Genomic DNA, 43,342 nt, shown 5'->3' on the forward strand with positions numbered 1-43,342 from the left:
CCGGTCCATCGCGACGACATGGGCGCCCTCCGCCTTGAAGCGGACGCAAACGGCCGCGCCGATGCCGCCGGCGGCACCGGTGACGAGAGCGATCTTACCGGACAGGCGGGGCATATTTTCTCCATTCGTATTTATAAAAGCAACATATCATCTAGGAATGCGCTCGCAATGGCATAATTCTGACAATGCCAGATTGACGTGTTGCTAAATGAGCGATAATTGAAGCGGAAACAGGAGAGGAAGGGGTTCCATGAAGGTCAGTGGCGTATATCCGGTTCTGCCCACGCCGTTCGATGCGTCGGGCGCTATCGACGATAGCGGCGTGGATGCGATTGTCGATTTCGTCGTCGATTGCGGTGTCGATGGCGCAGTCTTTCCAGGCCTCGCCAGCGAATATGACATGCTCTCGCTCGACGAGCGGATCGACCTGATCGGCCGGATCTCCGCGCGTATCGATGGCCGCATCGGCTTCATCATCGGCGGGTCCAGCCCGGACGTCGAAGAAAGCCTGGCGCTGATCCGTGCGGGCAAGGCGGCGGGTGCCGCCGGCGCGATGGTGATGACGCCGGGTGCGCTGGCCGGCGACAATGACGCGCTGGCCGCCCATTATCGCAAACTTGGCGAGGCTGGCCTGCCGTTGATGCTGCAAAATGCGCCCCGACCGATGGGGGCGGGCCTGAGCGCCGAGGATGTCATCGCCGTCGTCGGTGCCGTCCCCGCCATCCACTGGGTCAAGGAAGAGAATATGCCCTGCGGCCAGCGGATCAGTGCGATCCGCGCCGCCGCGCCCGATCATCTGCTGGGCGTGTTCGGCGGTGCCGGTGGACGTTACATCACCGACGAACTGGCGCGCGGCGCGATCGGCACCATGCCGGCGGCCGAACTGCCCGAGGCGCATGTCGCGCTGATGGCCGCCCATCTGGCCGGCGACGGCGACGCGGTGCGCACCCATTATGAACGGATGCTGCCGCTGTTGATGATGCAGGCGGTGTTCCGCTGGCGCCTGACCAAGGAAGTGCTGCGCCGACGCGGCCTGATCGCCAACGCTTTCACCCGCGCGCCCGGCCCGGAACTGGACGAGGGCGACCAGCGCGAGCTTGACCGCATCCTCGCGCGGATCGACGATTGGACCGGAATCGGCGTGGTGCAGGGCTGAAGGATATGGGCGCGATGGACGATGTGATCGAGCGGCTGGACGTCTTCACCGTCACCATTCCCCGCGACGTGCCCTATCTGGGCGCGCTGGGGCCGGGCGAGGAAGTCAACGCGGCCGGCTATATCGTCCGGCGCCGCAACGGCACCATCTATCCGACGGTTGACCGATCGGTGGTGGTGCGCGCCACCAGCCGGTCGGGACTGGTCGGCTGGGGCGAAACCTATGGCCTGGTCGCGCCGGGGGCGATCCACGAGCTGGTCGACGATGTCATCGCGCCAATCCTGGTCGGTCGATCGGCCCATGATGTCGAGGTGATCTGGGAAGATCTCTACGATCTGATGCGGGTGCGCGGCTATCAGGGCGGTTTCTGGCTGGATGCGATGGCGGCGGTCGACATCGCGCTGTGGGATATTCATGCCCGCGCCGTCGGCCTGCCGCTCTGCCGTGTCTTGGGCGGGCAGCGGCGCGAGACCATTCCGGCCTATGTCTCCGGACTGCCCGAACCGACATTGGAGGCGCGCTGTGTGCTGGCGAAGCGCTTCGTCGACCAGGGGTTCGACGCGATCAAGTTCGCCGGCGTGGTCAGCTTCGACGGGATCGAGGCGGAGGCGCGGGCCTTGCGTGCCGCGATCGGCCCCGATGTCAAGCTGATGGTCGACCTGCATTGGATGTATTCGGCGGCCGAGGCGGTGGCGCTCATCCGCCGGCTGGAACCGCATGACCTTTATTTCGCCGAGGCACCGGTCAAGCCCGAGGATGTGGCGGGGCTGGCCGATGTCGCCGCCCGCGTCGCGACGCCGATCGCGGCAGGCGAGGAATGGCGCAGCGTGTTCGATGCCCGCCCCCGGCTGGAAGCGCGGGCAGTGTCGATCGTGCAGCCCGAAATGGGCCATACCGGCATCACCCAGTTCATGCGCATCGCCCGGCTGGCAGAGGCGCATCATGTCCGGGTGATGCCGCATGCGACCATCGGCGTCGGTATCTTCGCGGCGGCCAGCCTGCATGCCGCCGCAGCGGTGCGCGACCTGCCCTATCATGAATATCAGCATTCGATCCTGCCGCGTTCGGCGCAATTGCTCGACGGGCGCCTGTCCTGCACGGCCGGCGCCTTTGCCTTGCCCGAAGGGCCGGGGTTGGGGGTGGCGCCGAACGCGGCCTTCTGGAACCATGTAACGCGGGGGCGGCAATGAAAGATCTGGGCTGGCTAAACGCCATGGTCGGACGCTAGAAACGGCCATGCGCACGAAAATCAACGCCCAGCCCAACCAGAGCCTGATCGATGGGATCACCACGCTTCAGGCGCTCGCTTCCTCGCCCGAGCCGATCGGCTGCCGCGAACTGGCGCGACAGCTGGATTCCGATCCGACCAAGATCAACCGCCTGCTCAAGACGCTGGCCTATCTGGGCATCGCGCGACAGACCGCGAACCGCAAATATACCGCCGGGCCGGGCATGCATGTGCTGGCGGCGCAGAGCCTGTTCGCGTCGGGCCTGATCCGTCGCGCCCTGCCGGAACTGGAGCAGCTGCGCCGCTACGGCCATACGGTGGCGATGGGCGTGCTGTGGAATGACAGTGTCTCCTATCTCTTCCACGCCCCGCCGGGGATCGAGGCGTCGCGCGGCCTGGGCCGGATCGGCCTGTTGCCCGCGACGACCAGCGGCATCGGCATCGCGCTGCTCGCGGAACTGGAGGATGTGGATGTGCGCGAGCTGTATGAAGGGCGCGACATTCCGATGTTCCCGGACGGCACCGACAGCCTGCTCGCCAAGCTGAGCGAGGTTCGTGCGCTGGGCTATGCGCGCGTCCATGTGGCGGATGAGCGCGACCATCATATCGTGTCCGTGTCGATGGGCGATCCGGTCCATGCCGGCATTGCCATGTCCGGCTGGATTCCCGAGGGGGCGACGGCGCCGCTCGTCGAGGCCCTGCGCGAGGCGGCGCAGCGCATCGGAGAGTAGGTGTTGCTTCATGTGATACAAATATGCCGCGATATCGATTTTATTCAGCAAAATTGGCCAATTAAATCGATATAGAAGCAACAAATTTCAGATTTCGGGATTGACACGTCGCTAATTGTGCAACAATTTCCCTCTCAGAAGCACAATGCTCGCACAGGAGGGGATGAAGATGCGCAAGGTAGCAAAATGCGCGAGCCTGTTGGTACTGGCCACCACGGCCGCGTTTCCGACGATCGTAGCCGCCCAGGAAACCGCAGAGCCGCAGCCCGCCCAGGCGGCGGACGGCGCGGTCGCAGATATCGTCGTCACCGGCATTCGTCAGAGCCTGAGCAAGGGCATCGAGACCAAGCGCCAGGCTGTCACCTTCGTTGACTCGATCGTGGCCGAGGATGTCGGCAAGCTGCCCGACCAGAATATCGCGGAATCGCTCCAGCGCGTATCGGGCGTGCAGATCCGCCGCTCGCTGGGCGATGGCACCAGCGTCTCGATCCGCGGCCTGCGCCAGAACCGGACCGAGGTGAATGGCCGCTCGCTGGTTAGCCCCTTTGGCCGTGGTCCCGGTGTGCCGGCCGATGCCGATTTCAATCCGCTGTCGCTTTATCCCGCCGAACTGATCAGCCGCCTGGAAGTCACCAAGCTGCTGTCGGCCGACCAGATTGACGGGTCGCTGGGCGGCACGGTCAACATCATCACCCGCAAGCCGCTCGACGCGCCGAGCACGATGGTCGCCGGCCGGATCGAAGGCAGCTATGCCGACATGCTCGACCGCAAGGGTGTCAGCGGTTCGCTGCTCTATTCGCGCAATTTCGATGATCGGTTCGGCGTGCTGGTGAATGTGACCGCATCCGATCGGCCGATCCAGGAAGACAGCTTCAACAGCTTCGCCGGCTTCCTGCCGCTGACCGGCGCGTTCGACCCCAATGGCGATGGCGTGGCCGACAATGATCCCAATGGCGACGGCCTGGCCGGCACCTATATTGCCGATCTGCGCTATCAGCGACTGCGCGAACGGCGCAAGCGACTGGGCGCCAATGTCGTGCTGCAATGGCGACCCACCGACGAACTGGAGCTGTCGCTGGACACCGTCTATGCCGCCGGCAAGGCCAAGCGCCGGCGCAACTGGTTCGCCGTCGCGCTGACCAGCAATGGCGCGGACTATGTCGACTACAGCTTCTCGCCCAATGAGGTGCTGGTCGCGGGCACGGTCCGCCGGCCGCTGCAGGGCAATGACGAGCGGCTGACGATCAAGGATGACTCGCTCTCCAGCGCGCTCAACCTGCGTTATGAGAAGGGGCCGTGGACGATCAAGGCAGAGGGCAGCTATTCGGACGCCCAGCTCAATTACAACCAGACCTATGTCCGCACCCAGACGCGGGCATCCTATCTGACCTCGTTCGATTTCACCGGCGGCGGTGTGCCGCAACTGACCCTGCCGTCGGGCGTCGACCTGCTCGATCCGTCGCTCTACAATTATTCCAACTTCTTCGATAACCGCTTTGAATCCAATGCGAAGGAATATGCCGGCCGGGTAGATCTGCGCTATGCGATCGAAAGCGGCGTGCTGGACTCCTTCGAGGTCGGCGGCCGTATCGCCAAGCTCAAGACCGCGCGCAATTCGCTGCTGTCACAGCTCACCTCCTCGGTCCGCCTGACCGATCGGGATGCGGCGCTCTATGAGGTCGGCAGCTTCCCCGATCTGCTGGGTGGCAAGGCGCCCTTCGCCCAATCCTATCTGGTCGGCAATCCGTTCGGCACCGGCGCGGACTTTGCCTGCGAGGCGATATTGGGCAGTTGCACGCCGCGCGTGCTGGACCCCACCGCCTCCTACAAGCTCGATGAAGTCACCAAGGCGGGCTATGTGAAGCTCAATCTGAAGGGCGATCTTGGCAGCATTCCCTTCTCCGGCAATATCGGCCTGCGTTACACCCGCACCGACCGTGATGCGGTGTCCGCGCTGCGCCGCGCCGACGGCACGTTCCAGCCGGTCACCGCCTCGCCCTCCTATGAGGACTGGCTGCCGAGCGCGGTGCTGAAATTCGACCTGACCGACAAGCTGGTGGCCCGTGTCGGTGCGGCCAAGGTCGTCAGCCTGCCGGACTCGCAGGATCTGAGCCCCGGCCTGCTGCTCAACCGCATCGTCTATACCGGGACCGGCGGCAATCCGAACCTCAAGCCCTTCCGTGCGGATCAGTATGACGTGTCGCTGGAATGGTATTTCCGCCAGGGATCGGCGCTGACGGTCGGCCTCTTCTACAAGGATATCGGCTCCTTCCTGACCACCCGCTCGACCTTCGAGGATGTGCCGGGCGAGACCCAGCAATTCCTGGTCACGCGCAAGGTCAATGGCGAGGGCGGCAAGCTCAAGGGCGCGGAAGTGATGTTGCAGCTGCCGTTCAACTTCCTGGATGGCTTTGCCAGCGGCTTCGGCATTCTGGCGAACTACAGCTATATCGACAGCAGCACGCCGTTCGTGAATGCCCGCACCGGCGCCACCCTGCCGCTGGAAGGGCTGTCCAAGCATAATGCCAATCTGGTCGGCTATTATGAGAAGGACGGGTTCGGCCTGCGCGTCGCCTATAATTATCGCTCGGGCTATCTCGACAGCGTGACGGCGGGTGGCGAAGGCTCCTTCTTCAAGCCCTATGAGACGATCGACGCATCGATCCGCTATGATTTCGGCGCCTTCGGTATCTATGCCGAGGCCGGCAACCTGACCAACGAGAAGCAGATCCGCTATACCGGCGCGCCCGAAGCGATCGCCCTCTATGCCGAGCAGGGCCGCCGCTTCGCCATCGGCGCCAACTTCAAGTTCTGAGGACGGGATGACTATGCTGATCGCGGGCGATTGGGGATCGAGCAACATGCGCCTCCACCTGTGCCGGGTGGAGGAGGGGCGGCTGATCCCGGTCGAGACGGTGCGTGGCAAGGGCGCCAAGGATGTGGCCGATCATGAAACCGCCTTCCGCGCGGCGGCAGGGGACTGGATCGACCGTCATGGTCCGATGCCGGTGCTGTTGTCGGGCATGATCGGGTCGACCATCGGCTGGCGTGAGGCGGCCTATCTGCCTTGCCCCGCCGGGCCAGAGGCGATGGCCGGCGCGCTGCTGCGGTTCGAGGCGGCGGGATGCCCGGTGGCGATCGTGCCGGGCCTGTCGTGCCGCAACATCTTCGGCCAGCCCGACGTGATGCGCGGCGAGGAAGTGCAACTGTTCGGCTGGCTTTCGGGCGTGGCAGATGATGATGCCGAACGGCTGATCTGCCTGCCGGGCACCCATGCCAAATGGGCGCGGACACAGGGACGGACGGTGCTGGATTTCGTTACCTCGATGCAGGGGGAAATGCGCGAGCTGCTGCTTGCCTATGGCCTGCTCGGTCGGTCGCTGGCAAAGCCCTATGATCCGGCCGCGCCGACCGACATCGCCGCCTTCGATGTCGGTGCCGGGCTGGTGGTCGATGATCCGACCTTGGCGATCGAGCATGGATTGTTCGCGCTGCGCAGCCGTATCCTGATGGGCGAACTGACCAGCGACGCCGCGCCTTCCTTCCTGTCCGGATTGATGATCGCTGCGGAGGTCCGCGACGCGGTCGCTGCCCATCGTGCGCGGGGCATGGCGGTGGACACCATCGTCCTGGTCGGCGCGGAACTGCTGGTCGATCTCTATGGCCGGGTCTGCGATCGCCTGGGGATCGCGACCGAGAAGGCGGCGGGCGACGGCACCGCGCTTGCCGGCCTGTCGGCGATCGCCGCGCGCATGGAGGCCGCCACCGCATGATCGAGGGGAAGGCCCGCAAGATCAGATGGGCGATCCTGGCGATGCTGTTCGCCTCGACCGTGATCAACTATCTCGACCGGCAGGCGCTTTCGATCCTGGCGACGACGGTGCAACAAGACCTGCATATGGACGACATTGCCTATGCGCGCGTCGTTCAGGCTTTCCTGATTGCCTATACCTTCGCCTATCTGATGGCCGGCCGGGTGACCGACTGGCTGGGCACGCGTCTGTCGTTAGCGCTGTTCGTGGGCTGGTGGTCGCTGGCGAACCTGCTGACCGGCTTCGTCCGGTCGGCAGGGGAGCTGGGCGCGGCGCGCTTCGCGCTGGGGCTGGGAGAGGCCGGCAATTATACCGCCGGGCCCAAGGCGGTTTCGGAACATTTTCCGCCCAAGGAACGGGGTATAGCGCTCGGCATCTATACGGCCGGCGCGATGATCGGCGCGACGCTGGCGCCGCCGCTGATCGCCGGCATCGCGCTGCATTTCGGCTGGCGCGCGGCGTTCATCGCCACCGGCGCGGCGGGGCTTGTCTGGCTGGTCGTCTGGCTGACAGTCTATCCACGCAGCACGCCGGAAGCCAAGGATGAGCGGATCAGCGAGGGCGCGCTATGGGCCCGTATCCTGCGCGACCGGTCGGTCTGGTTGCTCGCCGGCGCCCGCGCGGTCGCCGATCCGGTCTGGTATTTCTACCTCTTCTGGTTCCCCAAATATCTGACGGACATCTATGGCCTGACCCTGATCGCGGCCGCCTCCATGGCGTGGATCGTCTATCTCGCGGCCGACCTTGGCAGCATCGGCGGCGGCTTCTTCTCCAGCCGGTTGATCGCGCGCGGTGTGGCGCCGGCAACCAGCCGCATCATCGTGATGGGTGCGGCCGCGCTGGTGGCGCCGCTCGGCGCGATCGCGGCCAGCCATCCGGCCCTGCCGATCCTGTTCGCGCTCGCCTCGGCCGTGGCCTTCGCCCATCTGGTGTTCCAGATCAATATCAGCACGCTGATCGTCGATCTCTATCCCACCCGTATCGTCGCCACCGTGTTCGGCGTGGTCGCGGCGGGCAGCGGGCTTGGCGGCCTGCTCTCGACCCAATTGGTTGGCCAGCTTGTCGCGGGCGGCGCGTTCGAACGCAGCTTCCTCTTGATGGCGCTGCTCCATCCGATCGCCTTTCTGCTTGCCTTCCTGGCGCTGCGCAGTGCGCGCCGATCCAATGGGGAAGGCCAACTCGTCCACGCATAACAACAAGTGGGAGAGGAAGATGAAGCGTTTCTATGGACTGGCAGGGGGACTGGCCCTTGCCGGAACGGCGTCGGCCGCGCTGCTGCTGAGTGATGCGACAACGACCGGCACGGGTGCGGCGGCGACCAGCGCCATCGCCAACTGGGTCAGCCTGGGCAGCCCGCTCCAGGCGACGGCGGAAGAGCCGATGGCCGCTGCGCTCGCCGCCAGTATCAGCGTCGAGCGGGTACCGCGAGACGCGGATTCCTCCAACCAAGCCGCCTGGTGGGTGCCGATTGCGCTGGCGCCCGATGGCACGCTCTATGTCGCCTTCGACAGCCCGCCCGCGTCCGGCGCGGCCGGCAGCCACGAGGTGAAGATCGGCAAGCGCGACACGAGCGGCACCTGGACCTTCGCCGTGCTGCGCAATCCCGATGGCACGGTCTGGACCGAGGCGGACGATATCGGCCACAAGCAGCCGACCATCGCGGTCGATGGCGCGGGCATGCTGCATGTCTGGGCCGACATGCATAATCTGTCGGACGGCATGCGCTATTTCCGCGCCGATGCGCCCGGTGGCATGAGCTTCACCCGCCAGACCGATATCCCTGCCACCGGCCTCTATACCTATCCGGTGGCCAAGCGGGCGCCCAATGGCGACGTCTATCTGATGATCCGCAGCTATGATGCGGCGACCTATGATGGCGAAGGCGAACTGTATCGCTGGGCGATGTCTGGCAGCAGCGGCAGCTGGAGCCATGTCGGTACCTTTGCTGCCGCCAATGACGCGGTCGTCTATCCCGACGACATGACATTCGGCAGCGACGGCAGCGTCCATCTGCTGTGGGAATGGGCCAAGTCGCTGCCCCGGTCGCTGCGCCATTATGGCAGCTACCTGCGCTATTCGCCGACCGGCGGCGGCTGGAGCTATGCCGATGGCACGGCGGCGACGCTGCCGGTGGGCCTCGCCAATGCCAAGCTCTTCTTCCTGCCGCTCCAGTCGGGCGAGGTCTTCACCACCGACCAGACGCTCAAGGGGTTGCAGAGCGCCAAGCTGGCGCTTGACGATTATAATCAGCCGACCATCGCCTATCGCTATCGTCCGACCGACGGCAGCGGCGACGCCAATTTCGATGTGTGGCGCGTGCGCTGGAGCGGCTCCGGCTGGACCAGTCGGGAAAAAATCTACACGGCCAGCAACAATGTGCCCGCAGCGCTGGGCATATCGCGCACGGCGGCGGAGGTCCGCGTCTATTTCGCTACCACCGGCGAAGGGCTGCGACAGGGGCTCAAGACGTCGACGGCGTCCGGCTGGACGATCACCGACCTCGCGCCCGGCAAGGCCATAACCCGGCTTGCCACGGTGCCGCTGTCGGCCGACACCGACATCATCTATGGGGCCGCGCCGACCGATGTGAACAGCACCACCGGCAGCGTCTATCTGACGCAGGTCACGAACTGAAAGGGAGACGGGATGATCGGCAGTCGACGCGAATTTCTGGCGGCGGTGGCAAGTTCACCGTTGTTCGGCCGCTTTTCTGCGGCCACCGACGAGCCGACGCAGATCATCCCGCTCTGGCCCGATGGCGTGCCGGGCGGCAAGATACCGGCCATCACTGAAGTGGTGGACGACCAGATCGACACGCTGGGCTATCGCTATCGCGTTGGCATCCATGTGACGCGGCCGACCCTGTCCTGGTTCGCGGCGGCCAAGCCCACGGGGGCGGCGGTGCTGATCATACCGGGCGGCGGCTATTCGCGGGTCGGCATCGATCGGGAAGGCTATGAGTGTGCGCGCTGGATGGCCGACATGGGTATCCATGCCTTCGTCCTGCGCTATCGCCTGCCGGCCGATCGCTGGGCAGCGGGCGCCGATGTCGCGCTGCAGGATGCGCAGCGGGCGATGCGGCTGATCCGGGCCGGGCGCAGCGGCGGCTGGACCGTCGATCCGCAGAGGGTGCTGGTGCTGGGCGGATCGGCAGGCGGTCATCTGGCCGGGAGCCTGTGCATGCGGCCCAACGACCGCATCTATCCGATGGCGGAAAGTGCGGACCATCTGTCGGCCCGGCCGGACGGGGCGATCCTGCTCTATCCGGTGGTGACGATGGCCGGCGCCACCAATGGCGGCAGCCGAAGGTCGCTGATCGGCGACGATCCGACTGACGCCCAGATTACGGCCTATTCGCTGGACAAGATCGTGGCGTCGACCACGCCGCCGATGATCCTGTTCCATTCGGTCCATGACCGGACCGTCCCGGTCGACCAGTCGCTGACCTTGTTCGGCGCGGTGCGGGCCGCGCAGGGGGCGATCGACATGCATCTGTTCGACGAAGGTAGTCATGGCGTCGGCCTGCGCGGCGACCCGGCCCAGCCCTTCGCCGACTGGCCGGTGATTGCGCGCAAATGGCAGGTGCGGAATGGACTGGTCTGAGTGTCAGGGAGGCCGGTGGAAGGGGGACATATTCTTCCAACCGATTGATCTTTTCCGTCGCATCGCGCTAAGCCCGGCCGATATTGTGGTGCCCGATCGGGTGCTGCCCGGAAAGGATGAGCATGTCCCCATATCTGAAGGCCGGCGCTGCGTTGGGCGCCTTGCTGCTGCTTCCTGTCACCACCGCGCAGGCGCAGCAAAAGCTGACGCTGGAGCGGGTGTTCGCAAGCCCCGACCTTGCCGGTCCGCAGCCGCGTGCTCTCAAGCTCTCGCCCGACGGCAAGCTGGTGACCCTGCTCAAGCCGCGCGCCGATGAGAAGGAGCGGCTCGACCTGTGGGCGATCGACACCGCAACCGGCGCCGAACGCATGCTGGTGGATTCGAAGAAGACCGGCAGCGGCGCGGAACTGAGCGAAGCGGAAAAGATGCAGCGCGAACGCGACCGCTCGGTCGCTGGCAGTACCGGCATCACCAGCTATGACTGGTCGCCCGATGGCAAGACCATCCTGGTTCCGGTCGACGGCGATCTCTATCTTGCCGCGCTCGACGGCAAGGTCACCCGTCTCACCGACACGCCGGACGGCGAACTCAACGGCGTGGTCAGCCCCAAGGGCGGTTTCGTGTCCTTCGTGCGTGGCGGCAATTTGTTCGTGAAGCCGATGAACGGCGCCGAGAAGCAACTGACCCAAGGCGCCAGCGATACTGTCAGCTGGGGCGTGTCGGAATTCGTCGCGCAGGAGGAGATGGACCGGCGCACCGGCTATTGGTGGTCGCCTACCGATGCACAGATCGCCGTGGCGCGGGTCGATGAAAGCCCGGTCGGCATCGTCACCCGCACCGCGATTGGCGGGGAGGGCACCAAGGTCTATCAGCAGCGCTATCCCGCCGCCGGCACGCCCAACGCGATCGTCGACCTCTTCGTCATGAAGGCGGACGGCTCAGGCCAGGTGCAGGTCGACCTGGGTGCGGACAAGAATGTCTACCTCGCCCGCGTCGACTGGTCGAAGGATGGCAAGGCGCTCTATGTCCAGCGCGAAAGCCGGGATCAGCAGCGCCTCGACCTGCTCGCGGTCGATCCGGCGACCGGCAAGGCAAAGATCGTCCTGACCGAAACGTCGAAGAGCTGGATCAACCTCAGCAATAATTTCACGCCGCTGAGCGACGGCAGTTTTCTGTGGTGGTCGGAAAAGACCGGCCATGGCCATCTTTATCATGTGCGGGGCGGCAAATGGACTGCGCTGACCAGCGGCGAATGGGAAGTACGCGATATCGTTGGCGTGGATGAGGACAAGGGCCTGGTCTATTTCACCGGCAATCGCGACACGCCGCTGGAACAGCAGCTCTATGTCGCGTCGCTTGCCAAGGCCGGTCCACTCAAGGCGCTGACTGCCAAGGGCTGGTGGAACGATGCGGTGATGGATGGTGCGGCGAGCCGGATCGTCGTCTCGCGCCAGAATGCCGACCAGCCCAAGCAGGTCTATCTGGCTGATAGCAGCGGCAAGCAGCTGCAGTGGATTTCGGAAAATGCGCTGAAGGGCGATCATCCCTATGCGCCCTATCTGGCGAGCCATGCCAGGACCGTTTTCGGCACCGTCAAGGCGGCCGATGGCAGCACCCTCTACACCAAGATGCTGACCCCGCCGATGCAGCCGGGCAAGCGCTATCCTGTCTTCATGATCCATTATGGCGGTCCGGGTGCCGGGCGCCAGGTGACCAACACCTGGAGCGGTGCGCTCAACCAGTATCTGGTCGACCGGGGCTGGATCGTCTTCTCGATCGACAATCGCGGCACGCCCGATCGCGGCAAGGCGTTCGAGGATCAGATCCACCGGGCCATGGGCACGGTCGAGGTCGACGATCAGTTGAAGGGCGTCGAATGGCTGAAGGCCCAGCCCTTCGTCGATCCCAAGCGGATTGCCACCTATGGCTGGTCCTATGGCGGCTATATGTCGCTGAAGCTGGCGGAAAAGGCGCCGGGCACGTTCGCCGCGATCGTCTCGGGCGCGCCGGTGACGAAGTGGGAGTTTTACGACACCCATTATACCGAACGTTATCTGGGCCAGCCGCAGGACAAAGCGAGCGTCTATCCGGGCTCCGATGCGGTCGATGATGCGGTGAAGATCAAGGATCCGCTGCTGCTGATCCACGGCATGTCGGACGACAATGTCGTGTTCGACAATTCCACCGCGCTGATGGCCAAGATGCAGGGCGCGGCCGTGCCGTTCGAACTGATGGTCTATCCGGGGCAGACGCACCGCGTCGGCGGTCCCAAGATCAGCGTTCACCTCTGGACGACGATCGAGAATTTCCTGCGCGATCAAGGTGTCGATCCGGCCAAGTGAAGGCCGGGCGTGAGGAGTAAGGGATGGGTGGCGTCGGCCGTGCCGGCGCCACCTCCCACCCCGTGACTATCGCTGGCAATAGCCCTTCTTTCTGGACAAATCGCGCCACTGCGCTATGCGCCACCCCGCAATACTGCATGGAGTGGAGTGTTAAGTCATGGGTTACAAGGTCGTCGTCGTTGGTGCCACCGGTAATGTGGGCCGCGAGATGCTGACCATTCTCGCCGAACGCGAATTCCCGATTGACGAGATCGCGGCGGTTGCATCGCCCCGGTCGCAGGGCACCGAAATTGATTTCGGTGACACCGGCAAGACACTCAAATGCAAGAATATTGAACATTTCGACTTCACCGGCTGGGACATCGCCCTGTTCGCTGCGGGTTCCGGCCCGACCGCCGAATATGCGCCCAAGGCGGCGGCGGCCGGTTGCGTCGTGATCGACAATTCGTCGCTCTATCGCATGGACCCGGACGTGCCGCTGATCGTGCCCGAAGTGAACCCGGACGCGATCGATGGCTATGTGAAGAAGAACATCATTGCCAACCCCAACTGCTCGACCGCGCAGATGGTCGTGGCGCTCAAGCCCTTGCATGACGCCGCCAAGATCAAGCGCGTCGTCGTCGCCACCTACCAGTCGGTGTCGGGCGCCGGCAAGGAAGGCATGGACGAGCTGTTCGAGCAGTCGCGCAACATCTTCGTCGGCGATCCGGCCGAGCCGAAGAAGTTCACCAAGCAGATCGCCTTCAACGTGATCCCGCACATCGACGTCTTCCTGGACGATGGTTCGACCAAGGAAGAGTGGAAGATGGTCGCGGAAACCAAGAAGATCCTCGATCCCAAGATCAAGCTGACCGCGACCTGCGTGCGCGTGCCGGTGTTCGTCGGCCATTCCGAAGCGATTAACATCGAGTTCGAGAATGAGATCTCGGCCAAGGAAGCGCAGGACATCCTGCGTGAGGCGCCGGGCATCATGCTCGTCGATAAGCGCGAGGACGGTGGTTACATCACGCCGATCGAATGCGTCGGCGATTTCGCGACCTTCATCAGCCGCGTGCGTGAGGATTCGACCATCGAGAACGGCATCAACCTGTGGTGCGTCAGCGACAATCTGCGCAAGGGCGCGGCGCTGAACGCAGTGCAGATCGCCGAACTGCTGGGCCGTCGCCACCTCAAGAAGGGCTGAGCCTGCACATGATCTCCGGCGCTGTCGCGACATGGAAAGCCCTTCCTGTCGCGCAGCGCCGGATGATCGCCACCCTGCTGGTGGCGATCGGGCTGGCCAATGTCGCGCAGCCCTTTCCCGACCTTGCCCCGTTGCAGCATGGGCCGACGTTGCTACTGACGTTTGCCGCGCCCTGGCTGCTGCGGCGCTGGCCGCTCTCGACCGGATCGGTCGGCTGCATCTGGCTGTTCCTGCTGCTCCACACCTTCGGCGCGCGCTGGATCTATTCCTATGTGCCCTATGACGATTGGGCGCGGATGCTCAGCGGACATGATATTTCCAGCCTGCTTGGCCTCCATCGCAATGCCTATGACCGGCTCGTCCATTTCGCCTTTGGGGCATTGCTGACCGCACCGGTGGCGGAGATTGCGCGACGCAAGGGCAGCCTGCGCCATGGCTGGAGCCTGGCCTTCGCCTTTGCCGCGATCGGCCTTGGCAGTGCGCTTTACGAGATTTTCGAATGGCTGCTGACGGTGATCGCCGCCGGCGAGACCGCCGATTATTATAATGGCCAGCAGGGCGATGTGTGGGATCCGCAGAAGGACATGGCCGCCGCCCAGATCGGCAGCGCCCTTGCCCTGATCGCGCTCTTGCGCGGGCGCGGCGGAGATCCTATCGGCGAGGCCCCAAGCCCCGAAGGACCAGCACAATGACCGACCTGCAGATCGAACGCCATGATATCAAGGGCCTGGGCGGCCTGCCGATCGCGGTGCATGTCGTGGGACAGGGACGCGATTTGGTGCTGATCCACGGCTATTTCTCCAACGCCTGGACCAACTGGATCCGCTACGGTCATGCCGCCAAGCTGGTGGAGGCGGGTTTCCGCCTGATCATGCCGGACCTGCGCGGCCATGGCGAAAGCGGCAAGCCGCACGATCCAGCCGCCTATCCGGCCGATGCGCTGACCGACGACAATCTCGCGCTGGTCGAGCAGATGGGGCTCACCGACTATGATCTGGGCGGTTATTCGCTGGGCGCGCGCACGACCGTGCGGATGCTGGCCCGCGGCGCGACCCCGCGCCGGGTGATTCTGGCTGGCATGGGCCTGCGCGGGCTGACCAAGACGCTCGACAAGGGCGGCTATTACAAAAAGGTGCTGACCAATCTCGGCACGTTCGAGCGCGGCACGTCGGAATGGATGACCGAGGCGTTCCTCAAGACTACCAAGGGCGACCCGGTGGCAATGCTGCATATCCTCAATACCTTCGTCGATACCGACGAGGCGACCATTGCCGGCTTCCAGCAGCCGACCGAGGTGATCTGCGGCGCCGACGATCAGGATAATGGGATTGCGCAGGAACTGGTCGATGCACTGCCCAACGGCCGCTATGTCGAGATTCCGGGCAATCATATGAACGCCGTGACCCGCAAGGAACTGGGCCAGGCGATGGTCGATTTCCTGACCGCTTGACTGTCTCGTCCGCCTAATCCACCTTGGCGCCATAAGAAGACCTGAGGGGCCAAGTTCCATGAAAATCGCCATTTCGATCGCCGCGCTTGCGGCTGCCCTTGTTGCATCGCCGGTGCTGGCGCAGCAGGCGCCGACCACGCAGCAGCCGACCGCTGCCGAGGCCGAAGCCTTCCTGACCAAGGCGGAGAAGGCGCTGTTCGATCAGTCGCTGATCAGCAGCCGGGCCGCCTGGATCAATGCGACCTACATCACCGACGACACCGACGCGCTTGCATCCTATTTCGGCGCGATCGATACGACGATGCGCGTCGACTATGCGCTGGAAGCGGCCAAGTTCGCGACCGCGCCGGGCCTGACCGAAGAGACTAGGCGCCGCCTGACGCTGCTGCGCACCGCGCTGACTTTGCCCGCGCCAACCACGCCGGGCGCCTCGCAGGAACTCAACGATCTCGCGACCAAGCTCCAGTCCACCTATGGCAAGGGCAAGGGCACGCTGAACGGCCAGCCGATCAACGGCAGCGACATCGAAGAGAAGATGGGCACGGACCGCAACCCGGACGAGCTCAAGGAAATGTGGGTCAGCTGGCACGACAATGTCGGTGCGCCGATGCGCGGCGACTATGCCAAGCTGGTGACGATCGCCAACCAGGGCGCCAAGGAACTGGGCTTTGCCGACACCGGCGCGATGTGGCGGTCGAAATATGACATGCCGGCTGACGACTTCGCCAAGCTGACCGACAAGATCTGGGCCGAGGTGAAGCCGCTCTACGATGATCTGCACTGCTATACCCGGACCAAGCTCAACGAGAAATATGGCGATGCGGTCCAGGCCAAGACCGGGCCGATCCGCGCCGACCTGCTCGGAAACATGTGGGCACAGGAATGGGGCAATATCTATGACATCGTCGCGCCCGCCGGTGCCGGTGACCTGGGCTATGACATCACCGACCTGCTGACGGCCAAGAATTACGATCCGATCAAGATGGTGAAGACGGGCGAAGGCTTCTACAGCTCGCTCGGCTTTGCGCCGCTGCCGCAGACCTTCTGGGATCGTTCGCAGATTACCAAGCCTCGCGACCGCGAAGTTATCTGCCACGCTTCCGCCTGGGATCTGGATAACAAGGACGATATCCGGATCAAGATGTGTACCAAGGTGAATGGCGACGATTTCGTCACCATCCATCATGAGCTGGGCCATAATTATTATCAGCGCGCCTATAATATCCAGAAGCCGCTCTATCTCGACGGCGCCAATGACGGCTTCCATGAGGCGATCGGCGATTTCATCGCGCTGTCGATCACGCCCGACTATCTGGTGAAGATCGGCCTGCTCGATCCGGCCAAGGTGCCGGGCACCGACAAGGATCTGGGCCTGTTGCTGCGCCAGGCGATGGACAAGGTCGCCTTCCTGCCGTTCGGCCTGCTGATCGACAAATGGCGCTGGGGCGTGTTCGACGGATCGATCCCGGAATCCAAATATGAGTCGGCCTGGACCGACCTGCGCCGTCAGTATCAGGGCATCGTCCCGCCGGTGTCCCGTGACGAGACGAAGTTCGATGCAGGCGCGAAATTCCATATCCCCGGCAATACGCCCTATACCCGCTATTTCCTGGCGCGCGTGCTGCAGTTCCAATTCTATGAGGCGGCCTGCCGTCAGTCCGGCTGGAAGGGGCCGCTCCATCGCTGCTCCTTCTATGGAAACAAGGCGGTAGGCGAGAAACTTGATGCCATGTTGAAGATGGGCGCATCCAAGCCCTGGCCCGATGCGTTGCAGGCCTTCACCGGTAGCCGCGAGATGTCGGGCAAGGCGCTGGTCAATTATTTCGCGCCGCTTCAGACATGGTTGAAGACGCAGAATAAGGGCAAGTCCTGCGGCTGGTAAGTCGCCGTAAAAATTGGTAAATGGCCGGCGCATGAGCGCGCCGGCCGTTATTCTTTCCCTGCTTTTCGGTACTGCCCTGGTGATGACCATCGCCATGGGTGTTTCATGGCTGCATTTCGGCCGCCAGAGGCATGTGCTGACCTGGACCGCATCCTATGCGGTCGCCATCCTCCAATGGATCGCCAATGCAGGTGGCTATTTCCTGCACAGCCGCTGGCTGTTCATCCTGACCGGCATCGGCCTCATTGTCAGCGCGTCGCTACTGGCGATCGGCATCCGTCAGCGTTCGGGCCGCCCCTTGCAATTGCTCGCCTTTGCCGTCCCGGCTGTCCTGGTGAGCCTCGCAATGGCGATTGCGATCGGGCCGGTGGGTAGTCAGATCATGCAGGGGATGATCATTCCTGCCTATGTCGGTCTGCTCATGGCGGTCAGTGCGCTGTCGCTCTGGCCGCGCAATCGCTCCTTCACGCCGCCCGAGTTGGCCTTCTTCGCCGCGCTGTTCGCCTTTGCTCTGGGTCAGCTGGCGCTGGCCACATCGGCAGCCCTGATCCGTGGCCCGGAGGACGGCAAGGAACTCTATCGCGCGATCCTCGGGCTGTTCATGCCGACCGTCTATGTCGGCACGGCGGTTACGGCGGTACTGGTGGTGGCGGGCGACCTGGCCCAGCAGCTTCGGCAGCAGATGATGCATGATCCGCTGACCAATATCCTCAACCGTCGCGGTATCGAAGAAGCAGCCGAAAGGGCGATCGCCAACGCCAGGCGGCAGGGGCGACCGGTTGCGCTGGTCATCTGTGACCTGGATGGCTTCAAGGGGCTGAATGACGGCTATGGTCATATGGCGGGTGATGCCGCGCTGCGCGGCTTTGCCCATCTGCTGACCAACGCGGTGCGGCGCGGCGATGTGGTTGGCCGCCTGGGCGGCGACGAGTTCGGTTTGCTGATGGTCGACACCGGCGCGGAAGTCGCGGCCGATGCGATGGAGCGCGTGCGGGCGGAAATCAGCTGCCTGCGCCTTGGCGAGGCGCCTCAGGCGCTGTTGCGGGCGAGCTTTGGCGTTACCGATTTGCGGCCGGATGATCGGGAACTGGACGACCTTGTCGCGCGGGCCGATGCGGCGCTCTATGCGGCGAAGCGCGAGGGCAAGAACCGGGTCACGGTATCCCGCGCTGTCGCCTGATCCGTCGGATCGGGCGACAGCGCGGACATTCCGGCCTTACCGGAAGGGGGGCTCGTTGAAGGCACGCAGCTTGCGGCTGTGCAGCTTGGGGCCTTCCTGCCGCAGCAGTTCGCAGGCCATCAGGCCGACGCGCAGATGGCCGGCAATGGCTTCCTCATAGAAACGGTTGGCCTGGCCAGGCAGCTTCAGTTCGCCATGGATCGGCTTGTCCGATACGCAGAGCAACGTGCCATAGGGAACGCGGAAGCGATAACCTTGCGCCGCAATCGTCGCGGATTCCATGTCGATGCCGACCGCGCGCGACAGGCTGAAGCGCAGGGCGGAGCTGGAATAGCGCAATTCCCAGTTTCGATCGTCGGTGGTGACGACCGTGCCGGTGCGCAGGCGGCGCTTGAAATCTTCCGGATTGCCCCCGCCCAATATCGCCTCGGCGGCGCTTGCCATCGCGACCTGGACCTCGGCGATCGCCGGCACCGGGATTTCCGGCGGCAGCATTTCGTCGAGGACATGGTCGTCGCGCAGATAGGCGTGGGCCAGCACATAGTCGCCGATCCGCTGGCTGGGTCGCAAGCCACCGCAATGGCCGATCATCAGCCAGGCTTCGGGACGCACCACCGCCAGATGGTCGCAGATGGTCTTGGCGTTGGATGGACCGACACCGATGTTGACAAGGGTGATGCCACTGCGATCCGGTGCGATCAGATGATAGGCCGGCATCTGATGCTTGCGCCAGGCGCTGTCGGCGATCATCTGGGCCGGGTCCGCCGTTTCAGGCGTCACGAAGACGCCGCCGGCACCGGACAGCGCGGTGAAGCGGCTGTCAGGACGCTGCAGTTCCTTGCACGCCCAGTCCACGAACTCGTCGACATAACGATGATAGTTGGTGAACAGGATATAGCGCTGCACATGCTCGGCCGGGGTGCCGGTATAGTGCTTCAGGCGCGCCAGCGAGAAATCGGTGCGCAACCCGTCGAACAGGGCGAGCGGACGGTCCCCTTCGGCATCCGGCGTGAACAGTCCGTCGGCGATCTCGTCGCCAATCTCGGCCAGTTCCGTTGCCGGGAAGTGGCGCGCCAGTTCGGTCGGCGGTGTGCCGTCGAGCGCGTTGATGTCGAGTCCGTCGAGGACATAGGGGAAAGGAATCTGTTGATCCGACAGGCCGGTTTCGACCTCCACGCCATAGTCGCGGACCAGAAGGTCGATCTGTTCGGCGAGATAATCGGCGAACATGGCGGGCCGGGTGACCGTGGTCACATAGCGGCCGGGCTTCGACAGGCGGGCGAAGGAGCGGCCCGGCGGCGGCGCCTGGCTGTCATCCTGATAGGTGACCCGCAGTTCGGGATAGCAGAAGCGCCGGTCGGCCCGAGCCTCGGGCGGCGGGATGCTGCCGTCGCGGGCATAGGCACGCATGGCCTCCCGCAGATTTTCGATGGATGTCTGATAGATGGCGTCGAGTTGCGCGACGATCGCTGTGCCGATGCTCTGTGTCATCACCTCTTGCTACCGCACTTGTGTGACGGAAGGAAGATGCCAGCGAAACAATCGCGCGCCCGACCGATCCGGCCGGGCGCGCGACCGGAAAATTCAGAGCTGTTCGAGCATGAAGTCGGCCGAGGAGACCTTGAAGTCGCCCGGTGCTTCGACGTTCAGTTCCTCGACGACGCCGTCCTTGACGATCATCGAGAAGCGCTGGCCGCGCTCGCCAAGGCCGAACTTGCTGCCGTCCATGGTCAGGCCAACGGCCTGCGCGAAGCTGCCATTGCCGTCGGCCAGCATCGTCACCTTGTCATCGGCGCCGGCCGACTTGCCCCATGCGCCCATGACGAAGGCGTCGTTGACGGCGGTGCAGGCGATTTCATCGACTCCCTTGCCCTTGAGGGCCTCGGCCTTTTCGATGAAGCCCGGCAGATGCTTGGCCGAGCAGGTCGGCGTGAAGGCGCCGGGCACCGAGAAGAGGGCGACGGTGCGGCCCGCGAAATATTCGTCCGAAACAATCTGTTCGGGGCCGTTTTCGGTCATCTTCGTGAAGGTGGTGCTGGGAAGGCGATCACCCTTGGCGATGGTCATATCTTGTCTCCTGGCCTGTGGCGTCGCGGAGTTCGTTGCTCGCGCCTTCGCTGTCAAGGGTGCGGGCGCGGAATATGGCACGATGCCCCTTTGTCGCGACGGTCGCCGATTGGCATTGGCGCGTTTCTGCCTATATTCCGCAGCATGACCGATCCGCGCTTCTATGGCGGCCGCTTCCTACTGGCATTGCCGGGCATGGAAGATGAGCGCTTCGACCATTCCGTGATTGCGCTGTGCGTGCATGACGAGGATGGGGCGCTGGGTATTTCCCTGAGCGAGGAGGTCGAGGGGGTCGGCTTGCGCGATCTGCTCCAGAGTTTCGATATCGACGCTTCGGCTATTCCTGACCAGCCTGTTCTGAAGGGCGGGCCGGTGGAGCCGCGGCGCGGCTTCGTGCTGCATTCGCTCGACTGGGCCGGGCAGGATATGGTGCAGTCCGGGCCGGACTGGGGCCTTTCCGGCTCGCTCGACATATTGAAGGCGATTGCTGAAGGGCGCGGTCCAAGCCGCTATCTTGTCGCGCTGGGCTATGCGGGCTGGGGCGCAGGCCAGTTGGAACGGGAAATGGCCGGCGAAAGCTGGTTCCTGGCCGAGGGCGATGCCGCCCTGCTGTTCGACACGCCTGCGCACCGCAAATGGCGCGCCGCCTATGCCGCTGCGGGGGTCGATTCGGCCCATCTGGTGAGCGGCGGCGGGTCGGCCTGACTTTTCGATCCGTTGCGCTGTCGATTTTCGGCCGTTTCAGGGGCAGAACAACAACAGCCATTGGCCGCTTGTTCTGACATCGTAACTGAACCGTTTAGGGTAAATTCGCCTTAACCATAGCGCGATAGATTGCAGCAATTGGTTCCGCCCATTCTTCGTCTCTGGGGAATATGCGGGGTTTATTTCATGAAGAAGATTATCTGTGCGGCGCTTGCCGCAGCGATGCCACTCGCGCCGGCGTCGGCGGCGACCTGCTGGAAGAAGGATCATGTCGAGGCGGCCGAGGTCCGCAATTTCGAGATGATGCTGATGGTGTCGGCGCTTCGCTGCAACACCAGCGCCTATGATTTCCTGCCGGCCTATAACCAGTTCGTGCGTGAAAAGCGGACGGCCCTGGTCGAGGTGAATGACGCGCTGCGCAGCCACTTCGCGGACGTTGCGGGGCTGGAGGGCGGCCTCGACGCCTATGATGATTATGTCATCATGCTCGCGAACAGCTATGGTGCAGGAGCCGGCGGCCTCGAATGCCGGGATCTCCAGGCGATCCAGGCGGCGGCCAATGCGGTTCCGGCCAGTCGGGCAGCGATCTGGAAATTGTCGGAATCTGCCGGCATTGCGCCGCGGATCGATGCGCCCCAGTGCGACATGGCGATCGCCCTCGCCAATGATCTGCTGGCCGACGAAGGTGTAAGCGGCGGCTCTGTGGGTCGCTCCATCGCCCTGGCGGAAGGGGCTGCACGCCTGCCGTCTGCACAGGTTCGGGGTCCGGCCAATTAACACATAAAGAAAACTTTATATTGAGTTGCCATGCTTGGCGGCGATTGGTAAAGCCCGACCATCGCCGCCGCCTTCCTCATGCCGGCGGCCGGTCAATTTCTAATGATGGAGACAGGCTCGTGGCCACCGTACCCGCTGACAAGGCGCAGGATTATGTGATCGCCGATATCGGTCTTGCTGCCTTTGGTCGCAAGGAAATCGAGATCGCCGAAACCGAAATGCCCGGCCTGATGGCTCTGCGCGCCGAATTCGGTGCGTCGCAGCCGCTCAAGGGCGCGCGCATCACCGGCTCGCTGCACATGACGATCCAGACCGCCGTGCTGATCGAGACGCTGACCGCGCTGGGCGCGCAGGTCCGCTGGGCGACCTGCAACATCTATTCGACGCAGGACCATGCCGCCGCCGCCATCGCCGCGTCGGGCGTGCCGGTCTTCGCCGTCAAGGGTGAAAGCCTTCAGGAATATTGGGACTATGTCGAGCGCATCTTCGACTGGCACAATGACGACAGCGGCGTCTGCAACCTGATCCTCGACGATGGCGGCGACGCCACCATGTTCGCCCTGTGGGGCGCCCGCGTCGAAGCCGGCGAAGAGCTGTTCACGCCGTCGAACGAGGAAGAGGAAATCTTCTGCGCCGTGCTGAAGCGCGTGCTTGCCGAGCGCCCCGGTTTCCTGACCAAGACCGTCCAGTCGATCAAGGGCGTGTCGGAAGAAACCACCACCGGCGTCCATCGTCTGTATGAACTGTCGAAGAAGGGCAAGCTGCCCTTCCCGGCGATCAACGTGAACGACAGCGTCACCAAGTCGAAGTTCGACAACCTTTATGGCTGCAAGGAATCGCTGGTCGACGCCATCCGTCGCGGCACCGACGTCATGCTGGCCGGCAAGGTCGCCTGCGTCGCCGGTTTCGGCGACGTCGGCAAGGGTTCGGCCGCGTCGCTGCGCAACGGCGGCGCCCGCGTCCTCGTGACCGAAGTCGATCCGATCTGCGCGCTTCAGGCCGCGATGGAAGGCTATGAAGTCGTGACGATGGAAGAAGCCGCGCCGCGCGCCGACATCTTCGTCACCGCCACCGGCAACGAAGGCGTTCTGACCGTCGATCATATGCGCGCCATGAAGAATATGGCGATCGTGTCGAACATCGGTCACTTCGACAGCGAGATCGAAATCGCCGGCCTCGCCAACATGAAGTGGACCGAGATCAAGCCGCAGGTCGACGAAGTCGAATTCCCCGATGGCAAGAAGATCATCGTCCTGTCGAAGGGCCGCCTGGTCAACCTGGGCAACGCCACCGGCCACCCGAGCTTCGTGATGTCGGCCAGCTTCACCAACCAGACGCTGGCCCAGATCGAGCTGTGGACCAAGAGCGAGACCTACGGCAACGACGTCTACGTCCTGCCCAAGCATCTGGACGAGAAGGTCGCCGCGCTGCACCTGGAAAAGCTGGGCGTCAAGCTGACCCAGCTCAGCCAGCGTCAGGCCGACTATATCGGCGTGCCGGTCGAAGGCCCGTTCAAGCCGGACCACTACCGCTACTAAAAATTGGAAAGGGGGAGGGCCATCCTCCCCCTTTTGCCTTATCCGATGCCCGGACCATGCTGTGCCGGGCATTCATCATATCTGGGCGCTTTCCGCCGGCGCCAAGTTGCGTTAGGCCCGTGGCCATTGGTCTGTATGAACGATAAACAACTGGTCGCGAACGGGATGGGAATGGCGCAATGGGGTCTATGAGCCCGCTTGCCACTTTGTTGCTGGGCACGGTGATGGCCGGCTGGCTGGGGGCTGCGATATGGGCGCTGATCACGGGTCAGCGCATGCGCCGCGCGGGGATGCAGGCGCAGGGCAAGCTTGATCGGCTGACGACGCTGCTGGCGTCGGCGCCGGCTGCGCCCGTCATCATTCATCCTGACGGCCGGATGGAGGCCGCCGACCGGCTGGGCAAATGGCTGGGCCGGGACCGCGTGCCGACCTTCGTGTCCGAACTGACGGCGCCCGATGGTGGGCTTGAGCCGGCCGATGCCGCCGCATTGGGGCGCGAGATCGGCGCCGCACAGAAGGCCGGCAAGAGTTTTTCGCTGCCGATCCGGGGCAGCGGTTCGTCGCGCACGCTGCTGGTTCGCGGTGCGCCAGCCGGGCCGGCGCTGGCCGCCAATGGCGGCGTCGTGCTGTGGATCTTCGACGCGACCGACAGCCAGGCGGAAATCCAGGCGCTGAGCGCGACCGTCGGGCAATTGCGCGAGGCGCTGGAGGCGCTCGCCGGACTGGTCGAGGCCGCGCCCTTCCCGATGTGGCACCGCACGCCCGACCTGCGCCTGAGCCTGGTCAACAGCGCCTATGTCCGTGCTGTCGATGGCGCCGGCGCCCATGACGTGATCATGAACGGCACCGAACTGGTCGAGAATGTGAACGGCTTCAGCCCGCAGGACGCCGCGGCACAGGCGCTCGACGAAGGCAATTCGCTTGCCCGTATCGTTCCGGCAACGATCGATGGCGAACGGCGGACGATGCGCGTCGTCGACGTGCCGCTGGGCGCGGCCGGGGTCGCAGGTTTCGCGATGGACCAGCATGAACTGGAACAGGCGCGGGTCGAGCATCGTCGGTTGGAAGCGGCGCAGCGCGATCTGCTCGATCGGCTGTCGGCTGGCGTTGCGCGCTTCGGTCCGGATCGGGCGCTGCGCTTCTGGAACCAGCCCTTCATCAGCCTGTTCGGCCTGAAACAGGAAGCGCTGACCGATGCACCGCTGTTCGAGCGCGTGCTGGATCAGATGCGCGATGCCCGCCGCCTGCCGGAAAATCGCGACTTCCCGGCCTGGCGCGCGGAGCGGCGCGACTGGTTCCTGTCGCCGGATCCGCTGGAGGAAAACTGGCTGCTGGTCGATGGCACGCATTTGCGCGTCTATGCCCAGCCGCTGCCCGATGGTGGCCTGTTGCTGATCTTCGAGGATCGGACCGAACAGGTGCAATTGTCGAGTGCGCGCGATACGCTGCTGCGGGTGCGGACGGCGACCTTCGACAATCTGTTCGAGGCGATCGGCGTCTTCTCGTCGGATGGGCGCCTGCATCTGTGGAACAGCCGTTTCCGCACCATCTGGGACATCAGTGAAGAGGCGCTGGGCAAGCATCCCCGCATCGATGAGTTGATGCGCGCCGTGCAAAGTCGCCTTGCCAAGCCGCAGCAGAGCAATCTGGTGCGCGAACTGGTCCGCGCGGCAACGGTCGAGCGCAAGCAGCGTGTCGGCCATGTCGGCTTTGCCGATGGGCGCATCTTCGAATTTGCCGCCATTCCGCTACCGGATGGCAATGCGCTGTTCACCATGCTGGATGTCACCGACAGCCGGCGGGTCGAGCAGATGCTGCGCGACCGCAACGAGGCGCTGGAGCAGGCCGACAAGGTCAAGACCGCCTTCGTCACGAACATGAGCTATGAACTGCGCACGCCGCTGACGACCATCGCTGGCTTTGCCGAGATGATGAGCGCGGGCTATGCTGGCGAACTCAGCGACAGCGCGGTCGAGTATGTGAACGGTATCCTGCAGAGCACCGGGCGCCTGTCGATGCTGATCGACAATGTGCTCGACCTGACCCAGGGCGAGGCCGGCACCCTGCCGATCGAACGCAGCGAGGTCGATCTGGCGGCGCTGGTGCGCGCCAGCGTCGCGCGCATCGATGGCGAGGCTAAGGCCAAGGGGATCGATCTTGCCGTCACCCTGCAGGATACGCTGGGGGTGATCCAGGGCGATGCACGCCGGATCGGCCAGGCGGTCGATCATCTTTTGGAAAATGCAGTACGCTATTGCGGCTCGGGCGCACGGGTGCTGTTGCATGGCGATGGCGGCCCCGATCTCGCCCGCTTGGTCGTGTCGGACAATGGCCCCGGTATCGATGCCACCCGGCAGGCGACGATCTTCGATGCGATCAGCCGCGCCGAGCAGAACCGCAAGGGCGCGCGCGCGACGATTGGCCTGCCGCTGGTCAAGCAGTTGGCACAGGCCCATGGCGGCACCTTCGAACTGGTGTCGGAGCCGGGGCAGGGAACGATGGTCGTGATCGAGCTGCCCCGTGGCTGAACTGGATATGATCCTGGAGGGCGAGAGCGCCCAGCTCGATCTGGGCCGACGACTGGCGGGCCATGTCCGCATCGGTGACGTCATCGCGCTGGAAGGCGGCCTCGGCGCCGGCAAGACGACGTTGGCGCGCGGCCTGTTGGAGGGGCTTGGCCTGGAGGGGGAGGCGCCCAGCCCCAGCTTCGCGATCGTCCAGCCCTATGACATTCCCGATGTCCGCCTGCCGGTCGCCCATGTCGATCTCTACCGGCTTGATGATGCGGAGGAAGCGGCCGAGCTGGCGCTGGACGAATATCTGCAGGACAGCCTGCTGATCATCGAATGGCCCGACAGGCTGGGCGATGGGCTCTGGTCGCACGCCCTGTTTCTGACCATCATGATCGAGCCGGATGGCGCACGGCGCTTGACAGCGCGCGTGCCCGACGCTTGGACGGATCGATGGTCACAGATATGATCCCCCCCGCAACCGCCCCCGCTTTCCTCACACAGGCGGGTTGGGATGGCGCCGCCATCGTTCCGCTTGCCGGCGATGCGTCCTTCCGTCGCTATTTCCGCGTGGTCGACGGCGGTCGCCGTGCCGTGCTGATGGACGCGCCGCCGCCGCATGAAGATCCGCGCCCGTTCATTGCGATTGCGCAGCATCTGCTGGGTCAGGGCTTTGCCGCGCCGGCGATCCTGGCACAGGATCTGACGCAGGGGCTGGTCCTGATCGAGGATTTTGGCGACGAGCGCCTGAAGGAACATGTCGAGCAGGATCCGGCAGGCGAACTGGCGGTCTATCGCCGCGCGATCGATCTGCTGGCCGACCTGCACAAGCTGCCCGCAGCGGATGTCCCGCCTTACGACCGCGCGGTCTATCAGCGCGAGGTCGGGCTGCTGACCGAATGGTATTGCCCGGCGCTGGGGCTGGACGTCGATGCCGACGCCTATCATGCAGCCTGGGACGCGGTACTGCCGATCGCCGAACAGTCGGCAAGCCCGGTCGTCACCGTGCTGCGCGACTATCATGCCGAAAACATCATGCTGATCGACCGGCCCGAGGTACGCGGCCTGGGCCTGCTCGATTTCCAGGACGCGCTGGCCGGCCACCCGGCCTATGATCTCGTTTCGCTGTTGCAGGATGCCCGGCGCGACGTGTCGCCGGAACTGGAGGCGGCGATGCTGGCCCATTATCATGCGGTCGCCAATCCGCCGGCCGATTTCGACGCCGCCTATGCGGTGCTCGGCGCCCAGCGCAACGCCAAGATCATCGGCATCTTCACCCGCCTGTGGAAGCGCGACCACAAGCCACGCTACCTGTCCTATCTGCCGCGCATGTGGGGGCTGCTGGAACGCGATCTCGCCCATCCGGCGCTGGCGCCGGTCAAGGCCTGGTTCGACGCCAATATCCCTGCCGACAAGCGTCATCATGCGCTCGAGGAGTTTGCCCAGGCATGATCGATACCGCCATGCTCATGGCAGCAGGACTCGGCAAGCGGATGCGCCCGCTGACGGCGACCCGTCCCAAGCCGCTGGTGAAAGTCGCCGGCAAGGCGCTGATGGACCATGCGCTCGATCGCCTGGCCGCTGGTGGGATCAAGACGGTGGTGGTCAATGTCCATTATCTCGCTGATACAGTCGAGGCGCATCTCAGGACGCGCAAGGACATGGACTTCCGCATTTCCGACGAGCGGGCCAAGCTTCTGGAAACCGGCGGAGGGCTGATCCACGCCAAGCCACTGCTCGGCGACAAGCCGTTCATCTGCGCCAATAGCGACAATCTCTGGATTGATGGTCCGGCCGAGACGCTGGGCATGATGCAGCGGCTATGGGATCCCGAACGGATGGACGCGCTGCTGCTGCTGGTGCCGCTGGCGCGGGCCAATTGCCATAGCGGGCCGGGCGATTTCCATATGGATGCCAATGGCCGCCTGACCCGGCGCAAGACGGCTCATGTCGCGCCGTTCGTCTTCACCGGCGTGCAGATCCTGTCGCCCCGCCTCCTGGTCGATCCGCCAGCGGATGTCTTTTCAACGAACATCTTCTGGAACCGTGCGATCGAGGCCGGGCGCCTCTATGGCGCGGTGCATCAGGGGTTATGGTTCGACGTGGGCACGCCGCAGGCCATTCCCGTCGTGGAGTCGATGATCGCCCATGGGTGATCGAGCCAAGCCGGCGCTGTACACCATCCCGGCGCACCGCGCCTTCGCCGACGCGCTGGTCGCCGGCATATTGGCGCAGCAGGGGAGCGATCCCATCCGCCTGGCGCAGGGCATGATCCTGTTGCCTAGCAATCGCGCCGTCCGTGCCGTGAGCGACGCCTTTGTCCGTCGGGCTGAAGGCGGTTTGCTGCTGCCCCGTCTGGTCGCGCTGGGCGATCCGGAACTGGGCGAGGAAGTGGGGGGCGCGCTCGATCCGCTTTGGGAGGGCGATGCCGTTCCCGCGGCCATCCCGCCGATGCGACGACAGATGATCCTGGCGCGCATGGTCCAGGATGCTGGTGGCGCGGCCGATGCCGGCCAGGCGCTGCAACTGGGGCAGGCGCTCGGCGCCGTGCTCGACCAGATGCAGGTGGAGCGGGTGCCCCTCGATGCGCTGTCGAAGCTCGACCTGATCGAGGGGCTGTCGAGCCATTGGGAAAAATCGCTCGACCTCTTCTCCATCCTGATTGCCCGCTGGCCGGCCGAACTGGCGCGGCTTGGCCTCGTTGACCTGGCCGACCGGCGCAATCGGTTGTTCGACCGGGTCGCAGCGCGCTGGAGCGAAGCGCCACCACCGGGCTTCATCGTCGCGGCTGGCATCAGCGCCACCGCGCCGGCGATCGCGGGGCTGCTGCGGCGGATCGCCGAGTTGCCCAACGGCCAGGTGGTGTTCGCCGGGCTCGACCAGAATTTGGACGAGGACGCCTGGGCCGCGATCGGTCCGTTCCCGCCCGATCCCGTCACCGGCCGCAGCGCTGCGGGACATGAGACCCATCCCCAATATGCCTTGAAGCGCCTGCTCGACCGGATGAGCGCCAGCCGCGAGGATGTCGCCCAGTGGCGCTGGGGCAGTGAACATGATGCCCGCGCCGTGCGCGGCCGCAACATTTCCAACGCGATGCTGCCGCCGCGCCTGACCAGTCGCTGGCGCGACCTCAAGACCGCCGATCGCTCGCTTGCCGGGGTCGAGGCGCTGGAGGTGGCAACGCCGGGCGAGGAAGCGCAGGCCATCGCCATCGCATTGCGCGAGGCGCTGGAAACGCCCGAGCGGACCGCCACGCTGGTGACGCCCGACCGGCAACTGGCAGTGCGCGTCTCCGCCCATCTGCGCCGCTGGGGCATAGAGGCCGACGATTCCGCTGGTCAGCCGCTCTCCCGCCTCCCGCCCGGCACGCTGCTGATCGCGATGGCGGAGGCCGCAGCCGAGCGTTTTGCGCCGGTCGCGCTCCTGACCCTGCTCAAGCATCCGCTGGTGATGCGCGGCGAAATGCGCCTGCCCTGGCTGGAGGGGGTGCGTCAGCTCGATCTGCTGCTGCGGGGGCCGCGGCCGCAGGCGGGGCTGCGCGGCATCGACCTGCTGCTGGAAGCGCGTGAGGGCGAGGACCGGCAGAAGGAGCTACGTGCGCAGGCCCGCGCCTGGTGGCCCTGGGCGCGCGATCTGCTCGAACCGCTGGAGGCCGCCTTCGCGCTCGCGCCCGATCTGGCCGGGCAATTGGCGGCCGTGCGCGAACAGGCCGGGGCGCTGACCAACGACGCGCTCTGGGCCGGGCATCAGGGCCATGCCGCCGCCGACCTGTTCGCCGAGATGGAGGCCGCCGCGACCGAAGGGCCGCGCCAGGCCGATATCCGCTCCTTGCCCGCACTGCTCGACCATATGCTGGGCGGCGTGTCGGTGCGCCCGCCGCAGGGCGGCCATCCGCGCATCGCCATATTGGGTCTGGTCGAGGCCCAACTGGTGCAGGCAGACCTGATGATCCTGGGCGGCCTCAACGAAGGCAGCTGGCCAGGCCTGCCTTCGCCCGATCCCTGGCTGGCACCGCGCATTCGCCGCGAGCTGGGCTTGCCGGGCCTGGAAACCCGGATCGGCCTTGCCGCGCATGATTTTGCGAGCGCGCTCGGCGCCCCGCATGTCCTCATCACCCGTGCCCGGCGCGGCAGCGGCGGCCCGGCGATCGCCTCGCGCTTCTGGCTGCGGTTGAAGGCAATGGCGGGGCCACAATGGAAAGCCGCCGATCGCTATCGCCTGCTGGCCGATGCGCTGGACCTGCCGCCCAGCCACCGGCCGTCCGCGCGCCCCGCGCCGGTGCCGCCGCTCGCCGCCCGGCCGACCCGCATTCCGGTTACCGATGTCGACCGGCTGAAGGCCGACCCCTTCGCTTTCTATGCCCGGCGCATCCTGAAGCTCAATCGCCTCGATCCGGTCGATGCGGATGCCGGGCCGGCTTGGCGCGGCACGGTCGTGCATGAGATATTGGAGCATTGGGCGCAGGGTGGCAGCCGCGATCCGGCCGATCTGGAGGCGCGCGCCCGCGCCATGTTCGCCCGGCCTGATGTCCATCCGCTGCTGCGCGCGCTGTGGCAGCCGCGCCTGATCGAGGCGATCCGCTGGATCGCGGCCGAAGTGGCGAAGGATCAGGCCGCGGGTCGCCATATCCTGGCGGTCGAGACCGAGGGCAAGGCGGAGATTGCCGGCGTGCTGCTGACCGGCAAGGCAGACCGCATCGACCGGATGCCCGACGGCAGCATCGGCATCGTCGATTACAAGACCGGCAAGCCGCCCAGCGCGCGGCAGGTGCGCGGCGGTTATGCGTTGCAATTGGGCCTGCTCGGCCTGATCGCCGAATCCGCCGATGGCGCCTTTCCCGGCGTGGCCGGCGCGCGGGTGGCGGGCAGTTTCGAATATTGGTCGCTGGCCAAGAAGGGCGACGCTTTCGGCTATCGCGAGAGCCCGGTCGATCCGATGGGCAAGCGCGACAAGATCGTCACCGCCGATTTCACCGCCTTCGTCTATGACCAGTTTCGCGACGCGGCCGAAACCTGGCTGACCGGCACCGCGCCCTTCGCCGCGCAGGTCAATCCGGAAGTGGCCAATTATGGCGATTATGACCAGCTGATGCGGCTGGAGGAATGGTATGGGCGCGACGATGGCTAAAGGCTCCAGTCCGCTGCAACCGCTGGCCGGCGCGCAGGCGCTGGCCGCCGCGCCCGACGCCCATGTCTGGCTGTCGGCCTCCGCCGGCACCGGAAAGACCCATGTGCTGACCGCGCGCGTCTTCCGCCTGCTGCTGCAGGGGGTGCGCCCGGAAAATATCCTGTGTCTGACATTCACCAAGGCCGGCGCGGCGGAAATGGCCGACCGCATCCATGATCGGCTCGCCACTTGGGTGCAGGCCGAGGAACGCGACCTGTTCAACGATCTGGAGGCGCTCGGCGAAGAGAGCGGCCCGGAGGCGCGCGACCGCGCCCGGCGCCTGTTCGCCGAAGTGCTGGAATCGACCGGTGGCGGCCTGCGCATCCAGACTATTCATGGCTTCTGCCAGCAATTGCTCGCCTCCTTCCCGCTGGAGGCGGACCTCGCCCCCGGCTTCCGCCCGCTCGACGCGCGCGAACAGGGTGTGCTGGCCCGCCAGACATTGGCCGACATGGTCATCCGGGCCGAGGAACTGGGCGACGGTGACCTGATCGATGCCTTGCAGGCGCTCAGCCTGCGGCTGGGCGAGGGCGCAGCTGAGGCTTTCCTGCTGCGCTGTGCCGCACGCCTGCCGGCGCTGACCGCTTTGCCCGGCGACATCGGTCCCTGGCTGGCGCGCGAACTGGGCTTGCCCGAAGGTGATATCGATGCCTGGCTGGCGGACCAGTGCAGCGACGACATGTTCGACATGCGCAGCCTGGCCTGGGTGGCACAGGCTAATGCCGACTGGGGTACGGGCCGGGCGCTGGAACGCTGCGACCGGATCGCCGCGTGGCGCAGCCGCGATCCCGCAGCCCGCGCCGTGACCCTGACCGACCTGCACAGCGCCTGGGCGAAGGCGGATGGCGACCTCATTTCCGCCAAGGGCTGGGTGCCGCCGATCGACGGCTATGGCGAGGCCACGGCACGGCTCCATGCCCGCTGCGCCGAGCTGATCGGGGTCAAGCTTCAGGCCGATTATGCCGCGCTGCTGGCCCGCGCGCTCCATGCCGGCCGCGCCTATGCCCGCGCCTATGACGAAGCCAAGCGGCTCGCCGGCGCGGTCGATTTCGACGACCTGATCGCGCGCACGGCCTCCCTGCTCCAGAAGGAGGGGATCGCCGAATGGATCCGCTACAAGCTGGACCAGCGGATCGACCACATCCTGGTCGACGAGGCGCAGGACACCAATGTCCACCAATGGGCGATCGTCGGCGCGCTGGCCGCCGAGTTCTTCGCTGGTGACGGTGCCAAGGCCGACAAGGTCCGCACCATCTTCACCGTGGGCGATTTCAAGCAGGCGATCTTCGGCTTCCAGGGCACCAGCCCGCAGGCCTTCGCCGCCGCGCAGATGGTCTTTTCTCGCCATGCCGATATGGCTGGCCATGTCTTCCACGACCTGTCGCTCGATCGCAGCTTCCGCTCGACCCCGCCGGTGCTGGATCTGGTCGACCGGACGATTGCCACCTTGCGGGCGCAGTCGCTGGGCCTGTCCGATGGCGAGGTGCGCCATATCAGCGCCAATCGGCATCCGGGCGACGTGCTGCTGTGGAAACCGACGATCGCGGGGCTGGCCGACGAGGTCGAAGGCGAGGAGGATTGGGTCGCCGATCAGGAAAGGGAACTGGCCGGCAAGATCGCGCGCCAGATCCGGCAATGGATCGACGACAAGATGATGCTGGAGGCGCGGGGGCGCCCGGTCCGCCCCGGCGACATCATGATCCTGGTCCGCCGCCGCAGCGAGCTCGCGCGGCTAATCGTTGCGCGGCTTTATGAGGAAAAGGTCGCGGTCGCCGGGATCGACCGCCTGCGCCTCAATGCGCCGCTGGCGGTCCGTGACCTGCTGGCCGCGCTGCGCTTTGCCGTGCAGCCCGACGATGACCTGAACCTTGCCGCCCTGCTGGTGTCGCCGCTGATCGGCTGGACCCAGGACAAACTGATGGAGCGGGCGATCGGGCGCAAGGGCGGGTTGTGGCGTCATCTGCTCCAGCGGCTGGACGATGCGCAATTGCTGCCGCTGCGCCAATTGCTGGGGCAGGCGGACTTCACCACCCCCTATCGCTATCTGGAAGCGATCCTGTCCGGACCGATGGACGGCCGCCGCCGGCTGATCGAGCGGCTGGGCGCGGAAGCGGCCGACCCGATCGAGGAATTGCTGAACGCCGCGCTCGGCTTCGAGGCGGACGACCATCCCTCGCTCCAGCGCTTCATCGACTGGTTCGATCGCGGCGAAGTCGAAATCGTCCGCGACGCGGCGGCGCAGGGCGATGCGCTGCGGCTGCTGACCGTGCATGGCGCCAAGGGATTGCAGGCGCCGATCGTCATTCTCGCCGATGCCTGTCTCGATCCCGATGCCGGCAACCGCATGGATTCGCTCGAATGGAACGGCCTGCCGATCCTGGCCCCGCGCAAGGGCGAGCGACTGGGGCCGATCGGCGACGTCGCGGCCGATGCCGCCGCGGTCGAACGGGAGGAGCATTGGCGCCTTCTCTATGTCGCACTGACCCGCGCCGAGGAGAAACTGATCGTCGCCGGATCGCTCGGGCCAAGGGCCAAGGGCGAGGTGAAGCCGCAAAGCTGGTATGGCGCGGTCGATGCGGCGATGGTCGACATGGGTTGCGACTGGGAGGCCGATCCGCTCTGGGGTGCCCGCCGTCGCTGGCGCGGGACGGAAGCCCTGACGCCCAAGGCCACGCAGCTGGAAAGCGCCGAAGACAAGCCTGTGGTGGTCGAGCCGGACTGGCTGCGCGCGCAGGCGCCGGCGGAACAGCGTCCACCCCGGCCACTGGCGCCCTCCGCGCCGGTCGAGGATGACGTGCCCAATCCGCCGCCCACCGCCGCGATGCGCCAGGCGGCCGAGCGCGGTCGCTGGCTCCATGCCCTGTTCCAGCGCCTGCCCGACCTGCCGGTCGAGCGGCGTCGCGAGGGGGCGGAACGCTGGCTGGAGCAGCAGGGGGCAGGGGATGCCACTCTGCGCCGGGATGTGATCGATCATGCGCTGCGGGTGATCGAGGATCCACATTTCGCCGCGCTGTTCGCGCCGGGCGCGCTGGCCGAAGCGCCGATCGCCGCGGTGGTCGGCGAAGCGGTGATTGCCGGCACCGTCGACCGGCTGCGGGTCGAGGCGGACCGGGTCCAGCTGGTCGATTTCAAGACCGGGCGGATGACGCCGCGCGATGCGGAGGAGGTGCCGGTCGCCCATGTCCGGCAGATGGCCGCCTATGTCGCCGCGCTGGAAGTGATCTTCTCCGGCCGCAGGGTGGAGGCGGCTTTGCTCTACACCAGTGCAGCGAGGCTCATCCCGTTGCCGGCGGCGCAACTGGCGCCCTACAAGCCGGGCTTTTCGCCCACGCAGCAATATTTGCTGCTGTGACCCGTTGAGCAGCGGGCGCAGCCATCCTAGATATTGACCAACTTAAGGAGTTTGCAGTTATGGCCACCAAGGCAGTTACCGATGTCAGCTTCAAGCAGGACGTGATCGACGCCGACAAGCCCGTCCTTGTCGACTTCTGGGCCGAATGGTGCGGCCCGTGCAAGATGATCGGCCCGGCTCTGGAAGAGATTAGCGAGGAACTGGCCGACAAGGTCACGATCGCCAAGATCAACATCGACGAAAATCCCGATGCGCCGGGCCAGTATGGCGTGCGCGGCATCCCGACGATGATCCTGTTCAAGAATGGCGAAGTCGCCGCGACCAAGGTCGGCGCCGCACCCAAGAGCGCGCTCAAGGGCTGGATCGAAAGCGTCCTCTAAGTCGCTGGTAAATCTAAAAAAGGGACGGCAGCCGGGCTGCCGTCCCTTTTTATTAGCTGAGCGGGATCATTACCAGTTCGGCATAGGCCGGCTTTTCGCGCAGCCGGTCATACCAGGCGCGCAGATGCGGCAGGGTGGGCCGCGGCATGTCGAGCGTGAAATAGGTATGGGCGTAGACACCCATAGGCACATCCGCGACACCGAAATTGACACCCGAAAGCCATTCTTGATCCGCCAGCGCCCGGTCGAGGATCGTCATCGCCGCGCCGGACGCCTGCGCGGATGTCTCGACCACCTGTAAATTTCGCTGTCCACTTTGGCGTCGTACCAACTGGATGAAGGCGTCGCGCTGGGCGTCGGCAAAGCTGAATTGCCAGTCCATCCATTTGTCGCCCTGCGCCCGCAATGCCGGGTCGGCAGGATAGATCTCCTCCGGCGCATAGCGATGGGCAAGATAGCGCAGGATCGCGTTGGATTCCCACAGCACGACATCGCCATCCTCGATCGTCGGGATCAGGCGATTGGGGTTCATCGCCAGATAGGCGTCGGACATGCCATGTTCCATGCCGACATCATGGCGAACGAAGGGCAGGCCGATTTCCTGTGCGAACCAGGCGACCTTCTTCACATTATGCGAATTGAGGCGGCCCCAGATCGTCAGCATGTTCGGTCTTCCTTCGGTCAGGCATAATAGGTCTTGGCCGCCAGATCCCACAGGCGCGGTGAGGATGCGCCCATCAGGCCCCGGCGCTGTTCACCGACCCGATAGGCGCTGCCGTCGAGCCGCTGGCAGCAGCCCCCCGCCTCATTGACAAACAGGGTGCCGGCAGCATGGTCCCAGGGCAGCACGCGCGCGAAGATCGACACGTCATTTTGGCCCAGCACCAGCCGGGGATATTGCTCGGCGGCGCAGCGGGGAATGTCCACCATGGTGAAAATGGCCTGCGACTTGCGCTCCATCTCGGCCCGTTCCGCCGCCTCCATGAAGATGGTGGAGATGGCCGCGATAGGCAGGGCGCCGTCGCTTTCCTTCGCCATGATCCGTTCGCCATCGACATGGCTGCCGCCGCCCAGCGTCGCATGGCACAACCGCCCGGTCAACGGATCGAGGATCCAGCCGGCCAGGGTCGCGCCATTGTCGGCGAGCGCGATCATGATGCCGAAGGGCGGCTTGCCCGACGCGAAATTGCCCGTGCCGTCGATCGGGTCGATGATCCAGTTTAGGCCGTCGCCGGCACGGTCGAGGATCGACGGGTCGGCGGCGCAGGCTTCCTCGCCGATGACCCCGGCTTCGGGCAGGATCGAGCCCAGCCCTTCGGCCAGCCGGATCTCGCTTTCCTTGTCGGCGATGGTGACGAAGTCGTTCGCTGCCTTCTCGCTAATCTCTTCCGCCGCCAGATTTTGGTAACGGGGCATGACGATGTCGCGCCCCACTTGCCGCATCAGCGCGACGACGGGATCATGCAGTTCCACCATCATGCGCCGGTCCCCTTAGCTGCGATAGTCCGCGTTGATCGAGATATAGCCATGGGTCAGGTCGCAGGTCCACACCGTGGCGCGGCCTTCGCCCAGGCCGATATCGACGCCGATGACGATGTCCTGCCCCTTGAGATGCGCCGTCACCGGTGCCTCGTCATAGCCGTCGAGCGCTAGGCCGCCGGCCGCCACCTGGGTCGCGCCGAAGCGGATGGCGAGCTTGTCGCGCTCGGCCGGTTCGCCGGCCTTGCCGACGGCCATGACGACGCGCCCCCAATTGGCGTCCTCGCCGGCGATCGCGGTCTTCACCAGCGGCGAATTGGCGATGGAGAGGGCAATGCGATGGGCGCTGGCGTCGCTTTCGGCGCCCTCGACCGTGATTTCGATGAACTTGCTCGCGCCTTCACCGTCGCGCACGACCAGATGGGCGAGTTGGCGGCAGAGGTCGGAGAGCGCGGCGGCGAAGGCGTCGGCGCCGGCATCTTCCATCGACGCGAGCGGGGCATTGCCGGCCTTACCGGTGGCGAAGGCTAGCACCGTGTCGCTGGTCGAGGTGTCGCTGTCGACGGTGATACAGGAGAAGGTCCGCTTGTTGGCAGCCGACAGCATCTGCTGCAGCAGCCCCGGATCGATCGCAGCGTCGGTGAAGATATAGCCGAGCATCGTCGCCATGTCGGGCGCGATCATGCCAGATCCCTTGATGATGCCGACCAGATCGACGCGTGTGTCGCCGATCATCGCCGAGACATGGGCGCCCTTGGCGTAGGTGTCGGTCGTGCCAATGGTCTTGGCCGCATCCTCCCAACCGCAGGGCGCGGCGACGAAGGCCGCTTCCAGGCCCGCCTCGGCCTTGTCGATCGGCAGCGGCACGCCGATCACGCCGGTCGAAGAGACGAAGACATTGGAGGGCTGGCACGAAAGGTGATTGGCCACCTTGGCCGCGATCGCCTCGACAGCGGCGCGGCCGCGATGGCCGGTGAAGGCGTTTGCGTTGCCGGCATTGACGACGACGGCGCGGGCCTGGCCCATCGGGATGGCGTCGCGGCACCATTCGACCTCTGGCGAGGGGCATTTGCTCTGCGTCGTCACGCCGGCGACCGCCGTGCCTGCGTCCAGCTCGACATAGGTGAGGTCGCACCGGTCCCAATTCTTGTATCGCGCCTTTGCGACACGCAATGTCACGCCGGCAATGGCGGGCAGGGCGGGGAAGGCGGCGGGGGCGAGCGGGGAACGGTCGGTCATGGGGCGCGGCATGAGCGAAATCCCCCCTTGCGTCAATGGCCCGATCGGGCGCTAGTCCCGCAGATAGAGGCGCCCGACGCCATCGGGCATCGGGACCATGCGATAGCCATGGCGGCGGGCGTAATTGTCCAGACCGTCGTCAGGGCGCAGCGGCAATTTGCGCGTGCCATTTTCATAGCCGGTAAGGATCGCTACCGGCATGGCGCGATCCAGGTCCGGCAGGGTGGCAGGCGTCAGCGCATGGAGCCGGCGCGCCTGCTCGGGGCGGAGCGTCCAGCCGGTGCGATAGACGAACGGGCCGGTCGCCAGGCGCGGATCGAGCGTCAGGCCGCTGTCGATCGCGAGATGCGGCGCGAGGGTCAGGATATCGGCGCCGCCCGCGGCGCGCACCGTCGTGCCCAGCCAATGGGCATTGGCCTGCGCGGCCAGCAGCGGAGAGGCGGCACGGGCGGCCGTCACCAGATCCCGGATCGAGGGGATGAGGCCGGGGATCGTTGCCAGGCAGAGCAGGGCCAGCATCGCCTTGCGCCGCAGCGGCCGCCAGTGACGGGCGTCGTCGAGCAGATAGCCGAGGGCAAGGGCGAGCGGCGGCAGCAGCGGCATCAGATATTGCAATTGCGTCGGGGTCGGCAGCGCGGCGCCGATCAGCGCGCCGGCACTCATCCAGATCGCCAGCCGGCGCCCGGATGAGCGCATGCGGCCACGGGTCGCGATCCAGTTGGCGATGAGCAACAGCAAAGCGGCAAGGGCTGGGCCCTTCCAGAGATATTTGACCAGGTCGCGCAGCTTTTCCGTCGTCGCCAGTTCCTGCGCTGCGCCGTTGGCGGCATACCAGGCGTGGGGCGCGGTCATGCCATAGGTCAGGACGCCGTACAGAAAGCTGTCGCGCCCTGATATCCAGGCGATGGCCATGGGCGCCATGCCCAGCAGCGCGCCGAGTGCCAGGAACAGGGCGGCGCGAATAGCGTGCCGGCCGCCGCTGGCGATGACGAACAGGCCGACGGTCGCGCCGAGCGGGGCGAAATTGAGCTTTGTCGCGATGGCAAGGCCGTAGAGGATCCCGGCTCCAAGCCAGTGGCGGTCCGAGCGATGACGCAGGCCAAGCAAGGTCAGCAGCATTGCGGCAGAGGCCAGCAGGGTCGCCAGCATATCGTTGCGGACCACGGAGCCGCTGAACTGGAACGCGGCTGTTGCTGCCATCAGTAGCATGGCCAGGGTAGCGCTGGAGCGGGATATGCCTGCCGCACGCTGGGCCGCCCAGATGAGCGCAAGCGTCGCGAGCGCCATGACGGCGGTGGCAAGGCGCATCGCCAGTACCATATGGCCCGATGCGATCAGGCTCAGCGGTGCCAGCCCCCAGGCGTGCAGCGGCGGCTGAAGATAAAGAAAATCGCGAAACATGACCGCATGCCCGCTGAAATAGGCACCGGCGACATATTGGCTTTCGTCATGATCGAAGGGCGCCGCAATCGCGGCGATCAGGAACCAGCCGATCAATGCGCTGACCAGCAGCGCCGCCAGAGGCAGGCGCAATCGGCGCGACGGCGCCATGGAAATGGAACGATACACCCTGTTTGCGACCCTTGTTGTCGTGGCGCTCTTGCGGCGGCGTGCGCCCAAACGCAAAATATTTTCGGCGGCGCGTCGCGCCTGCACGACGGCAGGACGGCGCGGCTACGGCAAAACCGCATCGGGCAAAGCCGTTACAGCCGTGCGACAGTCCGTCGCATTGATTGACTATCGGCTGTGCCGTGCCTAAATCGCGGCGCATATCTGCCCATGTGTCCGTTGGACCCATGGCCCCCTCATTGTCAGGAATTTGCATGTTCGGCGCACTCGCCAAGTCTATCTTCGGATCGTCCAACGAACGTTATGTGAAATCGCTGGGCAAGGTCATCGACCAGATCGCCGCCTTCGAACCGACGATCCAGGCGATGAGCGATGATGAACTGGTGAACCAGACGGCGCGCTTCCGTGAGCGCCTGGCCAATGGCGAGACGCTGGACGGCCTTCTGCCCGAAGCTTTTGCGACCGTCCGCGAAGCGTCGGTCCGCGTGCTGGGCATGCGTCACTTCGACGTCCAGATGATCGGCGGCATCGTCCTGCATCGCGGCGAAATCGCCGAAATGCGCACCGGCGAAGGCAAGACACTGGTGGCGACGCTCGCCACCTATCTGAACGCGCTTGAAGGCAAGGGCGTCCATGTCGTCACCGTGAACGACTATCTGGCCAGCCGCGACTGCGAATGGATGGGGCAGGTCTATCGTTTCCTGGGCCTCACCACTGGTGTGATCGTGCCCAACCTGTCGGAAGACCAGCGCCGCGAGGCCTATAATGCCGACATCACCTATGCGACCAACAACGAACTCGGCTTCGATTATCTGCGTGATAACATGAAGTTCGATCGCGGTGCGATGGTCCAGCGCCCGTTCAACCATGCGATCGTCGACGAAGTCGATTCGATCCTGATCGACGAAGCGCGCACGCCGCTGATCATTTCCGGTCCGACCGACGACAAGTCGGAGCTGTATGTCGCGGTCGACGCGATCGTGAAGCAGCTGGTCGAGGAGGATTATGAGAAGGACGAGAAGCAGCGCACGATCACGCTGACCGAAGACGGCACCGAGAAGATCGAGCGCCTGCTGGAGGCCGCCGGGCTGCTCCAGGGCAATAATCTCTACGATTTCGAGAACACCCAGGTCGTCCATCACGTCAACCAGGCGCTGCGCGCGGTGGTGATGTTCCGCCGCGACATCGACTATATCGTCAAGGACGGCAAGGTCGTCATCATCGACGAATTCACCGGTCGCATGATGGATGGTCGTCGCTGGTCGGACGGCCTGCACCAGGCGGTCGAAGCCAAGGAAGGCGTCCAGATCGAGCCGGAAAACCAGACGCTGGCGTCGATCACCTTCCAGAATTATTTCCGCATGTACCCCAAGATTTCGGGCATGACCGGCACCGCATCGACCGAAGCGACCGAATTCTACGAAATCTACAAGATGAACGTCGTCACCATCCCGACCAACCGGCCGGTGCAGCGCGTCGACGAGGAAGACACGTTCTACAAGAATCTGGAAGACAAGTTCCGGGGCATTGCGCGCACCATCAAGGAACATGCCGAAAAGGGTCAGCCGGTGCTGGTCGGCACCGTGTCGATCGAAAAGTCGGAAATGCTGTCGGAATTCCTCAATCAGGAAGGCGTCAAGCATGCGGTCCTGAACGCCCGCTTCCACGAGAGCGAAGCCCATATCGTGGCCCAGGCAGGCCGCAAGGGCGCAGTGACGATCGCCACCAACATGGCTGGCCGCGGCACCGACATCAAGCTGGGCGGCAATCTGGAGATGCGCGTCGAGGACGAACTGCGTGATATGCCGGAAGGCCCGGAGCGTGACGCGGCGATCGCCCGCATCGAAGTCGAGATCGAGGCGGAGAAGCAGGAAGTGCTGGCCGCCGGCGGCCTGTTCGTGCTGGCAACCGAGCGGCACGAAAGCCGCCGCATCGACAATCAGCTGCGCGGCCGTTCGGGCCGTCAGGGCGACCCCGGCCTGTCGCGCTTCTACCTCAGCCTCGACGATGACCTGATGCGCATCTTCGGCCCGGACACGATGTTCGCCAAGATGATCCGTTCCAACCTGGAGGATGGCGAGGCACTGCCCCCGTCCAAGTGGCTGAGCAAGGCGATCGAGACCGCCCAGCGCAAGGTCGAGGCCCGCAACTACGACATCCGCAAGCAGGTCGTCGAATATGACGATGTCATGAACGACCAGCGCAAGGTGATCTACGAGCAGCGCAGCGACATCATGGACGCCGAAACGGTGGACGATGTCGTCACCGACATGCGCCATGAGACGGTCAATGACCTGGTCGGCGCATCCTGTCCGCCGGGCACCTATCCCGAACAGTGGGATATGGAGCGGCTGAAGCTGCGCACCGCCGAAGTGCTGGGCCTGGAGCCCGATTTCGACGCCTGGCTGGCCGAGGATGCGGTCGATCCGGAAATGATCGAAGAACGGCTTGCAGGCTTGGCCGACGCGGCCATTGCCGAGAAGACGCAGGAAGTCGAAGCGGCCGACTGGCACATGATCGAGAAGAGCATCATGCTCCAGAGCCTCGACCATCACTGGAAGGAGCATCTCTCGACGCTCGACGCGCTGCGCCAGGTGGTCCATCTGCGCGCTTATGCGCAGAAGACGCCGATCAACGAATATAAGCAGGAAGCCTTCGCCCTGTTCGAGCGCATGCTGGAAAATATCCGCGAGGACGTGACCAGCTCGATCGCGCGGGTGCAGTTCCGCATGGAAGCGCCGCAGCCGCAGTTCGACCTGCCGGTGCTGCCGGACTTCATCACCACCCATATCGACCCCTTCTCGGGCGAGGATAACAGCGCGGATATCGATGGCAGCCAGCTGGCGGGGATCACCACCACCATTCCGCGCGCCCCGGTGGACAATGTCGCGGCGGGCGAGTTCGCCAATCTCGACATCAGCCGCAATGCGCTGTGCCCCTGCGGTTCGGGTCAGAAATACAAGCATTGCCATGGCGCGCTGAGCTGAGGCGCGACCACAGGCGAGAAACGGGGAAGGGCGTCGCCGATGGCAGCGCCCTTTTTTGTTTTGATCCTGCAATGAAAAGGCGGAACTCTCGTGCTCAAAGGCCGTTGCGCATTGCGCCTATGCGATGCGGACCGGATGTTCCGGCGGAAGGAGAAGGGCATGAGGAAACTTGCGATGCTATTGGCCTTGGCTGTGATCGCGGCCCCGATTGCGGCAACTGCTCAACATCCGCCCGGCCATGGGCAGAACAAGCCTTCGCACAATAATGGCAACGGTCCGGGCAACCGACCGCCGGGCCATAATAGCGGGCCGGGTCCTGGCGCATCCCACGGCAAGCCATCCCATAATAATGGACGCCCGCCGGCACCGGGCAAGCCATCGCATTCCGCCTCCCATGGCGGAAAATTTTATCCCGACCAGCATTATCGCCCCGGTTCCTCGCGCGATCGCTATCGCATCGATCGCAACACGCGGGTCTATCGGGGTGGTAATGGGCGCTATTATTGCCGCCGTAATGATGGCTCGACCGGCCTGATTGTGGGTGCCGCCGTCGGCGGCGTTCTGGGCAATGCGCTGGGTGACGGCGATTCCGGCGTGCTGAGCACGATCCTGGGCGCAGGCGTCGGCGGCGCGCTGGGCCGCGAGATCGATCGCGGCAACGTCTATTGCGAATGATCGATCACCAGAATGCGGAGTGCCGCCGATCGCGTGATCGGCGGCACTTTTCGCGGGAGGGGCCGGTGACGGGAGGCCATTTATTGAACGCCTGTGATGTCGGCGCGGCGCGGCGCTCCGCTGATGGGGTTCAAGCGGCTTGAGACGCTTCGATTAGTGATCCCTCACTTCGCAGATTTGTTCCTGCCATTTAGAGAAGTCACAATCTCTGCCATTTAGAAATGTCACACGCTCGTGGACAGCAGGGGCTGCGTGGAGCCATCCACACAGCGCAGCGCAGACCCTGCTGATGCGCTGACCTTGGGGTAGTGGACCATGGACCCGCTGCTCT

Annotated in this window: 33 protein-coding genes (1 of these 33 cut by a window edge); 26 read left to right on the top strand and 7 right to left on the bottom strand. The window is 65.0% G+C overall.

What is annotated here, in order from left to right; translation table 11 throughout:
- Nucleotides 1-114: the start of an SDR family NAD(P)-dependent oxidoreductase gene (locus JQK15_RS17175; RefSeq protein ID WP_214866586.1), read on the bottom strand. 621 nt of this gene lie to the left of the window's left edge; only the first 114 of its 735 coding nucleotides appear in the window; its start codon is at nucleotides 112-114; the stop codon falls past the left edge of the window.
- A gap of 136 nt (nucleotides 115-250) precedes the next feature.
- Here JQK15_RS17175 and JQK15_RS17180 point away from each other — a divergent pair, with 136 nt between their 5' ends.
- From JQK15_RS17180 to JQK15_RS17245, 14 genes are all read left to right on the top strand, one after another.
- Complete coding sequence (locus tag JQK15_RS17180; RefSeq protein ID WP_214866587.1) at nucleotides 251-1,156, top strand: dihydrodipicolinate synthase family protein; 906 nt, start codon at nucleotides 251-253, stop codon at nucleotides 1,154-1,156.
- 14 nt (nucleotides 1,157-1,170) lie between these two features.
- A complete protein-coding gene (locus JQK15_RS17185; protein WP_214866588.1) occupies nucleotides 1,171-2,346 on the top strand; it encodes a mandelate racemase/muconate lactonizing enzyme family protein in 1,176 nt (391 codons plus the stop codon).
- 46 nt (nucleotides 2,347-2,392) lie between these two features.
- Nucleotides 2,393-3,115, top strand: coding sequence for an IclR family transcriptional regulator (locus tag JQK15_RS17190; RefSeq protein ID WP_214866589.1), 723 nt, complete (start codon nucleotides 2,393-2,395; stop codon nucleotides 3,113-3,115).
- A 169-nt stretch (nucleotides 3,116-3,284) separates the two neighbouring features.
- On the top strand, nucleotides 3,285-5,930 hold the full coding sequence (locus JQK15_RS17195) for a TonB-dependent receptor (protein ID WP_251007825.1): 2,646 nt from the start codon (nucleotides 3,285-3,287) through the stop codon (nucleotides 5,928-5,930).
- Between the two features lie 7 nt (nucleotides 5,931-5,937).
- A complete protein-coding gene (locus JQK15_RS17200; protein WP_251007826.1) occupies nucleotides 5,938-6,888 on the top strand; it encodes a 2-dehydro-3-deoxygalactonokinase in 951 nt (316 codons plus the stop codon).
- Entirely contained in the window at nucleotides 6,885-8,120 is a 1,236-nt protein-coding gene (locus JQK15_RS17205) for an MFS transporter (RefSeq protein ID WP_214866591.1), read from the top strand. The genes JQK15_RS17200 and JQK15_RS17205 overlap by 4 nt, the downstream gene beginning before the upstream one ends.
- Nucleotides 8,121-8,139: 19 nt before the next feature.
- Nucleotides 8,140-9,561 carry a BNR-4 repeat-containing protein gene (locus JQK15_RS17210; RefSeq protein ID WP_214866592.1) on the top strand — a complete coding sequence of 474 codons (1,422 nt, stop codon included), beginning with the start codon at nucleotides 8,140-8,142 and terminating at the stop codon, nucleotides 9,559-9,561.
- A gap of 12 nt (nucleotides 9,562-9,573) precedes the next feature.
- The gene (locus JQK15_RS17215) at nucleotides 9,574-10,530 is read left to right on the top strand and encodes an alpha/beta hydrolase (protein WP_214866593.1); all 957 of its coding nucleotides are present in this window, start codon (nucleotides 9,574-9,576) and stop codon (nucleotides 10,528-10,530) included.
- A 122-nt stretch (nucleotides 10,531-10,652) separates the two neighbouring features.
- A complete protein-coding gene (locus JQK15_RS17220; protein WP_214866594.1) occupies nucleotides 10,653-12,872 on the top strand; it encodes a S9 family peptidase in 2,220 nt (739 codons plus the stop codon).
- Between the two features lie 157 nt (nucleotides 12,873-13,029).
- A complete protein-coding gene (locus JQK15_RS17225; protein ID WP_004207185.1) occupies nucleotides 13,030-14,055 on the top strand; it encodes an aspartate-semialdehyde dehydrogenase in 1,026 nt (341 codons plus the stop codon).
- 8 nt (nucleotides 14,056-14,063) lie between these two features.
- Entirely contained in the window at nucleotides 14,064-14,747 is a 684-nt protein-coding gene (locus JQK15_RS17230; RefSeq protein ID WP_214866595.1) for a DUF2238 domain-containing protein, read from the top strand.
- The gene (locus JQK15_RS17235) at nucleotides 14,744-15,505 is read left to right on the top strand and encodes an alpha/beta fold hydrolase (RefSeq protein ID WP_214866596.1); all 762 of its coding nucleotides are present in this window, start codon (nucleotides 14,744-14,746) and stop codon (nucleotides 15,503-15,505) included. The genes JQK15_RS17230 and JQK15_RS17235 overlap by 4 nt, the downstream gene beginning before the upstream one ends.
- 58 nt (nucleotides 15,506-15,563) lie before the next feature.
- Nucleotides 15,564-17,387 (top strand): M2 family metallopeptidase, encoded by a 1,824-nt coding sequence (locus JQK15_RS17240; protein WP_159366253.1) that lies wholly within the window; start codon nucleotides 15,564-15,566, stop codon nucleotides 17,385-17,387.
- 31 nt (nucleotides 17,388-17,418) lie between these two features.
- On the top strand, nucleotides 17,419-18,567 hold the full coding sequence (locus JQK15_RS17245) for a GGDEF domain-containing protein (RefSeq protein ID WP_214866597.1): 1,149 nt from the start codon (nucleotides 17,419-17,421) through the stop codon (nucleotides 18,565-18,567).
- A gap of 36 nt (nucleotides 18,568-18,603) precedes the next feature.
- Here JQK15_RS17245 and JQK15_RS17250 read toward each other — a convergent pair whose 3' ends face one another.
- Both JQK15_RS17250 and JQK15_RS17255 read right to left on the bottom strand, forming a co-directional pair.
- On the bottom strand, nucleotides 18,604-20,058 hold the full coding sequence (locus JQK15_RS17250; protein ID WP_010338771.1) for an AMP nucleosidase: 1,455 nt from the start codon (nucleotides 20,056-20,058) through the stop codon (nucleotides 18,604-18,606).
- A gap of 93 nt (nucleotides 20,059-20,151) precedes the next feature.
- Entirely contained in the window at nucleotides 20,152-20,634 is a 483-nt protein-coding gene (locus JQK15_RS17255) for a peroxiredoxin (RefSeq protein WP_214866598.1), read from the bottom strand.
- 144 nt (nucleotides 20,635-20,778) lie between these two features.
- On the opposite strand from JQK15_RS17255, the gene JQK15_RS17260 reads away from it, so the two are divergent.
- The 10 genes from JQK15_RS17260 to trxA all read left to right on the top strand — a co-directional run bounded on the left by JQK15_RS17260 (nucleotide 20,779) and on the right by trxA (nucleotide 35,062).
- The gene (locus JQK15_RS17260; protein ID WP_004207178.1) at nucleotides 20,779-21,339 is read left to right on the top strand and encodes a YqgE/AlgH family protein; all 561 of its coding nucleotides are present in this window, start codon (nucleotides 20,779-20,781) and stop codon (nucleotides 21,337-21,339) included.
- A 186-nt stretch (nucleotides 21,340-21,525) separates the two neighbouring features.
- Complete coding sequence (locus tag JQK15_RS17265) at nucleotides 21,526-22,116, top strand: hypothetical protein (RefSeq protein ID WP_214866599.1); 591 nt, start codon at nucleotides 21,526-21,528, stop codon at nucleotides 22,114-22,116.
- A 119-nt stretch (nucleotides 22,117-22,235) separates the two neighbouring features.
- Nucleotides 22,236-23,654 carry an adenosylhomocysteinase gene (gene ahcY / locus JQK15_RS17270; RefSeq protein ID WP_010338767.1) on the top strand — a complete coding sequence of 473 codons (1,419 nt, stop codon included), beginning with the start codon at nucleotides 22,236-22,238 and terminating at the stop codon, nucleotides 23,652-23,654.
- Nucleotides 23,655-23,833: 179 nt separating this feature from the next.
- Entirely contained in the window at nucleotides 23,834-26,182 is a 2,349-nt protein-coding gene (locus JQK15_RS17275) for a sensor histidine kinase (RefSeq protein ID WP_214866600.1), read from the top strand.
- Between the two features lie 7 nt (nucleotides 26,183-26,189).
- On the top strand, nucleotides 26,190-26,633 hold the full coding sequence (tsaE, locus tag JQK15_RS17280; protein WP_251007835.1) for a tRNA (adenosine(37)-N6)-threonylcarbamoyltransferase complex ATPase subunit type 1 TsaE: 444 nt from the start codon (nucleotides 26,190-26,192) through the stop codon (nucleotides 26,631-26,633).
- Entirely contained in the window at nucleotides 26,630-27,616 is a 987-nt protein-coding gene (locus JQK15_RS17285) for an aminoglycoside phosphotransferase family protein (RefSeq protein WP_214866602.1), read from the top strand. The genes tsaE and JQK15_RS17285 overlap by 4 nt, the downstream gene beginning before the upstream one ends.
- A complete protein-coding gene (locus tag JQK15_RS17290; RefSeq protein ID WP_214866603.1) occupies nucleotides 27,613-28,320 on the top strand; it encodes a nucleotidyltransferase family protein in 708 nt (235 codons plus the stop codon). Before JQK15_RS17285 ends, JQK15_RS17290 begins: the two co-directional genes overlap by 4 nt.
- Entirely contained in the window at nucleotides 28,313-31,291 is a 2,979-nt protein-coding gene (gene addB / locus JQK15_RS17295) for a double-strand break repair protein AddB (protein WP_214866604.1), read from the top strand. Before JQK15_RS17290 ends, addB begins: the two co-directional genes overlap by 8 nt.
- Nucleotides 31,272-34,682, top strand: coding sequence for a double-strand break repair helicase AddA (gene addA / locus JQK15_RS17300; protein ID WP_214866605.1), 3,411 nt, complete (start codon nucleotides 31,272-31,274; stop codon nucleotides 34,680-34,682). The genes addB and addA overlap by 20 nt, the downstream gene beginning before the upstream one ends.
- Nucleotides 34,683-34,714: 32 nt before the next feature.
- On the top strand, nucleotides 34,715-35,062 hold the full coding sequence (gene trxA / locus JQK15_RS17305) for a thioredoxin TrxA (RefSeq protein WP_257011054.1): 348 nt from the start codon (nucleotides 34,715-34,717) through the stop codon (nucleotides 35,060-35,062).
- A 52-nt stretch (nucleotides 35,063-35,114) separates the two neighbouring features.
- On the opposite strand, the gene JQK15_RS17310 is transcribed toward trxA, so the two are convergent.
- From JQK15_RS17310 to JQK15_RS17325, 4 genes are read right to left on the bottom strand one after another with little or no spacing between them, the layout of a single operon-like run.
- Complete coding sequence (locus JQK15_RS17310) at nucleotides 35,115-35,726, bottom strand: glutathione S-transferase family protein (RefSeq protein WP_214866606.1); 612 nt, start codon at nucleotides 35,724-35,726, stop codon at nucleotides 35,115-35,117.
- Between the two features lie 17 nt (nucleotides 35,727-35,743).
- The gene (locus JQK15_RS17315) at nucleotides 35,744-36,541 is read right to left on the bottom strand and encodes an inositol monophosphatase family protein (RefSeq protein WP_125997533.1); all 798 of its coding nucleotides are present in this window, start codon (nucleotides 36,539-36,541) and stop codon (nucleotides 35,744-35,746) included.
- A 12-nt stretch (nucleotides 36,542-36,553) separates the two neighbouring features.
- A complete protein-coding gene (gene argJ, locus JQK15_RS17320; protein ID WP_214866607.1) occupies nucleotides 36,554-37,780 on the bottom strand; it encodes a bifunctional glutamate N-acetyltransferase/amino-acid acetyltransferase ArgJ in 1,227 nt (408 codons plus the stop codon).
- Nucleotides 37,781-37,831: 51 nt separating this feature from the next.
- Complete coding sequence (locus JQK15_RS17325) at nucleotides 37,832-39,349, bottom strand: glycosyltransferase family 39 protein (protein ID WP_353047216.1); 1,518 nt, start codon at nucleotides 39,347-39,349, stop codon at nucleotides 37,832-37,834.
- A gap of 254 nt (nucleotides 39,350-39,603) precedes the next feature.
- On the opposite strand from JQK15_RS17325, the gene secA reads away from it, so the two are divergent.
- Nucleotides 39,604-42,336, top strand: coding sequence for a preprotein translocase subunit SecA (gene secA, locus JQK15_RS17330; protein ID WP_214866608.1), 2,733 nt, complete (start codon nucleotides 39,604-39,606; stop codon nucleotides 42,334-42,336).
- Between the two features lie 159 nt (nucleotides 42,337-42,495).
- A complete protein-coding gene (locus JQK15_RS17335; protein WP_214866609.1) occupies nucleotides 42,496-43,011 on the top strand; it encodes a glycine zipper 2TM domain-containing protein in 516 nt (171 codons plus the stop codon).
- The last annotated feature ends 331 nt before the right edge of the window (nucleotides 43,012-43,342 follow it).

This window comes from Sphingobium sp. BHU LFT2 (genome assembly GCF_018604485.1).
GTDB lineage: Bacteria > Pseudomonadota > Alphaproteobacteria > Sphingomonadales > Sphingomonadaceae > Sphingobium > Sphingobium yanoikuyae_A.

What these genes read in the sequence shown, in the direction of transcription:
- JQK15_RS17230 (WP_214866595.1), top strand. Translation starts at nt 14,064, where the DNA reads ATGATCTCCGGCGCTGTCGCGACATGGAAAGCCCTTCCTGTCGCGCAG.
- JQK15_RS17245 (WP_214866597.1), top strand. Translation starts at nt 17,419, where the DNA reads ATGAGCGCGCCGGCCGTTATTCTTTCCCTGCTTTTCGGTACTGCCCTG.
- addA (WP_214866605.1), top strand. Translation starts at nt 31,272, where the DNA reads ATGGGCGCGACGATGGCTAAAGGCTCCAGTCCGCTGCAACCGCTGGCC.
- JQK15_RS17180 (WP_214866587.1), top strand. Translation starts at nt 251, where the DNA reads ATGAAGGTCAGTGGCGTATATCCGGTTCTGCCCACGCCGTTCGATGCG.
- JQK15_RS17220 (WP_214866594.1), top strand. Translation starts at nt 10,653, where the DNA reads ATGTCCCCATATCTGAAGGCCGGCGCTGCGTTGGGCGCCTTGCTGCTG.
- JQK15_RS17250 (WP_010338771.1), bottom strand. Translation starts at nt 20,058, where the DNA reads ATGACACAGAGCATCGGCACAGCGATCGTCGCGCAACTCGACGCCATC.
- secA (WP_214866608.1), top strand. Translation starts at nt 39,604, where the DNA reads ATGTTCGGCGCACTCGCCAAGTCTATCTTCGGATCGTCCAACGAACGT.
- JQK15_RS17195 (WP_251007825.1), top strand. Translation starts at nt 3,285, where the DNA reads ATGCGCAAGGTAGCAAAATGCGCGAGCCTGTTGGTACTGGCCACCACG.
- JQK15_RS17265 (WP_214866599.1), top strand. Translation starts at nt 21,526, where the DNA reads ATGAAGAAGATTATCTGTGCGGCGCTTGCCGCAGCGATGCCACTCGCG.
- JQK15_RS17200 (WP_251007826.1), top strand. Translation starts at nt 5,938, where the DNA reads ATGACTATGCTGATCGCGGGCGATTGGGGATCGAGCAACATGCGCCTC.
- JQK15_RS17240 (WP_159366253.1), top strand. Translation starts at nt 15,564, where the DNA reads ATGAAAATCGCCATTTCGATCGCCGCGCTTGCGGCTGCCCTTGTTGCA.
- JQK15_RS17190 (WP_214866589.1), top strand. Translation starts at nt 2,393, where the DNA reads ATGCGCACGAAAATCAACGCCCAGCCCAACCAGAGCCTGATCGATGGG.
- JQK15_RS17310 (WP_214866606.1), bottom strand. Translation starts at nt 35,726, where the DNA reads ATGCTGACGATCTGGGGCCGCCTCAATTCGCATAATGTGAAGAAGGTC.
- argJ (WP_214866607.1), bottom strand. Translation starts at nt 37,780, where the DNA reads ATGACCGACCGTTCCCCGCTCGCCCCCGCCGCCTTCCCCGCCCTGCCC.
- JQK15_RS17275 (WP_214866600.1), top strand. Translation starts at nt 23,834, where the DNA reads ATGGGGTCTATGAGCCCGCTTGCCACTTTGTTGCTGGGCACGGTGATG.
- JQK15_RS17290 (WP_214866603.1), top strand. Translation starts at nt 27,613, where the DNA reads ATGATCGATACCGCCATGCTCATGGCAGCAGGACTCGGCAAGCGGATG.
- JQK15_RS17185 (WP_214866588.1), top strand. Translation starts at nt 1,171, where the DNA reads ATGGACGATGTGATCGAGCGGCTGGACGTCTTCACCGTCACCATTCCC.
- JQK15_RS17315 (WP_125997533.1), bottom strand. Translation starts at nt 36,541, where the DNA reads ATGATGGTGGAACTGCATGATCCCGTCGTCGCGCTGATGCGGCAAGTG.
- JQK15_RS17210 (WP_214866592.1), top strand. Translation starts at nt 8,140, where the DNA reads ATGAAGCGTTTCTATGGACTGGCAGGGGGACTGGCCCTTGCCGGAACG.
- JQK15_RS17215 (WP_214866593.1), top strand. Translation starts at nt 9,574, where the DNA reads ATGATCGGCAGTCGACGCGAATTTCTGGCGGCGGTGGCAAGTTCACCG.
- JQK15_RS17335 (WP_214866609.1), top strand. Translation starts at nt 42,496, where the DNA reads ATGAGGAAACTTGCGATGCTATTGGCCTTGGCTGTGATCGCGGCCCCG.
- JQK15_RS17285 (WP_214866602.1), top strand. Translation starts at nt 26,630, where the DNA reads ATGATCCCCCCCGCAACCGCCCCCGCTTTCCTCACACAGGCGGGTTGG.
- tsaE (WP_251007835.1), top strand. Translation starts at nt 26,190, where the DNA reads ATGATCCTGGAGGGCGAGAGCGCCCAGCTCGATCTGGGCCGACGACTG.
- JQK15_RS17255 (WP_214866598.1), bottom strand. Translation starts at nt 20,634, where the DNA reads ATGACCATCGCCAAGGGTGATCGCCTTCCCAGCACCACCTTCACGAAG.
- JQK15_RS17205 (WP_214866591.1), top strand. Translation starts at nt 6,885, where the DNA reads ATGATCGAGGGGAAGGCCCGCAAGATCAGATGGGCGATCCTGGCGATG.
- JQK15_RS17235 (WP_214866596.1), top strand. Translation starts at nt 14,744, where the DNA reads ATGACCGACCTGCAGATCGAACGCCATGATATCAAGGGCCTGGGCGGC.
- JQK15_RS17260 (WP_004207178.1), top strand. Translation starts at nt 20,779, where the DNA reads ATGACCGATCCGCGCTTCTATGGCGGCCGCTTCCTACTGGCATTGCCG.
- addB (WP_214866604.1), top strand. Translation starts at nt 28,313, where the DNA reads ATGGGTGATCGAGCCAAGCCGGCGCTGTACACCATCCCGGCGCACCGC.
- JQK15_RS17225 (WP_004207185.1), top strand. Translation starts at nt 13,030, where the DNA reads ATGGGTTACAAGGTCGTCGTCGTTGGTGCCACCGGTAATGTGGGCCGC.